We start from the raw sequence: 57,671 nt of genomic DNA on the forward strand, positions 1-57,671 counted from the left end.
TGCGGTGAGGACGGTCGCAGGACGGTGAGGATGTGCGCGGGACTATGCCCTGGCTCAAGACGCACATAGTTGGCCCTGCCCCAGTTGTAGGTCTCGCCGGTGAGCTCGTCGCGCACCGGCACGGACTCGTGCCAGTCCAGGCCGAGTTGCGGCATGTCCAACGAGACCGTCGCCTCCTGGGTGTGGTGCGGGTCGAGGTTGACCACCACCACAACCGTGTTCGATCCGCTCCCGTCCGTGACCGACTTCGAGTAGGCGATCACCGCGTCCTTGTCCGTGTGGTGGAAGTGGAGGCCGCGCAACTGGCGCAACGCAGGACTGCGCCGGCGGATGGCGTTGAGCGCCCTCAGCAATGGCGCGATGCTACGACCCTCCCGCTCCGCCGACTCCCAATCCCGCGGACGCAGTTGGTACTTCTCGGAGTTCAGGTACTCTTCGCTGCCCGCACGCAGGGGGGTGTTCTCACAGAGCTCGAATCCGCTGTAGACGCCCCAGCTCGGAGACAGCGTCGCGGCGAGCACCGCACGCAGTTCGAAGGCCGGCCGCCCGCCGTGCTGAAGGAACTCGTGCAGGATGTCCGGGGTGTTCACGAAGAAGTTGGGCCGCATGCAGGCGGCCGCCTCCCCCGACAGCTCAGTGAGGTAGTCGGTGAGCTCTTCCTTCGTGTTGCGCCAGGTGAAATAGGTGTACGACTGCTGGAAGCCGACCGCCCCCAGCGTGCGCATCATCGCGGGCCGGGTGAACGCCTCGGCCAGGAAGATCACGTCCGGGTCGGTGCGGTTGACGTCCGCGATGACCCGCTCCCAGAAGACGACCGGCTTGGTGTGCGGGTTGTCGACGCGGAAGATCCGCACGCCGTGGCTCATCCAGTGGCGCAGCACCCGCAGCGTCTCCTGGACCAGCCCCGGCATGTCCTGGTCGAAGGCGATCGGATAGATGTCCTGGTACTTCTTCGGCGGATTCTCCGCGTACGCGATCGACCCGTCCGCCCGGTGGTGGAACCACTCGGGATGCTTCTCCACCCACGGATGGTCCGGCGAGCACTGGAGCGCGAAGTCGAGCGCGATCTCCAGCCCCTCCCGCTCCGCCCGCCTCACGAAGGCGTCGAAGTCGTCGATCGTGCCGAGATCCGGATGGACGGCGTCGTGCCCGCCCTCCGGGGAGCCGATCGCCCACGGCACCCCGACGTCGTAGGCCCCCGCCGAGAGTGTGTTGTCGGGCCCCTTGCGATAAGTGGTCCCGATCGGATGAATCGGCGGCAGATACACCACGTCGAAGCCCATCCGCGCGATGGCGGGCAGCCGCTCGGCGGCACTGCGGAAGGTGCCGTGCACCGGCGGATCGAGATGTCCGCTCTCCGAACGCGGAAAGAACTCGTACCAGGAGCCGTACAGCGCCCGCTCGCGCTCCACCAGCAGGGGCAACGGCTCCGAGCTGCTGACCAGCTCACGCAGCGGATGACGAGTGAGGACCCTGTCCACTTCAGGGGTGCGGGCGGCGGCGAGCCGGGCCGCCGAGGAACGGCCGGTGTCCCGCAGCGCGTCCGCCGCGGCGAGGACGACATCCCTTCTGCCCTTGCTCTTCGGCACCCCGGCGGCAGCGCGCTCGTACAACCGGGCGCCCTCCTCCAGGACCAGTTCCGTGTCGATGCCCGCCGGGATCTTGATCCCCGCGTGATGGCGCCAGGTGGAGACCGGATCGCTCCAGGCCTCCACGGTGTACGTCCAGTGGCCGGTCGTCCCGGCACGGACGGTGGCGCCCCAGCGGTCGGTGCCGGGGGCGAGTTCGCGCATCGGGGTCCAGGGGCCGGTGCGGCCCTCCGGATCGCGCAGGACGACGTTCGCGGCGACGGCGTCGTGGCCTTCGCGGAAGACGGTGGCCGTGACGTCGAAGGCCTCGCCGACAACCGCCTTGGCGGGGCGGCGGCCTTGCAGGACGAGAGGCCGAACGTCGACGACGGGAATGCGTCCGACGCTCTCGCCGCCTCCGCCGCCCTGTTCGGAGGGTTGCTCCGGGGCGCGGGGGACGGCGTCGACCTTGCGTATCGGGGGTGTGTCGGAGGTGGTCGTCGGGGGTGGCGACGTGTGGTGCGTGGCGGGCATGACCGCTCCTGTCCGCGTCAACGTGGGTGGGCGGATGACGGTGTGGGGAGGTGGGGCCTGCGGGGCGTACCGGGGGAGCCTTCCCACCCTATTCGGGTGAGCAATCCGGCAGGTTGCTAACTACTTACGCGTATGTCTCCACACAAGACCGGCCTCGTCCGACGGGCGAGGCCGGTGCCTGCTGGGGCGGTTCCCTAGGAACGGGCGACTTGCAGAAGCCTGTTCGGCGAACCGAGCCCCGCACCGCCGACCTTCCCGTACGCCGCCCGCCCGACCAACGCTTTGCCCACTTGGGCCGGGGTCGCCTTCGGGTGGCCGGCGAGATAGAGGGCCGCCGCGCCCGCGACATGCGGGCTCGCCATCGACGTACCGGAGAAGGTCGCCTTCCCGGTGTCGCTCGCGTACGACGCCGACGTGATCGCCACGCCGGGCGCGAACAGGTCGAGCGCCGCCCCGAAGTTGGAGAAGCCCGCCCGGGCGTCGGCCCTGTCGCTCGCCCCGACCGTCAGCGCCTCCTTGACCCGGGCGGGGGAGTACAGCCCGGCGGCCAGTCCGTCGTTGCCCGCCGCGACCGAGTACGTCACTCCGGAGGCGATGGAGTTGCGTACGGCGGCGTCCAGCTGGGCGTTCGCGTGACCGCCCAGGCTCAGATTGGCGACCGCCGGCTTGTGCGCGTGCCGGGTCACCCAGTCGATACCGGCGATGACCTGCGCGGTCGTGCCGGACCCGGCGTTGTCGAGCACCCGCACGGACACGACCTTGGCCTTCTTCGCCACACCGTAGGTCGTCCCAGCGATGGTCCCGGCGACATGCGTCCCGTGCCCGTTCCCGTCCCCCGCCGCCTTGTCGTTGCCCACGAAGTCCCAGCCGTAAGCGGCCCGCCCCCCGAAGTCCTTGTGCGTGATCCGGATCCCCGTGTCGATGACGTACGCCGTCACGCCCGCGCCCGCCGACTCCGGCCACGTGTAGCCCTTGTCGAGCGGCAGAGCGGGCTGGTCGATCCGGTCCAGCCCCCAGGACGGCGGGTTCTTCTCGACGTGGTCGAGTGCCACCCGGGTGTCCTGGGCGACGGAGGCCACACGGGAGTCCGCCGCGAGCCGCCGCGCCTGCTTCTCGCTCACCTGAACCGCGTACCCGTTGAGCGCCGTGCCGTACGTATGGCTGATTCGCGCTCCGTACTTCTCGGCGATGCCCTTACCCGCCGACGACGGAGCCTTCGTACCCCCCTTGAGTGTCACGATGTAACTACCGCTGACGGAACCGGGTTCGCCGGCGCCGAGTATCCGCCCCTCCGGGGCGGCGTGCGCGGGCAGGGGGATGGCCGAAAGCACCGCGGCCGTCGTGACCGCGGTGAGGCATCCTGCCCAGCGCAGACGCCGCTGTCTCGTCTGTGCCATGACGTGAGTTCCCCTCCTCAAGTCGGCGTACGCCGACCGGGACCGACCGGTGTGCGACCGGGGTCGCGCGTACGCCACTTGGCAGCCTCTCGTGTGGTGTGAAGCGCCACAAGGCCGCCCATGCGTGCGGAATCGGCCATACCCTCCGGGGGTGGGGCGGAATGGTCGCGTCGATTCCCGGTCGACGGTTCCTCTTGTCGACGACCTCAGGCGAGTCCGTCGGCTGCGGACCGGTGGGGGCCGTTCGCGCAGTTCCCCGCGCCCCTAGGGCGGGGCTGCGCCCCGATCCCCTGCCCGGGTGATTCGTTCGGCTGGCGGCCGGTGGGGGCCGTTCGCGCAGTTCCCCGCGCCCCTGAGGCGGGGGCTGCGCCCCGCCCGGGATCCCCACGCCCTGACCTCGTGTTCCACTCATCCACGGTCGACACACCCCCACGCCCCCGACCCACCCACGACGCCGGAGTTCATCGATGCGCCGTGTTGTGGAAACACCCTCGCCGCTACCGTCGTCGGTGACGTACATCCCGCCGCATACGTCTTTTGTGAAGGTGGAACTTGTGAAGGCAATCCGCAGATTCACCGTTCGCCCCGTACTGCCCGACGCCCTTCACCCGCTCAGCGACCTCGCCCGCAACCTGCGCTGGTCCTGGCACGCCGAGACCCGCGACCTCTTCCAGTCCGTCGACCCCGAACGCTGGACCGCCTCCGACGGCGACCCCGTACGCCTGCTCGGCAGCGTCCCTCCCCACCGCCTCGCGGAACTCGCCGAGGACCGCCGCTTCCTGCGCCGCCTCGCCGCCGTCGCCGACGACCTGCGCGACTACGTGACCGGCGCACGCTGGTATCAGACCCAGACCCAGATTCCCGACCTCCCCGCCGCCATCGCGTACTTCTCACCCGAGTTCGGCATCACCGCGGCCCTGCCCCAGTACTCCGGCGGCCTCGGCATCCTCGCCGGCGACCACCTCAAAGCCGCCAGCGACCTCGGCGTACCCCTCATCGGCGTAGGACTCCTCTACCGGCACGGCTACTTCCGGCAGTCCCTCTCCCGAGACGGCTGGCAGCAGGAGCACTATCCGGTCCTCGACCCCAACGAACTCCCTCTCGTACCCCTGCGCGAATCCGACGGCACCCCGGCTCAGGTCACCCTCGCTCTCCCCGGCGGCCGCGCCCTGCGCGCCCGCATCTGGCTGGCCCAGGTCGGTCGCGTCCCCCTCCTCATGCTCGACTCCGACGTCGAGGAGAACGACCTCGGCGAACGCGGGGTGACCGACAGGCTCTACGGCGGCGGCAGCGAGCACCGGCTGCTTCAGGAGATGCTGCTCGGCATCGGCGGGGTGCGCGCCGTACGGACGTACTGCCGGCTGACCGGCCACGCCCAGCCCGAGGTGTTCCACACCAACGAGGGCCACGCGGGCTTCCTCGGCCTGGAACGCATCGCCGAACTCGCCGACGGGCACGACGCGAACGGCGGGCTGGACTTCGAGGCCGCTCTCGAATCCGTCCGCGCCGGTACCGTCTTCACCACCCACACCCCCGTCCCCGCCGGCATCGACCGTTTCGACCGCGAACTGGTCGCCCACCACTTCGGCCCGGACGCCGAACTCCCCCGTATCGACGTCGAGCGGATCCTCGGCCTCGGCATGGAGACCTACCCGGGCGGCGAGCCGAACCTCTTCAACATGGCCGTGATGGGGCTCAGGCTCGGCCAGCGGGCCAACGGGGTGTCGCTGCTCCACGGTCACGTCAGCCGCGAGATGTTCTCCGGGCTGTGGCCGGGTTTCGACCCGGACGAGGTCCCGATCACCTCGGTCACCAACGGCGTGCACGCACCGACCTGGGTGGCACCGGAGGTCTTCCGTCTCGGCGCCCGCCAGATCGGCGCCCAGCGCACCGAGGACGCGATGACGGTCGGCGGCTCGGACCGCTGGGACGCGGTGGCGGACATCGCCGACCAGGAGATCTGGGACCTGCGCCGGGTGCTGCGCGAGCAACTGGTGCTCGAGGTGAGGGAACGCCTGCAAGCGTCCTGGCGCCAGCGCGGGGCCGGAACGGCCGAACTCGGCTGGATCGACGGGGTGCTCGACCCGGACGTCCTCACGATCGGCTTCGCCCGCCGCGTCCCTTCCTACAAACGTCTGACCCTGATGCTGCGCGACCGCGACCGCCTGATGGACCTCCTCCTGCACGCCGAACGCCCGATCCAGATCGTGGTCGCGGGCAAGGCGCACCCCGCCGACGACGGCGGCAAGCGACTCGTGCAGGAACTGGTCCGGTTCGCGGACGACCCGCGTGTGCGCCACCGGATCGTCTTCCTCCCGGACTACGGGATGGCGATGGCGCAGAAGCTGTACCCGGGCTGCGACATCTGGCTGAACAACCCGCTCCGCCCGCTGGAGGCCTGCGGCACGTCCGGGATGAAGGCGGCACTCAACGGCTGTCTGAACCTCTCCGTCCTGGACGGCTGGTGGGACGAGTGGTTCCAGCCGGACTTCGGCTGGGCGATTCCGACGGCGGACGGTACGGCGACGGACGACGACCGCCGTGACGACCTGGAGGCGGCGGCCCTCTACGAGCTGCTGGAACAGCGCGTGGCGCCCCGCTTCTACGAGCGGGGTCAGCACGGTCTGCCCGACCGGTGGATCGAGATGGTCCGCCAGACGCTGACCCATCTCGGCCCGAAGGTCCTGGCAGGCCGGATGGTGCGCGAGTACGTGGAGCGCCTGTACGCCCCCGCGGCCCGCGCCCACCGCGCCCTGGCCCCGGAGGCGGCCCGCGAACTGGCCGCCTGGAAGTCCCGCGTCCGGGCGGCCTGGCCCCGGGTCACCGTGGATCATCTGGAGGCCTCCGCCGCCACCCCGACCGCCGAACTGGGCACCACCCTCTCCCTGCGCGTGCGGGTGGCGCTGGCCGATCTCGTCCCGGACGACGTCGAGGTCCAGGCGGTCTCGGGCCGCGTCGACTCGCGGGACCGCATCGCGGACGCGAGCTGCGTCCCGCTGAAACCGGCGGGCGGTCCGGACCTGGAGGGGCGCTGGGTGTACGAGGGTCCGCTCTCCCTCGACCGCACCGGCCCGTTCGGCTACACGGTCCGTATTCTCCCCACGCACCGACTGCTCGCGTCGGGCGCCGAGCTGGGCCTGGTGACGATGCCCTCGGAGGAGGTGGGGGAGGAGGCCGGGGTCCTGATGCGCTGAGCGGGCCGAAAGCGGAAGGCGGGTGGCGGACCTACGGTTCGAACCCCGCGCACAGCCGGCGCAGTACCGTCCCGCAGCGCCGCGCGTAGGCGTGCTGGAGCCCCCGGGTCGCCGGTCCGCCCGCACGGGTGTACCACTTGGCCGCACGGCTGAAGGCGGTCACGGTCAGCCAGACCGTGCCGTCGCCCGTGCGGTCGACCACGAAGGCCTCCTCGCCGCGCTCGGGGTGGCCTGGCAGGGTGCCGTAGGCCCAGCCGGCCCGGCGGTACTCCTCGACCGTCCAGACCACACGGCAGGGGGCCTTGAGGGGGCCGAGTCCGACGGTGACGTCGACTCCGGGGGCCGCCTTGTCGGCGGTGGCGGTTATGCCCACGCCCATCGCGCGGTGCATCCCCCAGGTCATCACCGCTTCGGACGCGGCGCGGAAGACGGCCTCGCCCTCGCCGACGCGGGTGCGCAGGTGCAGGGGGTGGAACCCCGGCGGGCAGCGGCCGTCGCGCGTCGCGCCCACGTCCTCGTATGTGAAGGGGTTGTCCGGGGAGACCATGGGGGACAGCGTAGGGCGGTACCCGGAGGTGACTTCTCTCCGGGTACCGCCCAAGGTGCCTGAGAGGGTCTCGAGGACCCCGTGGGCACTAGCTCACGTTGACCGCGGTCCAGGCCGCCGCCACCGTCGCGTACTCCGTGCTGCTGGAGCCGTACAGCGAGGAGGCCGCCGAGAGCGTGGCCGTGCGGGCGGCCTTGTAGTTGGTCGTCGACGTCATGTACGTCGTCAGCGCCTTGTACCAGATCTGCAGGGCCTTGGCGCGGCCGATGCCGGTGACCGTCGAGCCGTTGTACGTCGGGGAGTTGTAGGAGACCCCGTTGATCGTCTTCGCGCCGCTGCCCTCGCTCAGCAGGTAGAAGAAGTGGTTGGCGACACCCGACGAGTAGTGCACGTCGAGGTTGCCGACGCTGGAGGACCAGTAGTTGGCGGAGCCGCCGTCCTTGCTGGGCTGGTCCATGTAGCGCAGCGGGGTGCCGTCGCCGTTGATGTTGATCTTCTCGCCGATGAGGTAGTCACCCACGTCGGAGGAGTTCCCCGCGTAGAACTCGACGCCGGTGCCGAAGATGTCGGAGGTCGCCTCGTTCAGACCGCCGGACTCGCCCGAGTAGTTCAGACCGGCCGTGTTGGCGGTGACGCCGTGGCTCATCTCGTGGCCGGCCACGTCCAGCGAGGTCAGCGGGTGGGTGTTCCCGGAGCCGTCGCCGTACGTCATGCAGAAGCAGCTGTCGTCCCAGAACGCGTTGACGTACGCGTTGCCGTAGTGGACGCGGGAGTACGCGCCGACACCGTTGTTCTTGATGCCGCTGCGGCCGAAGGTGTTCTTGTAGAAGTCCCACGTCTCCTGCGCGCCGTACGCGGCGTCGGCGGCCGCGGTCTGGTCGGTGGTGGAGCTGGAGGCCGCGCCGGTGCCCCAGGTGTCGTCCGCGTCGGTGAACAGGGTGCCCGCGGAGGAGGTGGTGGTGTGCGACTTGTTGTACGTCTTGTGGCCGCCGCGGGTGCCGTCGGTCAGCTGGTACGTCGAGCCCGACAGGGTGGTGTTGAGGCTGACCGTGCCCGAGTAGAGGGTCTTGCCGGTGCCCGTCTCGATGCCCTGGTACTCGTAGAGCTTCTTGCCGGTGGCCGCGTCGGTGATGACGTGCAGCTCGTTCGGCGTGCCGTCGTCCTGGAGACCGCCGATGACCGTCTCGTAGGCGAGGGTGGGCTTGCCGGTGGCGGCCCAGATCACCTTGCGGGGGGCGCGGTCGGCCGTGGTCTTCTCCGAGCCGGCGGCCTTCGCGGCGGTGAGCGCCTGCTTCTCGGCCTTCGCGGTGGTGACCTGCGGCTTCAGCGAGGCGACCTTGATGGCCGTCTTCACGGCCTTGGTGACGCCCTCGGTCTTGCCGGCCTTGGACTCGTGGACGACCAGGTCGCCGCCGAGGACCGGAAGGCCGTTGTACGTGCGCTCGTAGCGGGTGTGCACCGTGCCGTCCGCGTCCTTGAGGACGTCTCTGACGACGAGCTTCTCCTTGGCGCCGAGGCCTATCTGCTGGGCGGTCTCGGGCGCGGCCGCGTCGGCCTTCTGGATCAGGCTCGTGCGTGCGGCGTTGGAGAGCAGGACCGTGGCGCCGGGGAGCTTCGCCTTGGCGGCGGCCGACTCGGTCTGGGCGGAGGCACCGGTGGTCAGACCGGTGGTGAGCAGGGCTCCGGCAGCGACAGCGGTCGCGATGGCCAGAGTGGTGCGCTTGTGACGCGCGTAGAGGGGGGTCACGCAATCTCCTCTTGTGGGGGCGACCGGACGGCGTGGGGTGGCCGTACGGAAGGTGCGAAGTTGCGGTGCGGGTGAGCCGTGCGGTGGAAGAGTGACATCAAGGACGCGTACATGTCAGGAGGGCGATGGAATCTTGGCCGAAAAGCGTCCGTTGGATGAAGATCGCTGTTCGTTACGCGGATCTCGATCTTGGTCAAGCGGCAACAAAAGCAGGGTCATGGCGCAGCAAAGAGGGCGCCGCCCCGGGGAGTCGAACCCCCGGGGCGGCGCCCTCTCGATGCCGTGTGTTCAGACGCGGTCTACGGGAACGTCAGCTTCCAGCTGTTGATGTAGCCGGTGTCCTGCGCGGCCTTGTCCTGAACCCTCAACTTCCAAGTGCCGTTGGCGACTTCGGAGGACGCGTTGACCGTGTAGGTCTCCTGGACGTTGTCCGCCGAGTCGGAGGAACTGAACGGCTTCAGGGGGTACACCGTGCCGTCCGGGGCCAGCAGATCCACGACCAGGTCGCCGCGCCAGGTGTGCACGATGTTCACGTCGACCAGAAGGTTCGACGGGGCGTTGCCGGTACGGCCGGTGACCGCGATCGACGACGTCACGGCCGGTCCGTTGTCCGGAATCGATACGTCGCCGGTGTTCTCGAACGACGTACCGCCACCGCCACCGCCGGGACGCGAGCCGACCTTCACGGCCGCCCAGGCGTTCTGCACCGCCGTGTACTCGGCGCTCGTGGTGCCGTACAGCTCGCCCGTCGCCGCGAGCGTGCCGGTACGGGCCGCCGCGTAGTTGGTGGTCGAGGTGAACTTGGTGGTGAGCGCCCGGTACCAGATCTGCAGGGCCTTGTCCCGGCCGATGCCGGTGACCGGAAGGCCGTCGGCGGTCGGCGAGTTGTAGCTGACGCCGTTGATGACCTTGGCGCCGCTGCCCTCGCTCAGCAGGTAGAAGAAGTGGTTGGCGACACCGGACGAGTAGTGGACGTCGAGACCGCCCACGCTGGAGGACCAGTTGTCCGCCGAGCCGCCGTCCTTGCTGGGCTTGTCCATGTAGCGCAGCGGGGTGCCGTCGCCGTTGATGTCGATCTTCTCGCCGATGAGGTAGTCACCGGGGTCGGAGGCGTTGTTGGCGTAGAACTCGACGCCGGTGCCGAAGATGTCCGAGGTCGCCTCGTTCAGACCGCCGGACTCACCGGTGTAGTTGAGACCCGCGGTGTTGGAGGTGACGCCGTGGCTCATCTCGTGGCCCGCCACGTCGATGGCGGTCAGCGGGTCCGCGTTGCCGGCCCCGTCGCCGTACGTCATGCAGAAGCAGCCGTCGTCCCAGAACGCGTTGACGTACGCGTTGCCGTAGTGGACCCGGGAGTACGCGCCGACGCCGTTGTTCTTGATGCCGCTGCGCCCGAAGGTGTTCTTGTAGAAGTCCCAGGTCTCGGCGGCGCCGTAGTGCGCGTCGGCGCCCGCGGTGGCGGCGTTCGACGTGGTGCCGTTGCCCCAGGTGTCGCTGGTCTGGGAGAACAGGGTGCCGGTGCCGGACGTACCGCGGTTGAGGTTGTACGTCTTGTGGCCGCCGCGCGCGCCGTCGGTGAGCGTGTAGTTGGAGCCCGACTGCGTGGTCGTCAGCGTCACCTGGCCGCTGTACTGGGTGTTGCCGATACCGGTCTCGATGCCCTGGTACTCGTAGAGCTTCTTGCCGGTGGCCGCGTCGGTGATGACGTGCAGCTGGTTCGGGGTGCCGTCGTCCTGGAAGCCGCCGACGACCGTCTCGTACGCGAGGGTCGGCGTGCCGTCCGCCGCCCAGATCACCTTGCGGGGCGCCCGGTCGGCGTCGGTCTTCTTCGAACCGTCGGCCTTGGCGGCGGAGAGGGCCTGCTTCTCCGCCTTCGAGGCGGCGATGGCGGGCGTGAGCGAGGCGACCTTGAGGGTGGCCCGCGTCGCCTTGATGACCCGCTCGGTCTTCCCTGCCTTGGTGGTGTCGACCACCAGGTCGCCGCCGAGGACCGGGAGTCCCGCGTACGTGCGTTCGTAGCGGGTGTGGACCGTGCCGTCCGCGTCCTTGATGACGTCGCGGGCGACGAGCTTCTCCTTGGCCCCGAGGCCCAGGTCCTTGGCGGTGGCCGCCTTGGCGGCGTCCGCGTCGCGTATCAGCTCCGCGCGCTGCGAAGGCGTGAGCGGGGCGGCGAGAGAACCACGGTTGATCTTGCCGAGGGAGGATTTCTGGGGAGCCGCGCTCGCGGCGCCCGACTGGACGGCCGCGGCCAGCAGGGCGGATACGCCGACGAGGGCGACGGCCGCGACACGGCGCTGGGTGGTGTGGGAGGTGCGTCTGTGGGAGGAACTGCTGCTCAACACACTGACTCCTTCTGCGTGGCCACGGTTCGCGCGGCCAGTGGGGATCCGGTCGGGGTGGGTACCCGTCCGGGCAGAACAGGGCAGAACAGGGCAGAACAGGGCAGAACAGGGCAGAACAGGGTGGAACGCGGAGCCAGTTGCCTGGGGTCCACGGCTGCGACACAGCGACAGTGCTGTGAGGTTGCTGTGAAGTTGCCGTGGGAAGAGTGGCAGGAGATTTCGCTTTCTGTCAGGACCGCGTCAGGAATTTGGCCGGAATTCGTCCGTTGTCCGGGTGTTCATGTTCGGCATGCGGACTGTTCGCCGGAGTGTGTCCTGTCGGCGGCGCGGCAAGGCGCGACCACCCTGCCGCACCGCGCCCAGAACGGCCGGACAAGCCCCGACAGACCCGGCCCTGACCCCGGCTCAGGCCCCCGTCCCGGCCGCGCTCAGGGCTCGGCCCTGGCCCCGCTCAGGCCCCGTCCTGGTCCCCGCCCAGGGCCCGGCCCTAGTCCCCGTGCCACGTTCGCCAAAGTGCCGCGTACGCCCCCTCGGCCGCCACCAGTTCGTCATGGGTGCCGAGTTCGGTGAGCAGTCCGTGCTCCATCACGGCGACCCGGTCCGCGTCGTGCGCGGTGTGCAGCCGGTGCGCGATGGCGATCACGGTGCGCCCCTCCAGTACGGCGGCGAGCGCACGCTCGGTGTGGCGCGCGGTCGTCGGATCGAGCAGGGCCGTCGCCTCGTCGAGGATGAGGGTGTGCGGGTCGGCCAGCACCACCCGGGCCAGGGCGAGCTGCTGGGCCCGCGACCCGTCCGTCCGGCGGCCCCCGGCGCCGAGCTCGGTGTCCAGGCCGTCCGGCAGCTCCCGGACCCAGCCGTCGGCACCGACGGCGGCCAGTGCCCCCCACAACGCCGTGTCGTCGGCGGCGGGTTCGGCGATCAGCAGGTTGTCGCGAACGGTGCCCAGGAACACGTGATGCTCCTGGGTGACGAGGACGACCTGTCGGCGCAGCTGCTCGGGATCGAGGTCGGCGATCGGTACGCCCCCCACCGTCACCGACCCGGACGGCGGCGCGTCGATGCCCGCGAGCAGTCGGCTCAGAGTGGTCTTCCCGGCACCGGAGGGCCCGACGACGGCCAGCCGTTCCCCGGGCCGCACGGTCAGGTCGACTCCGCGCAGCACCTCGCCCCCGCGGTCGTAGGAGTAGCGGACATCCGTCACGTCGATCCGGTCGTCGACCGGGGTGGGCGAGCCCGACGCCACGGCCCGTGGCGCGCGGGCCAGCCCCTCGACGCGGGCGAACGAGGCGCCGCTGCTCTGGAGTTGCTCGACCTGCATCAGGATCTGGTCGAGCGGCTCCCCGAGCTGGCGCAGATACAAGGTCGCGGCGACCACCGCACCCAGGCTCATCGCCCCCCTCGCGTGCAGGGCACCGCCCACCAGCAGGACGGCGACCACGGGAACGACGTACGACACCTCCACGGCAGGGAAGAACACGCTGCGCAGGAACAGGGTCCGCATCCGCCTGAGCCGGGACGTCTCCAGCGTCCGACGGCTCGCGGTGATCCGGCCGCGCTGCAGCCCGAACGCCTCCACCGTACGGGCACCGGACGCGGTGGCCGCGAGGATCTCGGCGACGTCCGAGGTGGCGGTGCCCTCGGCGAGATACGCGGTGCGCGCACGGCGCAGATACCAGCGCAGGGCGAACCAGATCCCGACGAGCCCGAGCACCCCGCAGGCGCCGAGCAGCGGGGCGATGGCAAAGACCGCGCCGAGGATGAACAACGCCTGGGCGCAGGAGATGACCAGTTCGGGCCCGGCGTCGCGCAGGGTGTTGCCCACCACGGTGACATCGGCGGTGCCGCGCGCGGTCAGGTCACCGGTGCCGGCCCGCTCCACGACCGAGGCGGGCAGACTCAGCGCCCGCTCCACGAACTGCTCCCGCACCCGGGCCAGCGTCCGCTCCCCGAAGCGGTGCCCCACGTACCGGGCCCACCGCGCCAGCAGCAACTGCGCCAGCGAGCACACCAGGATGACCGACGCCAGCCGGTCCACGACGTCCACACCGTCCCCGGCCCGTACGTCGTCGATGATCCGCCCGAGCAGCCAGGGCCCGACCAGACCGGCCGCGGCGGCCAGCACGTTCAGGCCGAGCACGGCGGCGAAGGCCCGCCCGTCCGCCCGGATCAGCCGCAGTGCCGCCCGGCGCACCTCGGCGGGTTCGGCGACCGGCAGCTGCGCGCTCATCGCAGGACCTCTTCCGTGTCGCGGGCCACCAGTGCCCGGTACCCCGGCTCCCCGTCGAGGAGTTCGTGATGGCTGCCGCTCGCCGCGACCTTGCCGTCGACCAGGAAGTGCACGGTGTCCACCTGGTCGAGCATCAGCGGCGAGGTGCTGGTGACGACGGTCGTACGGCCCGAGCGTGCGGCCCGCAGCCGGGCAGCCACGGCCGCCTCGGTGTGCGCGTCGAGCGCCGAGGTGGGTTCGACGGCGAGCAGTACCTCGGGGTCGGCGAGCAGCGCCCGCACCAGGCGTACGCGCTGTCGCTGGCCGCCGGAGAGGTTGCGGCCCTGGGCGGCGACGTCCGAGTCGAGACCGTCGGGGAGACCGAGCACGATGTCGTCCGCCGCCGCCGCGCGCACCGCCCGGGCGATCGTCTCCTCGTCGTGCTCCCGGCGGCCGCAGACCAGCTCGCGCAGGGTGCCCGCGAACAGGTCGGCCTCGTTGTCCGCGACCAGGATCCGCTCGCGCACCTGCGCCAGGGCGATCTCGTCGAGCCGTACGCCACCCCACGTGACCGCCGACTCCGCGTACCGGCCGAGGCGGTCGACGACGGCCTCGGACTCCACGGGATCCGCTCCGACCAGCGCGGTGAGCCGCTCCGGCAGCACCCGTACCCCGGAGTCCGGATCGTGCAGCACCGCCGGGGAGGCGGGCGCGTCCCGGGCGTCGGGGTGGTCGGCGACGGGCTCCAGGGACAGGAACCGTACGACACGCCGGGCGGCGACGACGGCCCGGCTGAGCTGGTAGCCGCTCTCGATGAAGAAGTACACCGGCGCCACGAGGACCGCGGCATAGCCGTACACCGACACCAACTGGCCGATGGTGATCTCCCCCTGGGCCGCCAGCCGGGCCGCGAGCCAGGTCACGACGGCGAGGAAGAGGGTCGGCAGTCCCGTGCCCAGCGCCTGGATCCAGCTGGTGGCCGCCCCGACCCGGTACCCCTGCGCCCGCAGCTCCTGCGAGTCGCGGCGGAAGGAGTCCGCGAACAGCCCCTTGCCACCCAGGCCGTTGAGGACGCGCAGGCCGCCCGCGAGGTCGCCGATCCGCGCGGTCAGCACGCCCTGCCGCTCGCGGTACTCGGTCTCCGCGCCCTGCAGCCGACCCATCAGCGGGCCGACGAGCCCGGCGGTCAGCGGCACCCCGAGGAGTATCACCACCGAGAGCTGGAGCGAGACCGACATCAGCAGCGCGGCCACCACGCCGTAGGTGACGATCGCGGCGATGCCGGGACCGACGACGGTCAGCGACTGGCTGATCGTCTGGACGTCACCGACGCCGATCGTGACGACCTCCCCGGCGCCGACCTGGCGGCCCAGCGCGGCACCCAGCCGCGCCGACTGCCCCACCACGACCTTGACCGTACGGAAGTTGGCGTCCATCCGGACCTTGGTCATGGTGCGATGCCGCAGGATGCCCAGCCACGCGTTGAACACGCCGATGCCCAGCACGGCGGCCGTCCAGCCGAACAGCGCGCCCCGGTCGCCCGGCTCCAGGCCGTCGTCGATCGCACGGGCCAGCAGATACGGCGGCAGCGCCAGGAGCGTCATCCACACCGTGGCGAGCAGCGCGCCCGCCGCGCTGCGCCCCGACTGCCGGGTGACCAGCCACCACAGATACCGCCACCCGCCCCGACAGTCGGGCGTCCCCGGGTCCTCGTGAGCGTCGATCATCCAGCCCTCATGCCTTTCACTTGCCGTGTGCCGTCCGCCGTACGAGTCGCTCGCCGTCCGCTACACGAGACTGTCGCGCCACGCCTGGTGCAGGTCCGCGAATCTGCCGGTGGACGCGACGAGTTCGGCCGGACTGCCGTCCTCGACCACCCGCCCGTGCTCCATCACCAGCACCCGGTCGGCGATCTCCACCGTGGACAGGCGGTGGGCGATGACCACCGCCGTGCGACCGCGCAGGACCGTCGACATGGCGCGCTGCACCGCCCGTTCACCCGGGATGTCGAGGGAGCTGGTGGCCTCGTCGAGGATGAGGACGGCCGGGTCGGCGAGCAGGGCCCGTGCGAAGGCGACGAGTTGGCGCTGCCCGGCGGAGATACGGCCACCCCGTTTGCGTACGTCCGTGTCGTAGCCCTCGGGCAGCGCGCTGATGAAGTCGTGGGCGCCGATCGCCTTGGCGGCCCGCTCGATCTCCTCGCGGCTCGCGTCGGAGCGGCCGATGGCGATGTTCTCGGCGACCGTGCCGGAGAACAGGAAGGCCTCCTGGGTCACCATCACCACCCCGCGCCGCAGCTCGGGCACGGACAGCTCGCGCAGGTCGACGCCGTCGAGCAGGACCCGGCCGTCCGTGGGGTCGTAGAAGCGGGCCAGCAGCTTGGCGAGCGTCGACTTGCCCGCGCCCGTCGAGCCGACCACGGCCACCGTCTGCCCGGCGGGGAGCGTGAGCGAGAAGGTGGGCAGCACCTCGCCGCCGGTGCGGTAGGCGAAGCGGACGTCCTCGAAGACGACCTCGCGGCCCGGCTGCGCGGAGGCGAGCGCGGGCAGCCGCCTCGGTTCGGCCGGCTCGGGCACGGACGGCGTCTGGGCCAGCAGGCCCGCGATCTTCTCCAGCGAGGCCGCCGCGGACTGGTAGGCGTTGAGGAACATGCCCAGCCGGTCGATCGGGTCGTACAGGCGGCGTAGATACAGCACCGAGGCGGCCAGCACGCCCAGCGCCAGCGAACCCCCGGCCACCCGGTACGCGCCCCACAGCACGATCCCCGCGACCGCCGTGTTGGCGACCAGCCGGGAGCCGACGACATAGCGGGCCATCTCCAGCAGGGCGTCGCCGTTGGTGCGCTCGTGGCGCTTGTTGAGCACCCGGAACTCGGCGTCGTTGGCGTCCTCGCGGCGGAACGCGCGCACCGGCCGGATCCCGTTCATCGTCTCCGCGAACTTCACGATGACGGCGGCGATGGCGGTCGAGCGCAGGCGGTAGATACGGCCCGCGCGGCGCCGGTACTGCCGTACGAGGAGATAGAGCGGCACGAAGGACGCCACCGCCACCGCGCCCAGGCCCAGGTCCAGCCAGAGCAGCATCGCCGAGATGTAGACGAAGGACAGGATCACCGTGATGAGCTCCTGCAGGCCCTCGCTGAGCAGTTCACGCAGCGACTCGACGTCCGTCGTGGAGCGGGAGATCAGCCGGCCCGAGGTGTAGCGCTCGTGGAAGTCGATGCTGAGCGCCTGCGCGTGGCGGAAGATCCGGCCGCGCAGGTCGAGCAGCACGTCCTGGTTGACGCGGGCGGACGCCTGGGTGAAGGCGTACTGGAGCCCGCCGGCGGCCAGTGCGCACAGCAGATAGCCGACCCCCACCGCGATCAGCGGGCCGTGGTCGTGCGCGCGGAACGCCGGTACGGCACGGTCGATGGCGTACGCGACGATCAGCGGGCCCGCCTGGATCGCGGCCTGCTGGAGCAGGAGCAGCACCATCGTCACCACCACACGGGCCCTGAGCGGGGTGAGGAGGGAACGCAGGAGCGCGGCGGTGGCGCCCGGGGGAGTGGGCAGGGCGTCGCGGTCGAAGGGGTCCTGGTGCGTGTGGGACTCCTGCGCGTCCGTACCGTCCTTGCCGGGCACCCCGCCGTCGGGTTGCGTACCCGCTTTCCTGCCCGCTTTCCTGCCCGGTTCCCGGTCCGGCTCCTTGTTCGGCGCGGTCGTCGTGGGCGCCGTCATCGGTCGGCCTCCTCGTCACCTGACATCAGATGGGCGTACTCGGCGTTGCTGCGCAGCAGTTCGTGGTGGGTGCCGACCGCGGTGATACGGCCGCCGGAGAGCAGGGCGACGCGGTCGGCGAGCAGGACCGTGGACGGGCGGTGCGCCACGATCAGCGCGGTCGTCTCCGCCAGTACGCGGCGCAGCGCGGCCTCGACCGCGGCCTCCGTGTGGACGTCCAGCGCCGACAGGGGGTCGTCGAGGACGAGGAAGCCGGGGCGGCCGACGACGGCCCGCGCGAGGGCGAGACGCTGGCGCTGGCCGCCGGACAGGCTCAGGCCCTGCTCGCCGACCTGGGTCCGCGTGCCCTGCGGGAGCGCGTGCGCGAAGTCGGCCTGGGCGACGGCGAGGGCACGGTCCAGGTCCGCTTCGCCGGCGGTGTCCGGGGCGCCCATGAGCACGTTCTCCCCGACGCCGGCCGAGAAGAGGGTGGGCTCCTCGAAGGCCACGGCCACGCGCGCGCGAAGTTCCTCGCGGGGCATCGCCGTGATGTCCTCGCCGTCCAGTGTGATCCGCCCGGCCGTCACCTCGTGCAGCCGTGGGACGAGGGCGGTGAGGGTGGTCTTCCCGGTGCCGGTCGCGCCGACCAGGGCCATCGACTCACCCGGACGGATGTGCAGATCGATGCGGTCGAGGACGGGGGGCGCGTCCGCCGGGGCGTCGGGATAGCGGAACCGGACGCCGTGGAAGCGGAGTCCGCCCTCGCCCTTCCCGCCGGCGACCGCGGACGAACCGTTGGCGGTCGCGGATGGCCCGGTGGACTCCGGCTGCTCGTCCATCACCTCGAAGTACCGCTCCGTCGCCGTCGCCGCCTCCTGGCTCATCGCGAGGAGGAAGCCGATGGACTCGACGGGCCAGCGCAGCGCCAGCGCCGTGGACAGGAACGCCACCAGCGTGCCGGCGGACAGTCGGCCGTCGGCGACCTGGACCGTGCCGAGCACGAGGGCGGCGCCGATGGCGAGTTCGGGGAGGGTGACGATGACCGCCAGGATGGCGGCGAGGAGGCGGGCCTTGGCCAGCTCCGTGCCGCGCAGGGTGCGGGACAGCTCGCGGAAGGCGAGGGCCTGGCTGCGGTGGCGCCCGAAGCCCTTGATGATGCGGATGCCGAGCACGCTCTCCTCGACGACCGTCGTCAGATCGCCCACCTGGTCCTGGGCCCGCCGCGCCACCAGCGAGTAGTGCCGCTCGAAGAGCCAGCAGACCGCCATCAGAGGTGCCGCGGGAGCGAGCAGCACCAGGCCGAGGGTCCACTCCTGGGCCAGCATGATCATGACGCCGATGAGGATCGTCACGGAGTTGACCAGCAGGAACGTCAGGGGGAAGGCGAGGAACTGGCGCACCAGCATCAGGTCCGTGGTGCCCCGGGACAGCAGCTGACCGGAGGCCCAGCGGTCGTGGAAGGCGACCGGGAGCCGTTGCAGATGCCGGTACAGATCCGCCCGCATGTCGGCCTCGACCCCCGACAGGGGCCGCGCCACCAGCCACCGCCGCAGCCCGAACAGCACCGCCTCCGCGACACCGAGCAGCAGCAGATACAGCGCGCCGAGCCAGATGCCCGCCACGTCGCGCTCGGCCACCGGACCGTCCACCATCCACTTCAGGACGAGCGGGAACACCAGCCCCGTACAGGAGGCGAGGACCGCGACGAAGGCGGCACTGAACAGCCGCGTGCGCACCGGCCGCACGTACGGCCACAGGCGCAGCAGGCTGCGTACGGTCGAATGGTCGGCTCGGCCCGGGGTCACCGCATCTGGAGTGGACATCAGGACCGAGCCTACGGTTCGGCACTGACAGAGCCCACCGAGTTTTGGCCCGACCTGAATCGTTCCACGGACCCGGGTCCGGGCCGCCCGGGCCCGGGGCTCGGTCGTATCGCCGCATCAACCGATCGGCTGATGCCGCTTCGAGCGCGATGGACGATGTGCCCGCTCCCGTCCCGCCGGGATCCTCGTGGCATGTCAGTCATCGAAGTCACCGGACTGCGCAAGTCCTACGGCGGCCGGCCCGTCGTCGACGGTGTCTCCTTCGCCGTCGAGGAGGGCGAGATCTTCGGGATCCTCGGCCCGAACGGCGCCGGCAAGACCACCACCGTCGAGTGCGTCGAGGGCCTGCGGATCCCCGACGCGGGCCGCGTCCGGGTCGCCGGGCTCGACCCCGTCGCCGACCACGAACAGGTCGCCCGCGTCCTCGGTGCCCAGCTCCAGGAGAGCGAGCTCCAGGCCAAGCTCACCGTCCGCGAGGCCCTGGAGCTGTACGCGGCCTTCTATCCGCACCCCGCCGACTGGCGGCCCCTCGCCGAACGCCTCGGCCTGACCGCCAAGCTCACCACCCGCTTCGCGAAGCTCTCCGGCGGCCAGAAGCAGCGCCTGTTCATCGCGCTCGCCCTCATCGGCGGCCCCCGGGTCGTCGTCCTCGACGAACTGACCACCGGGCTCGACCCGCGCGCCCGCCGCGACACCTGGCAGCTCATCGAGGACGTCCGGGCGAGCGGGGTCACCGTCCTGCTCGTCACGCACTTCATGGAGGAGGCGCAGCGCCTGTGCGACCGGATCGCCGTGATCGACAAGGGCCGGGTGGCCGCTCTGGACACCCCGTCAGGGCTGATCCGGCGCTCGGCGGGCTCCACCGTCATCAGCTTCACGCCGTCCGCGCCGCTGGACGAGGGTGACCTGAACGCGCTGCCCGCGCTCGCGTCGGTCGAGCACAAGGACGGCAGGATCACGCTGTCCGGCACCGACGAGACCGTCAACGCGGTCATCACCCTGCTCGCCCGTGGCCACATCACCGCCCACCAACTCCGCGTGTCCGACGCCACGTTGGACGACGCGTTCCTGGACCTGACGGAGGTCACCTCATGAACACCGCGGTCCTGCGCACCGAGCTGCGCCTCTTCCGCCGCGAACCCGGCGCTCTCTTCTGGATCCTGGCGTTTCCCACCCTGCTGCTGGTGATCCTGGGTTCCATCCCGTCCTTCCGCCGGCACCACGCCGACCTGGGCGGCCTGCGCACGGTCGACGTGTACGTCCCGGTCGCCGTACTCCTCGGCATGATCGTCGGCGCGCTGCAGTCGATGCCGCAGAACATCACCGGCTACCGCGAGCGCGGCATCCTGCGCCGCATGTCCACCACTCCGGTACGCCCGTCCGCCCTGCTGTCCGCGCAGATGCTGGTCTACGGCGCGGCGGCGCTCGTCTCGGCCCTGTGCGCGCTCGCGGTGGGCCGACTCGCCTTCGACGTACGACTGCCCGAGCAGCCGTACGGCTATCTCATCGCCCTGCTCCTCGCGATCCTGGCCGCGCTCGCGCTCGGCGCCGTGGTCTCCGCGCTGTCCCGGACGACGAAGATCGCGGGCGCGATCGGGTCGGCGGTGTTCTTCCCGATGATGTTCTGCGCGGGCGTGTGGCTGCCGGTGCAGGCCATGCCGGACGGACTCGCCCGAGTCATCGGCTACACCCCGTTCGGCGCCGCCGCGCAGGCCCTGAACCGGGCGGCGGCGGGCGACTGGCCGGGCTGGGCGCACCTGGCGGTGCTGGTGGCCTGGACCGTGCTGCTGACGGCCGGTGCCTCGCGCTGGTTCCGCTGGGAGTAGGGGACGGGCCGTGCAGACTGGGGAGATGACCACCACGGACCGGCGGATCGACCGGCGCTGGGAGCAGCTGCACGTCTGGGGGCCGTACGGGCTGCTCGGCATCGGTGTCGTCCTCGCGGTCGCCTCCACCGGCCTGACGGACCGTTCCGCCCAGTGGTACGCCGGCTGGACCCTGGTCGCCGCCGCGGTCGCCCTCCAGCTGTGGTGGCACGGCACCCGTTCCCGGCGGTCCGGCCGCGGCCGGATCCCGTCCCGGGCAGGGACGGCGTACTACGTCGTCCGCTGGGCCATCGGCTTCGCCCTCACCTGGATCGACCCGTTCTTCGCGTTCTACGCCGCCGCCGGCTACATGGACGCCGACGAGCTGATCCCGGGCAGGTGGCAGCGGCTCGGACTGTTCGCGAGCGCGGTCACCGTGGCAGGTGCGCAGGCCGGCGGGCTGCCGTTCGGGAGTGGCGTGCAGTGGATCCTCTTCGCCGCGCTCGTGGTCGCCAACTCCGGCCTGCAGATGGTGGTCGCCCATCTCACCCAGCAGGAGGCCCAGCGCTCCCGCGAGCGCACCGAGACCATCACCGAACTCGAACGCACCAACGCCGCCCTGCAACAGGCCCTCGACGAGAACGCCGCCCTGCACGCCCAACTCCTGGTCCAGGCGAGGGAAGCGGGCGTCGCCGACGAACGCCGCCGGCTGGCCGCCGAGATCCACGACACGATCGCCCAGGGCCTGACAGGCATCATCGCCCAGCTACAAGTCGTGGCCGGAGCAACCGACTTGACCACTGCCCACACCCACCTCGAACGCGCCTCCGGGCTCGCCAGACACAGCCTCGGCGAGGCCCGCCGCTCCGTGCACAACCTGGCTCCGGTGGCGCTGGCGGACGACGGTCTGCCGGAGGCGCTGAAGAAGACGGTGGCCGAATGGGCCGAACGAACCGGCATACGTGCCGAGTTCACCGTGACGGGCACGGCCGAGCAACTCCACGACGAGATCGCGGCGACCCTCCTGCGGATCGTCCAGGAGGCCCTGTCCAACGCCGCCCGGCACGCGCACGCCACCCGCCTCGGCGTCACCCTCTCCTTCCTGGGGGACGAGGTCATCCTCGACATCCGCGACGACGGACAGGGCTTCGACCCTCTCGCGCTTCCCGAGCGCACTCGCGCCGGCGGGTTCGGCCTCGACGGCATGCGCGCCCGCGCCGAACGCATCGCAGGCACCCTCACCATCGAGGCGGAGCCGGGGCACGGCACGGCGGTCTCGGCTCGCGTACCGTTGGTCCGCGATGACCGATGACGTGACCGATGACGCTGTGATCACCCTGCTGATCGTCGACGACCATCCCGTCGTACGGGACGGTCTGCGCGGCATGTTCGAGTCCGCGCCGGGATTCACGGTCCTCGGCGAGGCCGCGAACGGAGTCGAGGCCGTCGCCCTCGCCGCCTCGCTCGACCCGGACGTCGTCCTGATGGACCTTCGCATGCCCGGCGGCAACGGAGTCGAGGCCATCGCGGAACTCACCCGCCGCGGCGCCCGCGCCAAGGTGCTCGTCCTGACCACCTACGACACCGACTCCGACACCCTCCCCGCGATCGAGGCGGGCGCGACGGGCTATCTGCTGAAGGACGCCCCGCGGGAGGAGCTCTTCACCGCCGTCCGTGCGGCAGCGCAGGGCCGCACGGTGCTCTCCCCGGCGGTCGCCTCCCGCCTGGTCTCGGCGGTCCGCGCGCCCGCCTCGACCCAGGACTCCCTGTCGGCCCGCGAGCGCGAGGTCCTGGCGCTGGTCGCCAAGGGCACCTCGAACCGTGAGATCGCCCGGGTCCTGTTCATCAGCGAGGCCACGGTCAAGACCCACCTCACCCACCTGTACGCCAAGCTGGGCGTCAACGACCGCGCGGCGGCGGTGGCGGTCGCCTACGACCGGGGCATCCTGGGCTGAAGGCACCTGAGGCGGGGCCTCGCCCCGAATCCCCGCGCCCCCGAAAGCCTCAGCCCACCACCCGTAGCAACAGCACCGCACGCGCCGGCACGGTGACCGTGCCGCCCGCCCGGTGGATCACGCCCGGCGCCCGCGCCTGATCCTCCGTCGAGGTGTCGACCACGAGTTCGTAGCGCGAGGCCCACGGAGGTCCCGGCAGGACGAAGCTCACCGGACGGTCCCCGGCGTGCAGCACCGCGAGGAAGCTGTCGTCCACGACCGGCGCTCCGCGGGCATCGCGTCCGGGGATGTCCCGGCCGGAGAGGTACATCCCCAGCGTGGCGGCCGGCGCGTACCAGTCCCGTTCCGTCATCTCCGCCCCGCGCGGAGTGAACCACGCCAGGTCCCGCAACCCGTCCACCGAATGGGCCCGCCCGGAGAAGAACGCCCGGCGCCGCAGCACGGGGTGCTGGTGCCGGAGGGAGATCAGCCGGGATGTCAGGTCGAACAGCGCCCGCCAGCCCGGTTCCTCCAGCAGGCTCCAGTCGACCCAGCTGATCTCGTTGTCCTGGCAGTACGCGTTGTTGTTGCCGCGCTGGGTGCGCCCGAACTCGTCCCCCGCGACGAGCATCGGCACCCCGGTGGACAGCAACAACGTCGTCAGCAGGTTCCGCAACTGGCGCCGCCGCAACCCCCGTACCCGCTCCTCGTCCGTCTCCCCCTCCGCCCCGCAGTTCCAGGCACGGTTGTCGTTCGTGCCGTCCCGGTTCCCCTCCCCGTTGGCCTCGTTGTGCTTGCGCTCGTAGGAGACGAGGTCGCGCAGCGTGAAGCCGTCGTGGGCGGTCACGAAGTTCACCGAGGCATAGGGGCGCCGCCCGCCCCACGCGTACAGGTCGCTCGACCCCGAGAGGCGGTACCCCAGGTCCCGTACGTCCGGCAGCGCGCCCCGCCAGAAGTCCCGGACGGCGTTGCGATAGCGGTCGTTCCACTCCGTCCACAGGGGTGGGAAGGCGCCCACCTGGTAGCCGCCGGAACCGACGTCCCACGGTTCGGCGATCAGCTTCACCCGACGCAGGACCGGGTCCTGGGCGATGACCGCGAGGAAGGGGGAGAGCATGTCGACGTCGTGCATCGAGCGGGCCAGCGCCGCCGCCAGGTCGAAGCGGAAGCCGTCCACCCCCATCTCCGTCACCCAGTACCGCAGCGAGTCCGTGATCAGGCGCAGGACGTGCGGCTGCACCACGTGCAGCGTGTTGCCGCAGCCCGTGTAGTCGGCGTACCGGCGGGCATCGGACTGGAGCCGGTAGTACCCCCGGTTGTCTATGCCGCGCAGGGACAGCATCGGGCCCAGTTCGCCGGCCTCCGCCGTGTGGTTGTAGACCACGTCGAGGATCACCTCGATACCGGCCGCGTGCAGCGCCCGCACCATCCGCTTGAACTCACCGACCTGCTGCCCCGTCGTCCCGGAGGACGCGTAGCCCGCGTGCGGGGCGAAGTAGCCGATCGAGTTGTAGCCCCAGTAGTTCTTCATGCCGCGCCGCAGGAGGTGGTCCTCGTGGGCGAACTGGTGGACGGGCAGGAGTTCCACAGCCGTGACGCCCAGCCCGACCAGGTGCTCGATCGCCGCGGGGTGCGCGAGCCCGGCGTAGGTCCCGCGCAGTTCCTCCGGGATCCCGGGGTGCAGCCGGGTGAAACCGCGCACGTGCAGCTCGTAGATCACCGAGTCCGCCCACGGGGTCTTCGGGCGGTGGTCGTCCGACCAGTCGTCGTCATCGTGGACGACGACGCCCTTGGGGACGTACGGCGCCGAGTCCCGGTCGTCGCGCACGGTGTCCGCGACCTGCTGCTGGGGCCAGTCCCGGACATGCCCGTACACCTCGGGCGGCAGACTGAAGTCGCCGTCCACCGCACGGGCGTACGGGTCGAGAAGCAGCTTCGCCGGGTTCCAACGGGCGCCGGTCCACGGGTCCCAGCGGCCGTGCACGCGGTAGCCGTAGCGGCGGCCGGGCAGCACGCCGGGGACGAAGCCGTGCCAGATCTCGTGGGTCAGCTCAAAGAGCGGTACACGCGTCTCGTGGACCTCGCCGTCCCGCTCGTCGAAGAGACAGAGGTCGACGGCCTCCGCCCCGCCCGCCCACAGGGCGAAGTTGGTGCCCGCGGCGCCGTCGGGGCCGACGCGGAAGCGCGCCCCGAGCGGGGTCGGGGCGCCCGGCCACACGGACACGGCGGGCGACGGCGCCCGCTGGGCGCCGTTCAGCACGGGGGACGACTGCGTGGGCAGCTTCTCGCCCGTGGCCCGCCCCTCCGGCACTGCCTCCTGCTCGGCTGCGCTCGACACCGTTCAGCCTCCTGCGGCTCGGTGGACGACCGGAAGAGGAGCGTGCGGCGTCCCGGCCGCGGCTCCCCTTCGTCGTCCTCCCCACTGTTCTGCCCAGCGCTTGGCTCGCACTCACGTTTCCCCAGAGGTGCACACTCGTTGGGCCCGCTGTGAAGCACGAACAGACACGCGCGCGGCACGCAGGGGCCGCACTGGCCGCCGTACTGACCTGGGCCGGCCTGCTCGCCGGAGCCGCCGGCTGCACCTCGCACGGGATGGAGGAGGTGCTCGGCAAACCCCCCGCCGCCGAGGACGTCATCCGGATCTCTCCCGACGACAACAGCAAGGGCGTACGCCCGCGACAGGCGCTGCGGGTGCGGGTGCCCGACGGGCGTCTGGAGTCCGTGCAGGTCGTCAAGGACCAGGACGCGCAGGAGTCCGCGGTGCCCGGGCGCATCTCCGCCGACGGCCTGACCTGGGCCCCCGACGATCCGTTGCTCGCGCTCGCCGCCAAGTACACCGTGGACGTGGTGGCCCTCGACGGGCACGGGCGGCGCTCGGCGCGGCACACGACGTTCACGACGTACGTCCCCGAGGAGCGGTTCATCGGATACGTGACGCCGGAGAACCGCTCCACCGTCGGCACCGGCATGATCGTCTCCCTGGCGTTCAACCGGGAGATCGAGAACCGGTCCGCCGTCGAGCGCGCGATCCACATCGAGGCCAGCCCCGCGGTGCAGGTCCGCCCGCACTGGTTCGGCAAGAGCCGCCTCGACTTCCGGCCCGAGAAGTACTGGAAACCGGGCACGAAGGTCACCGTCGGGCTGCGGCTGCGCGACGTCGAGGGGGCGAAGGGCGTCTACGGACTCCAGTACAGGACCTTCTCGTTCACCATCGGACGCAGCCAGGTCTCGCTGGTCGACGCCGCCGCGCACACCATGGAGGTACGCCGCGACGGCGACCTCCTCGCCACGGTGCCGATCACGGCGGGCGCCCCCAAGAGGACGACGTACAACGGGAAGATGGTCGTCATGGAGATGCTGGACGTGACCCGGATGAACAGCCGCACGGTCGGCTTCGGCGGCGAGTACGACATCCCGGACGTCCCGCACGCGATGCGCCTCACCGACTCCGGGACCTTCGTGCACGGGAACTACTGGGCCTCGGGCGTCTTCGGCAACAGCAACGTCAGCCACGGCTGCGTCGGTCTCCAGGACGTGAAGGGCGGCAGCTCCGACACCCCCGCGGGCTGGTTCTTCGACCGCAGTCTCATCGGCGACGTCATCGAGGTCGTCAACAGCGACGACAGGGAAGTCGCGCCCGACAACGGCCTCGGAGGCTGGAACATGGACTGGAAGCAGTGGAAGGCGGGCAGCGCGGTGAAGTAGCCCGGCGAAGCAGCCCGGTCAAAGGGGTACGTACGTGTCGTTAGGGCAGGGGACTCCAGCGCGCCCCCACACGGCCGAACTTGGGACTGAACGGTGACAATCCCGGGGAGCCATCTCTCAGAGCCGTGTGATTAATTAGCGCGATACGCGCGGCGACGCGCTGGGGTGCGGGCCTGATCAGGCCGTGCGAGGGGAGAACAGACTTGAACGGGCGACCGATATCGGGGGCGTCGGTTGGAACGCGGGCACGGGGGAGCAAGGGGATCCTGGCGCTGCTGCTGGGCGTACTGCTGCTCGCCGTGACCGCGTGCGGCGGGGGAGGGGACTCGGACTCCGGGTCCGGGAACGGCAAGGGCAAGAGCACGGGCAGCTCCACCAAGGCCGACACCAAGGTCTCGCAGGCCGTGGTGACCATCGCCCCGAAGGACGGCACGAACGGCGTGGCCACCAGCGGGGCCCTCAAGGTCTCCGCGGCCAAGGGCAAGCTGACCGAGGTCACGGTCAAGGACGGCAAGGGCAACGCGGTCGACGGCGCGATAACCGGCGGGGGCGCCACCTGGACGCCCTCGACCCACCTCGCCTCCGCCACCAAGTACAAGGTCCACGCGGTGGCCAAGGACGCCGACGGCCGTGAGGCCGCCGAGGAGTCCGCCTTCACCACGCTGACCCCGAAGAACACCTTCGTCGGCATGTTCACGCCCGAGGACGGTTCCAAGGTCGGCGTCGGCATGCCCTTCTCGGTCCGCTTCACCCGGGGCATCACACACCCGGACGCCGTCGAGAAGGCCATCAAGATCAAGACCGAGCCGGCCGTCGACGTCCAGGGCCACTGGTTCGGCAACGACCGCCTCGACTTCCGTCCCGAGCAGTACTGGAAGGCCGGTACGAAGGTCACCGTCACCCTCAACCTCGACGGCGTCGAGGGCCGGCCCGGCGTCTACGGCAAGCAGGCCAAGACCGTGACCTTCACGATCGGCCGCAGCCAGGTCTCCACGGTCGACGCCAAGACCCACAAGATGGTCGTCAAGCGCGACGGCAAGGTCATCAAGACCATCGCGATCACCACGGGCAAGCCGGGCTACGACACCTGGAACGGCCAGATGGTCATCAGTGAGCAGCTCCGGGTGACCCGTATGAACGGTGAGACGGTCGGCTACGGCGGCGAGTACGACATCAAGGACGTGCCCGACGCCCAGCGCCTGACCGACTCCGGCACCTTCATCCACGGCAACTACTGGGGCGGCGACGCCTTCGGCAACTACAACGCCAGCCACGGCTGCGTGGGCCTGCGCGACGTGCGCGGCGGCGGCGACCGCAGCGCGCCCGCCGCCTGGTTCTTCGACCACTCCATCACCGGTGACGTGGTGATCGTGAAGAACTCCCACGACAAGACGGTCGCCCCGGACAACGGCCTCAACGGCTGGAACATGTCCTGGTCGGCCTGGACCGCCTGACCGTTTCGCCTCGACGGGCCCGCTGTGTCCGGTCACCTCTGTGACCGAGTACACCGGGCCCGTTGTCGTTAGTCCCCGTTAACCTGCCCTCATGACTGTGCATCTCGAAGTGGCCGAAGGCGTCGGCACCCTCCGCCTGGACCGCCCGCCCATGAACGCGCTGGACGTCGCCACACAGGACCGGCTCAAGGAGCTCGCCGAGGAGGCCACGCGCCGCGAGGACGTGCGCGCCGTGGTCATCTACGGCGGCGAGAAGGTGTTCGCGGCGGGCGCGGACATCAAGGAGATGCAGGCCATGGACCACGCGGCGATGGTCGTGCGGTCCCGTGGCCTGCAGGACTCCTTCAGTGCCGTGGCCCGTATCCCCAAGCCGGTCGTCGCCGCCGTCACCGGGTACGCGCTGGGCGGTGGCTGCGAGTTGGCGCTCTGCGCGGACTTCCGTATCGCCGCGGACAACGCCAAGCTCGGCCAGCCGGAGATCCTCCTTGGCCTGATCCCGGGCGCCGGCGGCACCCAGCGCCTGTCTCGCCTCATCGGCCCCTCCAAGGCGAAGGACCTCATCTTCACGGGGCGGATGGTGAAGGCCGACGAGGCGCTGTCGCTCGGTCTCGTGGACCGGGTCGTCCCGGCCGACGAGGTGTACGCCCAGGCGCACGCGTGGGCCGCGAAGCTGGCGCAGGGTCCCGCGCTCGCGCTGCGCGCCGCCAAGGAGTCCATCGACATGGGTCTGGAGACCGATCTGGAGACGGGGCTCGCGATGGAACGGAACTGGTTCGCGGGGCTGTTCGCGACCGAGGACCGCGAGCGCGGCATGCGCAGCTTCGTGGAGGAGGGGCCGGGGAAGGCGAAGTTCCTCTGATCCCCTTGCAGTTGACGCGATGTCTTATCCGGTGTCCCCCGAAGGGCTGGTTTATGCCAGGCTTAAGGCAACCTTAAGCCTGCCTTGTCGGGGGCGGCTGGCGATTGCCGCCAACTGGGGCATTCTGGCAGGTCAGTTGGGCCCCGACGAGCCCCGAACTGCCTGGGGCATATGCCGATAGGATGTTGTGGAATGGGCGGTTCCGGGGGGCGTATTCCTCCGGAACGGCCCCGAAGCGGGCTCTGTGCGGCCATGATGGGGGGCATGGCGGGGCTGGAGGGTATGGAACAGCCGCGGCGGCACGGGAGTGCGACCGCGGCGCGCTGGTCGCCTGCGGTCGAGGACGAGCGGGCGCTCAAGGCGCTCGAGTTGTTCGGCAATCCGACGGAGGGCGAGGTCCCGTTGCCGTCCCGCCCCGAGTCCGCCGCCACCGCGCGACGCCTCACCCAGGTCATCGTCCTGCGGCACTGGGGGCTCTCCCCGAAGATGACCGAGGACGCCGTGTTACTGGTGTCCGAACTCGTCGGCAATGCCGTACGGCACACGGGCGCCCGCGTCTTCGGACTTCGGATGCGGCGCCGCCGGGGCTGGATCCGCGTCGAGGTCCGTGACCCCTCCCGCGGTCTTCCCTGTCTGATGCCGGTCCAGGAGATGGACCTGAGCGGCCGCGGTCTCTTTCTCGTCGACAAGCTCTCCGACCGCTGGGGAGTCGACCTCCTGCCCCGCGGCAAGACCACCTGGTTCGAGATGCGTGTCGCCGACCGCTGACCGCTCGCCCCCGGGGCCCGCACCGCGACCCGCACCGTCACTAATCGGACCAATCGCACGTTTTCTTACCATTGCACCCTTAAATGGTGCGGGTGATCACGTCCGCTCGTCCCCCTCAGCCGTCCCCCGACGCAGGCTCCGACGGCTGCCCCGACGGAAGCTCCGACGGAAGCGTCGCGCGTGCGGCGCCGGATCCTCGTACGGTTCCGGATCGGCGTGCGGCGCTGCGGTCGGGTGTCGCGCTCGCCGCCGGGACACTCGCCGCGGGGTGTTCCACGACCGGCGTCGTCGCCCACCCGGTCGCCGTGTCCCGCACGGCCCTCTCTCCCTCCCCCTCCGCGAACCTCTCCGCCAAGCCCGCCGCCGCGCCCGCGCCCCGCCGCTTCCCGCGGCAGCCCGCCGAGATCACCCACGGCCCCCGCGACCGCCCCCGGGTCGCCCTCACCTTCCACGGCCAGGGCGACCCGGCCGTCGCCAAGGCACTGCTCGGCGAGGCGGAGAAAGCCGGCGCCCGCGTCACCGTGCTCGCGGTGGGCAGCTGGCTCGACGAGCACCCCGACATCGCCCGCCGCATCCTCGACGGCGGCCACGACCTCGGCAACCACACCCTGCGCCATCTCGCCATCAACGCGATGTCCGAGGCGGACGCGGAGGCCGAGATCCGCGGCTGCGCGGACCGGCTGCGGCGGCTGACCGGGTCCATCGGCACCTGGTTCAGGCCCTCCCGCACCCCGACCGCCTCCGCCCTCGTGGCGGGCGTGGCCCGCCGTGTGGGCTACCCGCACGTCCTCTCCTACGACGTCGACTCGCTCGACTACACCTCGCCGGGCGCCCCCGCCGTCACCCGCCAGGTCATCGGCGGGGTCCGCGACGGATCGGTGGTGAGCCTGCACTTCGGGTACGCGGACACGGTCGCCGCGCTCCCCGCCGTCCTGGAAGAACTCGGCCGCCGCGGTCTGCGCGCGGTCACCACCACGGAGCTGCTGAGCTGATGCACCGCAACCGCAACCTCACGAAGCGCGCCCTGCTCGCGGGCGCGGTACTCGCCGCGCTCGCCGTACTTCCGGGCTGCGACGGCGAGTCCAAGAACACCGCGCACGAGGCCGTCGGCACCCAGGCCGCCGTCAAACCGGCCCAGCCGAAGCAGGCCGACGGCCTGCCCGGCATGCCGCCCGTGCTCGACCCGAGGGACGTCTACGCCGCCGACCGGCCGAACAAGCTCTCGCCGGTCGTCAAGGACTTCCCGTCCCGCGTGTACGTCCCCAACACCAACTCCAACACGGTCTCCGTGATCGACCCGAAGACGTACACGGTCATCGAGACGATCCGGGTCGGCGCCCAGCCCCAGCACGTCGTCCCCTCCTGGGACATGAAGACGCTCTGGGTCAACAACGACCGGGGCAACACCCTCACCCCCATCGACCCGAGGACCGGCAAGGCGGGCAAGACCGTCGACGTGCACGACCCGTACAACCTGTACTTCACGCCCGACGGCAAGTACGCGATCGTCATGGCCTCCCTCGACCGCGAGCTGGTCTTCCGCGACGCGCACACCATGCAGCGCGTGCGGACCGAGCCCGTCAGCTGTTACGGCGTCAACCACGCCGACTTCTCCCCCGACGGCCGCTATTTCATCGTGTCCTGCGAGTTCAGCGGCGAGCTGCTGAAGGTCGACACCGCGCGGATGAAGGTGATCGCCCAGGAGAAGCTGCCCTTCCGCGGCGCCATGCCGCAGGACGTCAAGATCTCTCCCGACGGCAAGCGGTTCTACATCGCCGACATGGTGGCCAACGGCGTGTGGGTCCTCGACGGGGACAAGTTCACGAAGCCGACCTTCCTCCCGACCGGCAAGGGCTGCCACGGGCTTTACGTCAGCCGTGACTCGCGCGAGATGTACATCTCCAACCGGGGTGAGGGCACCATCTCCGTCTTCGACTTCGCCCAGAACGGTCTGACCAAGAAGTGGCGCCTGCCGCACGGCGGCAGCCCCGACATGGGCGGCGTCTCCGCCGACGGCAAGGTCCTGTGGCTGTCGGGCCGCTACAACTCCGAGGTGTACGCCATCGACACCCGCACCGGCGTCCAGCTGGCCCGCATCCCGGTCGGCAGCGGCCCGCACGGCCTGGCCGTCTACCCGCAGCCGGGCCGCTACTCGCTCGGCCACACCGGCATCTTCCGCTGATCCGCGCCCGGCCGACCCGAAGGCGGTGACACGCCGCCGTACGGGTGAAGATCCCCGGCCCGCCGCCGCAGAACCGAGATCGTGCTCCCCATGATCACAACTCGCCTGCGGCGGCGGGCCGCCGCCGCCGTCGTCTCCCTCTCGGCGGTCTTCGCGACCTCCGCCGCGACTCTCCCCGCGACCCCGGCCGCCCCGCTCGCCAAGTCCGTCGCGCCCACCTGCCCCCAGTTCGACGACCCGGTCAAGGCCGCCGCCGACCACCGCGTGCAGGTCGACCGCATCACCCCCGAGCCGGTCTGGCGCAAGACCTGCGGCACGCTGTACCGCAGCGACAGCCGGGGCCCCGCCACCGTCTTCGAGCAGGGCTTCTACCCCAAGGACGTCATCAACGGGCAGTACGACATCGAGCAGTACGTCCTGGTCAACCAGCCCTCGCCGTACGTGTCGACGACGTACGACCACGACCTGTACAAGACCTGGTACAAGTCGGGCTTCAACTACTACATCGACGCGCCCGGCGGTGTCGACGTCAACAAGACCATCGGTGACACCCACAAGTGGGCCGACCAGGTCGAGGTGGCCTTCCCCGGCGGTATCGCGCGCCAGTACGTCATCGGTGTCTGCCCGGTCGACAAGAAGACCAAGACCGAGATCATGAGCGACTGCGAGAGCAACCCGTACTACGAGCCCTGGCACTGACGCCTATCCGGCGATGAACAGCGCCTCCGAGCCCACGGGACGGTAACCGGCCGCCTGGAACGCCCGCATGCTGCGGGCGTTCCCGGGCGCGACCTGGGCCCACAGCGGCTCCGGGGCGAGCTGCCGGGCCGCCGTCACCAGGGCCCGGCCCAGCCCTCGGTGCCGTACTCCTTCGTCCACCTCGACGGAGACCTCGAGCCGCCCCGCGATCCCTCGCCCCAGCACCAGCACACCGCCCTCCGTCGTCCACGCGCGCACGTCGTCGCGGCGCCTACGGGCGTACACGATCCGCGGATGCTCGCCGTCCGTGACCTCCTTCAGCGGGAGCGCCGGCTCGCCCGGCAGGGGAGAGCCCACGAGCATCGCGTCGATCGTCTCGGACGTACGCCCCGTCCGCTCCAGGAAAGCAGCCAGGAAACGGGCGTTCATCGGCGCCGCGAGGGCGTCGTACGGCACGGCGGCCAGCGTGTCGTACACCCACCGCGGATCCTCGTCGGTGAAGACCACCGCGTGCGCGGTGAAGGCGAGCACGCCCGCGTCCCGGTCGGACGCCTGCGGCACGACGGTCGTACGGCCGTCGGACGGAGGGAAGACGCCCCGGGCCGCCGCGTCGAGAATGTCCCGAAGAGTCTCCACCACCGTGCTCCTTGAGTCTCCACCCACTGGAAGGCCCAGACTCGCAGACATGATCGACGACGGCACCGGACTTCTCACCATCGGCGAGCTGGCCCGGGCCACCGGACTGACCGTGCGCACCATCCGCTACTGGTCGGACGAGGGCGCCCTGCCCCCGGTGGCCCGCTCCTCGGGCGGCTACCGGCTGTACGACGCCGCGTCCGTGGCCCGTCTCGAACTGATCCGCACCCTGCGCGAACTGGGGCTCGGTCTGGACGACGTACGCAAGGTGCTGGCCGGCGAGACGACGGTCGCGGAGGTGGCCGCCGCCCATGTGACGGCGCTGGACGCGCAGATCAGCTCGCTGAAGGTGACGAGGGCGGTGCTGTCGTCCGTGGCGCGACGCGGTTCGACCGCGGAGGAGATGACGCTCATGAACAAGCTGGCGCGGCTGTCGGCCGCCGAACGGAAACGGATCATGGAGGAGTTCGTGGAGGAGCTGTTCCACGGGCTCGACTCCGTGGATCCGGCCATCCAGGAGCGGATGCGCTCCACCGCGGTGGACCTGCCCGAGGAGCCGACCCCCGAGCAGGTGGACGCCTGGGTGGAGCTGGCGGAGATGGTCCAGGATCCGGAGTTCCGGGCGCAGATGCGCGAGGTGGTCGAGTTCAACGCGGCCGACCAGGACCGCGCCGCGGCCGCCGGGCGATCCTTGTGGTTCCCCATGCGCATGCTCCGGTTGGCGACCGAGGCCCGCGCCCGGGGAATCGCCCCCGAGTCGCCGGAGGCGGCGGCGCTTCTGCGGGAGGTGCTGGGGGACGGCGACCCGGCCGCCGTACTCGCACGCATGGAGTCGGCGTCCAACGACCGGCTCGCCCGGTACCGGGAGTTGCTGTCCACGGTGAAGGGCGCGGGGACCCCGTCCGCGCACCGTGCGGAGTTCGGCTGGGTGGTCGCCGCACTGAGGGCCGGCGCGGACCGTTAATCTGACCTCCGTCAATACAGCGGTAATGCACTACGAAGGGGCGGATCGGTGGCGGACATCGAGGAAGCACGCAAGCAGTTCGAGCGGATCGATACGGACGGTGACGGTTTCATCACCGCGGCCGAGTTCAAGAGCGCCCTCGCCCAGGGCGGCGACTGGAACGTCACCGAGTCGGTGGCGGAGGCCATCATCGCCACCCGCGACCTCAACGGGGACAAGGTCCTCTCGTTCGACGAGTTCTGGACCCACCTGAACAAGTGACCCGGCCCCTGAACAGGTGACCCGGACACAGGGGCGCCCGCCGACCATCCGGCGGGCGCCCCTTCGTCATGCCGTGCGCGCGGTGCGCGGCCGTGGTCGCCTCTGCCCGCAACCCCGTACTCACCGACCTCTTCGGGGAGTTCGTGCCCGCGCTGCGGGAGGGCCTGATCGAGATGCTGGACCTGGTGGCCGTCGCGGACGGGGACGCGGACACGGCGGGGACGGTGTTCCGAGGAGAGCTGGAGGAGACGCCGGCCCTGTTGCGGCGGCCCGTCACCCGAACGCCTTACGTCCCGGAATAGGTGCGTGGGTACCACGGTTGACGATCACCGTCAGTCCAGTGGCGTCAACCCCGGAAGGGCCTGTCCATCATGAAGATCGGCATCATCGGAGCGGGCAACATCGGCGGCAACCTCACCCGACGGCTCACCGCCCTCGGACACGACGTCTCGGTCGCGAACTCCCGCGGTCCGGGGACCCTCAGCGCACTCGCCGAGGAAACCGGGGCGACCCCCGTCAAGGTCGAGGACGCGGCGCGCGACGCCGAGGTCGTCGTCGTCACGGTTCCCCTGAAGGCCGTCCCGAACCTGCCGCACGGGCTTGTGGACCAGGCCGCCGAGGGCGTCGCCGTCATCGACACCGGCAACTACTACCCCCAGCAGCGCGACGGCAGGATCGCCGCGATCGAGGACGAGGGCCTGACCGAGAGCGGCTGGACGGCCCGGCAGATCGGCCACACCGTAGTCAAGGCGTTCAACGGCACGTACGCCCAGGACATCCTGGACCGGCACCGTCCGGCCGGCGCCCCCGACCGACTGGCGCTGCCGGTGGCCGGTGACGACGAGGCCGCCAAGCGGGTCGTACGTGAGCTCATCGACGAACTCGGCTTCGACACGGTCGACACGGGCGGCCTCGACGACTCCTGGCGCCAGCAGCCCGGCACCCCGGTCTACGGCCTCCAGAAGGGCGTGGACGAGGTGACCAAGGCGCTGGCGGAGGCGCCCCGGGAGCGCTCCGCGGACTTCCGCGCGTAACGTCAGACGCTCCGCAGCGCAAGGTGCGGCCCGACCGGCAACTCGACCTCGACGGGGTCCCCGGGCCGCACCACACCGCCTGCCCGTACGACGCTCATGACCCCGGACTCGTGGACGACGCCGCCGCCGTCCTGGTCCCTCCTTACGACCTGCTTGAGCAGCCCCTTCTGGAAGTCGTCGATCTGCGCGCAGGGATTGCGCGGACCGGTGATCTCCACGACGGCCTCGTCCCCGAGACGCAGCAGCGTGCCCACCGGCAGCCCCAGCAGATCGACACCCCGGGTGCTGACGTTCTCCCCGAGCTCCCCGGGAGCGACGGTGAAGCCGCTCTCACACAGCTCGTCGAACAGCTCCTCATGTATGAGGTGCACCTGCCGCAGGTTCACCTGCGACGGGTCCTTCGCCCTCCGGAACCGGTGCTTCACGGTGGGAGAACTCATGGGTCAGCCGGATCTCTCCGACGATGTGGGCGTTGAACTCGTCGAGTTCCTCGGCCGGCACCCACAACTCCAGGATGGTCCGCCCGCCGACCTGCTGGACGGGGTACCGGCTCAGGAACTCCGACTCGACCTCGAAGCGCGTGACGAAACCGGCACCGTCGTGCTTCACGTTCCAGTCCCGCGCGATCCTGATCGCGTAGTCCTCGTTGAGCACCGGATAGAAGATCGGCTGCTCGGGCAGCCGGGGCGGCCAGGCGTGCCACCCCGACTGCCGGACCAGGTCCAGCTCCTTGGGACCGGTGGGGCGCCACAGGGTCGTGGTCGCCGGCTGGCTGGACATGCGCACCGCTTTCGACGGGGGAGGTACGGGGGAGCCCGGACGATACCGGCGTCATGAGCCCGGCGGCCACGAGGTTTCCGTCCGTTCCACAGGGGGCGGCGGCCGGCCCGCCAGCCCCTGTCCGCCTCCGTCATCCCCCCGTCGCCCACTCCTTCAGCGCGGCCTTGCTGCCGAAGTTCGCGACGTCCCTGTCCAGGGGCTCGTCGGTGTACTGGTGGAATCGCCACGAGGCCTTGATGCGGGGCTTGCCCGCGGTCACGTAGTCGGCGATCCACAGGCCGTCTCCGGCGTACGAGGTGGTGTCGACGGTGAGCCAGTAGTTGCGGTTGGTGTAGAGGAGGACCCGGTGGTTCGGCCGAAGCTGCTTCACCATCCGGATGAAACGGTCCTTCTCGGCGTTGCTCGCGTGCGTGCCGTCACCGTTGGCCTCCCAGTCGACGGCGAGCAGGTCCCCGGCCTTCTCGGGGGCCTTGCCGACGAAGTACTCGGCCTGGGCTGTGATGTCGCCGGGCCACAGGAAGTGGTAGAACCCGACCACGCACCCGGCGTCCCGGGCCGTCTTCACCTGCGCGGTGAGTTTCGGATTGACGTACGTATGGCCCTCCGTCGCCTTGACGAAGACGAAGGAGAGACCGTCGGTGGAGAAAGCGGACGACTGGTAGGCGCTTACGTCGATGCCGCGCAGCATGGGCGACTCCTCCGTGCGTGGGGGGATGTGCACGTACCGTCCTGCCTGATACGTGCGGGGACCGACTACTTGTCAGATGCCCCCACTTCCCCCACCACACCCTCGAACACCGGCCCGGACACGGAACCTGCGCCACCGCCTCGTGGCGAGGGAATACGTAGGGGTATGGACATGCGAGGAATCTCCTCCGCAGGAGGGGTGACGGCGGCGACGGCACGGCCAGGGTGACATGACGGACAGCGCGGCGCAGGCGCACGTTCGAGAGGGCCGCGGTACCGGGCCGAGGGGGAGGAAGCCCGGTACCGCGGCGGGGGAGGGGGCGGTCAGACGAAGAGGGGGGTCGGGTTCAGGCGGTCGTACGGGGTGGGTTCGGGGAGGCGGCCCAGGCGGACCGGGGTGTCGAAGAGGCGGCCCGGGGCGAATCTGGCCCAGAAGTGGCGGAGGCCGGGGACGACCACCTTCACCACCGGGATGCCGATGTCCGGCCGGGTCTGGTCCAGGACCAGCAGGTCCAGGCCCTTCGCGCGGACCAGGTCCGTGATGGTCCGGACGTCGTCCAGGAGGTCGGCGCGGCCGGGGGCGGGCCAGTGGTGCGGGGTGCGCGGTGCCGTGCGCGGGTCGGGTGTCAGCCAGGGCTCGTTGGCGGTCGTGGCCCGGTGCCACCAGGTCAGGGGCTCGGGGTCGTCGATGCCGTAACCCGTGCCGTCGGGGCGCGCCTCGTGCACCGCCGACAGGAGCTGGCCCATCTCGGTCAGCGCGCGGGTCAGGGCCACCCTCGGGTCGAAGTGGCAGCCGAAACCGAAGATCACGTCCTGGGACGGCTTGTCGGTGCGGCGGGAGAGGGCCGCCAGGACCGGGATGCCGAAGTCGGAGGTCAGGTCCAGCACCCACAACTCCCGGCGCAGGCCCCGGTATCCGGCACGCAGGCGCTCGATGCGCGGGTCGTCGAAGGTGTCCAGGGCCACCGCCGGTTGGCGGGTGCGGTTGTACCACCACAGAGCCACCGCGTCCCGCTCGACGAGTTCCAGGAAGCCCTGCACCAGGGCGTCCTCGGGACTGCTGCCCGCCGCGTTCCCGTTGGAGTCCGCCCACAGGCCGTCCGCGGGGTCGCCCGGGCGCTCTTCGCCGGCGAAGTACAGCATCGAGGTGGGCAGCAGGCGCTGCGTGCCGGAGGTCAGCGACCACAGCGGGGTCCAGTGGGTGGGGCGGGTCTCGTCGAACGGGGGCGACACGTACTGGAAGCGGGAGTGGGCGGCGTTCCAGCGGTGGCGTTCCGCGTACTGGCGTGGCGCGTACAGCTGGCTGGTGTTGGGGTGGATCGCCGCGGGACCCAGCGCGCGGTAGGAGTCCAGAGTCGTCGGCTCGTCGCCGTGCCGGGTGCCGCTGTGCCGTTCCACCGCCTCGCACAGGGCGCTGACCCGGGCCTGGGTCTCGGTGAGGCCCTTGCCGCCGCTCAGCGCCCGCAGCCCGGAGCGCAGGCCCGCCAGTGTCGCCGACTGGACGGCCAGGTTGTGCCCCGACAGATAGCTGTGGACGAAGTCGGGGCTGCCGGGCGTCCGGCGCAGTTCCTTCACCACTCCCGTCACCGGGTCGACCAGATGGCCGTGCGTCCGCAGCATGTGCTCCGGGGTGAGCGCCCGGTGGCTGCCGCCGGCCGTCGTGGCCTTCGGGCGGGAGACGGGGACGAACGGCTCCCGTGTCCGCCGGGCCACCAGCCCGGGGTCTCCGCAGTGCGGGCACTGCGGGCGCCTGGTCACCGGGTGGGACGCCGTCCGCAGGCGCAGGGTGTCCAGGGTGTGAATACGGTCCTGCTCCGGCCGGCGCACACCGGCCAGCCACTTCGCCGTCTCCAGGACGGCCAGGTCCACGGCCAGCGAACGGCCCGCCGCCACCGACGCCGCCGGGCGGGGCAGCGGGCCGCGCAGACCCAGGGCACGCCGTACCGGAAGCTCCGCATGCCGGTGACCGCGCAGCCGTACGGCCAGACAGTGCCAGCACGGGCCGTCGTCGGGGCGGAAGACCGGGCCCACCCAGGGGTCGGCGCCGCACAGCCTGGCCAGCAGCCAGGGGCGGCCGGCCGCGCGCTGCGCCCGGTCCACCTCGGCCAGCTGCGGCGACAGGTAGTCGTCGCACAGGACGAGCGTGAAGTCGGCGTCCGCGGGGTTCTCGTTCTCGGCGTTCCCGACGACGGTGATGCCCGAGGCGCGGCAGGCCGCGGCCACCGGGTCGGCGTCGAGGCCGGGGAGCGGCACGATCGCGAGTGCGGCGTCCGCGAGGTCGGCCTCCGCCCGGCCGCCGTCGAGACCGATCAGGTCCCAGTACGCCCCGGCGGCCGGATCGGTGCGCGCGGTGTCCGGCTGCGCGGCGGGGCTGAAGCGCAGCAGCCCCGCCGCCTCCATCGTCCGCAGTGACGCGTCGGCCTCCTCGGTGCCCAGGGCGGCCGCGGCCTCCCGCAGGACGGTCCGGCGGGTGCGGGTGCCGTCCAGAAGGGGCACCAGCACCTCGACCTGACCGCCGTGCAGCGCCGTGACCCCGTGACGTGACACGAGGTACGTCGCCTCCCCCGGGGAGACCGCCGGACGCAGGTGGCTCTTGAAGCCCACCAGCAGGCCATCCGTTCTCCGACTCTCCGGAGCCGTCATATCTCGAACTGCCCCGTTCCCCGCACACCGGCCGGAAGGGCCGCTTCCGTGGCGATGCAGAACGTCGACAGGGCGACCGCGTGCTCGGGCAGCGCGTCGAGGTGCTCGATCGTCAGAACACCGCGTACGGGACCGGTGGCGCGGGCGCCGGTTCCCGTGGCCGGGGCGGAGGAGGCGCGAGAGCTGGACGTGGTGAGATTCATGACGTGAAAGTCCTTTTTCCTGAGGGGGGTTTGCCGTTTGCCTGTGCCGTTCGCCTGTGCCGTTCTGAGGAAGATTCTGGGAACAAGCGCCCGGCACTGACAGTGCCGGGCTCACCACTGAGGGATGAAGTTTTCACGTGCCGGTCGCGGGGCTCGCGGTGGTGTGCTTTTAAGCCTCCGCTTGATCTCGGTGCCCACCACTCGCAGCGTCGTTACGCTCACGGCCCCAGGAAGCCGCGAGCAACCTGTGAGGAAGAAGGTCCATGTGAACGGCGCGACTGCCACCCCGCCCTACGGGCACGTACTCCGACTCGACGAACTCCTGACGGCCGCCCGCGTGCACGACGACGACGTGGACCTGGTCCTGTTCCTGGCCACCCATCAGTCCTGCGAGATCTTCTTCGCCGTCCTGCTGCGGCACCTGGAGGAGATCCGCGCCGCCCTCGACGCGGACGACGCGGCCCTGGCCGTACGCCGGGCCGCCCCGCTGCCCGTCATCATGTCCACCCTGACCCGGCACTTCGACGGCCTCGCCACGCTCACCGACGACGCCTTCCACCTCATCCGGACCCAGCTGGGGGAGGCGAGCGGCTTCCAGTCGGCGCAGTTCCGGGAGATCGAGTTCCTCTGCGGACTGCGCGACACCCGGTATCTGGGGACCGCCGGGTTCACCGAGAGCGACCAGAACCGGCTGCGGGGCCGGCTCGACGAGCGGTCCGTGCACGACGCCTACCGTGACTTCGTCGACCGCAGCGCGGACCGGGAGGCCGCCGGGCGGGTGCGTGCCGCGCTGATCGACTTCGACGAGGCCATGGCCACCTGGCGGGCCCGGCACGCGGTGCTCGCCGAGCGGTTCCTCGGCGCGGCCACCGGCACCGCCGGATCCGAAGGGGCGTCGTACCTGTGGCGGGCAGCGCTCCGCCGGGTGCTGCCCGACGTATGGAAACCCCTGTCGTGAACGCCGACTCGGCGCGCCGCGAGCTCGACCGGGAGTACTCGCCCAGCTCGCTGGTCGACGACCTCGGCGTCCACCTCACCCGGTACGGCACGGACAGCGCGTACGCCCAGTCCTCGCTCACCGTCCACCGGGACCTGAGCTGCGGGCCGTTGCCCGAGCAGCGGTTCGACCTGTTTCCGGCGGACGGCGAGGGTGCGCCGCTCGTCGTGTTCGTGCACGGCGGCTACTGGCAGGAGCTCAGCAAGGACGAAGCCGCCTTCGCCGCACGGGACTTCGTGGCGGCGGGCGTGTCGTTCGCCGCGCTCGCCTACGGGCTCGCGCCGCGGTACCCGATGCGGGAGATCACCGCCATGGTGAGCGCGTCGCTGCACCACATCCGCGCCGGCCTGCGCCATCTGCCCGGTGCGCCGGGCGCCGTGCATCTGGCCGGGCACTCCGCGGGCGCCCATCTGGTCGCCTGCGCGCTGGAGTCCCTCGGATCGGAGGTCGCGTCGGCCACGCTGATCAGCGGCGTGTACGACCTGGAGCCGCTGCGTCACACCTACGTCAACGACGCCCTGGGCATGGACGCGGACGAGGCCCGCGACGTCAGCCCGCTGTCGCGGCCGTCGGCCCCGCTGCCCGAGCTCGTCGTCGCCCGGGGAGAGAACGAGACCGGCGCCTTCGCCGGACAGCACGACCGGTGGGTCGCGCACGCGCGTGCGGGCGGCGCCGTTGTCACCGACCTCGTGGTGGCCGGGCGGCACCACTTCGACCTGCCCTTCGATCTCGGGGACCCGGAGACGGAGCTGGGGGCCGAGGTGCTGCGGCTGGTCCTGCGGCGGCCCGGGTGATCGAGGCGCTGCTGCCGGCCGGGGTCGTCGGAGTCGACGCCTTCGTCGAGCCCGGGGACGAGTCCCGCGGCGGTGCTCTCTTCCCGGAGGAACAGGCGGCCCTGGGACCCGTCGCCGAGGGGCGGCTGCGGGAGTTCACGGACGTACGGCGGTGTGCGCGGCGCGCCCTGGGGATCCTCGGTGTCGGGCCGGTGCCGTTGGTGCCGGACGGGGACGGGGTTCCCGGCTGGCCGCCCGGCGTGGTGGGCAGCATGACGCACTGCCGGGGGTTCAGGGCCGCTGTCGTCGCCCGCGCCGGGGCCGTGCGCGCGGTCGGGGTCGATGCCGAGCCGTGGCGGCCGTTGCGGGACGGGGTGCTGGAGACCGTCTCGGTGTCCGCGGAGCGGCGGCGGCACGACGAACTCGTACGGGAGCGGCCCGAGGTGTGCTGGGACCGGCTGCTGTTCTGTGCCAAAGAGGCCGTCTACAAGGCCTGGTTCCCGCGTCACCGGGTTGCGTGGGGCTTCCGGGACGTGGTGGTCACGTTCGCCCCGGACGGGGACACCTTCGCCGCGGCGGTGCCCGGCGCACCCGTTCTGACGGGGCGTTGGCTGGCCGGACGGGGCGTGCTCGCGGCGGCCGTGGTCGCACAACCGGCTCACCGGCGAGTTTCGGCGGGGGCTTAAGAGCGTGGTCGCGTGCGGCGGACGTTCCTAGGCTGACACGCCGTGCGCGGTCCAACCCACAGGAGTAGCCATGCTCTCAGTGCCCCACCCCGCTCCGCTGTCCGGCCTCGAGCGTCCCGTCGTGGACGACTCCCTCGTGCGGATGATGCGGCGGCACGCGCGGACCATCCCGGACGCGGTGGCCGTGGAGTCCGCCGGATCGCCCTTGACGTACGGGCAGTTGTGGCACCGCGCGCTGGTCGTCGCCGCCGCGCTCGACGAGGCCGGAGCCGGGGCCGGTGACCGGGTCGCCGTGCTGGCCGACCGGAGCGCCGGCACCGTGGTGGCCGCCCTCGCGGTCATGGCCCTCGGCGCCGCCTATGTGCCGATCGACCCGACCCACCCGGCGGAGCGGACCGCCGCCGTGCTGGCCGGTGCCGGGCCGGCCGCGCTGCTCCACGACGGCGCGCACAGCGGGGCGTTGCCCGCTCTGCCGGGCATGGCCGTCATCGACGTACGGACGCTGCCCGATGTCGTGTCCCCGCCCGAGCGCGAGCTGCCGGGGCCGCAGGACATCGCGTACGTCGTCTTCACCTCCGGGTCCACCGGGACGCCGAAGGGGGTGATGGTGCCGCACGGGGCGCTCGCCAACTACGTTTCCTGGTGCGGGGATCTGGTCGGTTCCGAGGGGCTGGGCAGTCCGCTGTTCGCCAGTCTCGGCTTCGATCTCGCCATGACCTCGCTGTGGGTGCCGCTCGCCCAGGGGCGCCGGGTGGTGACCGTCTCCGGGCTCTGGGACCAGGCCACGCTGTTCGGCGAGCGGGCCGAGAAGTACACCTTCGTGAAGATGACGCCCTCCCACGCCCGCTTCTTCGACGTGCTGGCCCAGCCGCCGAGCTACGACCGGGTGACCCGGCTGCTGATGTTCGGGGGCGAGGGGCTGGACCCCGCCCTGATCGCGGCGCTGGGCTCGCGGGTCGACGGCGTGCGGCTCGTCAACCACTACGGGCCTACCGAGACGACGATCGGCTGCTGCGCCCACCGGTTCGACAACAGGAACGTTCCGTCCACGCCGACCGTGCCCATCGGGCGGCCCGCCTGGAACACCCGCGCCTATGTCGTGGACGAGCAGCTGCGGCCGGTGCCGGCCGGGCGGCCCGGGGAGTTGGTGATCGCCGGGCGGGCAGTCGCGGCCGGGTATCTCGGGCAGCCGTCGCAGGACCGGTTCATCGACGAGCGGGACCTCGGGGGACGGGCGGGCCGCGCCTATCGCACCGGGGACGTGGTGGAACTGCTCGCCGAGGGCTCGCTGCTGTATCTCGGGCGACGGGACGACCAGTTGAAGGTCAACGGCCATCGCGTCGAACCCGGTGAGCTGCGCCACCACGTGCTGGCCGTGCCCGGGGTCGCCGACGCCGTCTTCGACGTGGCGCGCGGGCCCGTCGACACCCTGGAGCTGTTCGTACGGCCGGACGCCACACCGCTCGGACGGGCCGAGCTCGTGACGGCCGTACGCGCCGCGCTCGCCGCCGTGCTGCCGTCCGCGCTCGTGCCGGAGGAGGTCCACGCCGTCGACGAGATCGTCGTCAACGCCAACGGGAAGCGCGACGTCGCCGCCACCCGGGCGCGGGCCGCACTCGGGTGAGAACCGGCCTCACGTCGTACGTCAGCCGCCGCTCAGTGTTCTGTCAGCGCGTGCCGGGACCATCAAAAGGGCCCGGGACGATCAGGTGCCGGGACGACCTGACGACGTGAACGACGTGAATACGGAGCGTGTGACGTGGCGAATCCCTTCGACGACCCGGACGGTACCTTCCTCGTGCTGGTGAACGACGAGGGCCAGCACTCCCTGTGGCCCTCCTTCGCCGAACAGCCCGCCGGCTGGACGGTCGCCCTCGCCGAGAGCCCGCGCGAAGCGGCGCTCGCCCATGTCGAGGAGCACTGGACCGACATGCGCCCGCGCAGCCTGCGCGAGGCGGCGGACCCGGCGGACACCCCGGCCGCCTGAGCCGGCGTCGGTTCACCAGGGGCGGAGGAGCAGCTGTGGATGTGGAGTTGGCGATCCAGGCCGAGGGCCTGCGCAAGCGTTACGAGGGTGCCGGGCCGGCGGTCGGGGGCGTCGATCTGGCGGTTCCGGCCGGCACCGTGCTCGGGCTGCTCGGGCCGAACGGGGCGGGCAAGACGACCACGGTGCGGATGCTGTCGACCCTGCTCGAACCCGACGACGGGTGGGCGCGGGTGGCCGGCTTCGACGTGGTGCGCCGACCGGAGGAAGTGCGCCGGCGCATCGGTCTGGCCGGGCAGTACGCGGCGGTGGACGACATGCTCACCGGGCGCGAGAACCTCGTCCTCATCGGCACCCTGGTGCACCTGGGCAGGCGCGCCGCCCGCAGCCGGGCGGAGCGCCTGCTCGAACGGTTCGACCTGACCGGCGCCGCGGACCGCCCGGCCCGTACCTACTCCGGCGGGATGCGGCGCCGCCTGGACCTGGCCGCCTGTCTGGTCTCGACACCCTCGGTGCTGTTCCTCGACGAACCCACCACCGGCCTCGACCCGGTGAGCCGCACGGCCCTGTGGACCGTCGTACGCGAACTCGTCGCCGACGGGGTCACCGTGCTGCTGACCACGCAGTACCTGGAGGAGGCCGACCACCTCGCCGACCGGATCGCGGTCATCGAGTCCGGCCGGGTGATCGCCGAGGGCACACCCGACGAACTCAAGCGGAAGGTCGGCGAGGAACGCCTCGAAGTCTCGGTCGCCGGCGGCCTGGAGCACGTGTCCGGCGCCGTGGCCGCGCTGCGCCGGGTGGCCGCCGCCGAGCCGTCCGTCGACCTCGACAGGCGTACCGTCTCCGTCCCGCTCGAAGCCGGCCTGGAGAGCATCGCGGCCGCCGCGACCGAACTGCGCCACGAGGGCGTGGACATCGCCGACTTCGCGCTGCGCCGGCCCACGCTCGACGACGTCTTCGTCACGCTCACCGGCACGTCGGCCTGACCGGTCAGGTCCGGTCGGCAAGCGCGGTCTTCTTCGTCTTCTGGGCACGACCACGAGGGCAATTGCCATGCAGAGAATCCACTTCACGCCGGCCGACTTCGCCCGGACCCGACTGAGGACCACCGCGGGGCCGCTCGTGGAATCGGCCTTCGCCCACGGACTGCTCGGGCGTGGCGTCGGCGCGCCGTTCGCGCGCTGGCGCAGCCAGGTCGGCGAACGGCTGGCCCACTCCCCGCTTCCGCTGTCCGGCGGGCCCGACGCCCCCGGACTCGACGGACTGCTGCTGCTCATCGAACGCAACACCCTCCCGGTGAGCGGCGATCCGGACCGGCAGCTGCCCTTCCATCCGGCCGCCGGTGACCTGTCACGGGTGTGGCGGGCGGCCGTGGCGCCGTACTGGGAGCACATGCTCGCCCACCTGGAGGCCGAGTGCGAGGCGCGCGGGCGGGTGCTGATGGCCGGGGGAGTGGAGCAGCTGTTCACGACGCTGCACTCCCGGATCGTCTGGAACGCGCCGGTCCTGGAGATCCAGGACGGCCCCGACGAGGACATCCGGCTCGACGGGCGCGGCCTGGTGCTCACCCCGGCGGTGTTCCTCGGCCACCGCCCCGGCCGCGTCATCCGGCGCCTGCCGCAGAACGGGCCGGTCACCGTGGCGTTCGCCGCGCCGCCCGACCCGCATCGGGGCGGCGCGCTGTGGGACGAGCCCGACGACAGCGGACAGGCCCTCGGTGCCCTGGTCGGCCAGACCCGGGCGGCCGCGCTGCACGTGCTGCGCGCCAGCTGCACCACCGGCCAGCTCGCCGACCGCCTCGGCATCTCGGCGGCCGGCGCCAGCCAGCACACGGCGGTGCTGCGACGCAGCGGGCTCATCACCACCCGCCGCATCCGCAACACCGTCCTGCACACGCTGACCCCGCTCGGCGTGGCACTGCTCAAGGGCATGTCACCGCTGCCGTCCCACCACGGCCGCCGCTCCCCGGCGCTCCTGACGCACCCCGTACGCCAGGTCTCCTAGCGCGCACAGCAAACAGAGGTTCCCCGGTGGGCAGTTCGTCAACTGCCCACCGGGGAACCTCTGTTCACGGGGTCGGCCGCCGTCACTCCTTCATCGTCGCCACGTCCCCCGGGCGGCCCCGCAGAACCGCTCCGGCCGCCGCGAGGGTCGCCGTCAGGGTGAGGCCCGCCGCGGCGGCGATCACCGCGACGAAGATCCACGGGGAGCCGGCCGGGAGCGCCGTGCCCAGCACGCTCAGGCTCAGCGGGACCAGCGTGGCCGCGGCGACCAGTGCGCCGAGCACCAGGCCGGCCAGCGCCACCAGCAGCGCCTCGACCGTCATCATCTGGAGGACCTGACGGCGGGTGGCCCCGATGAGCCGCTGGAGCATCAGCTCACGACGCCGTTCGGTCGTGGCCAGGACCTGGGTGTTGACCAGCGCGATCGTCGCGTAGCCGACGACCACTCCGAGTACCAGATACGCCATCCACGCCTGGGTGTCGTCGGAGTCCGACTGCACGGCCTTGAGCGCGTCCCGGCCCGTGACCCGCAGTCCGGGCTCGTCCGCCGACAGCGCCGACAGGGTGGCGGCCAGCTTCGTGTCGTCCGTGCCCTTGTCGGCGGCCACCAGGATCTGCGGGACGAGCCCGCCGTCCGTGTGCCCGACGAGGACCGACGCCGGGACGAGGGCGGTCTCGTAGCCGCGTTTGCCGTCGACGGTGGCGACCAGCTTCAGGCGTACCTGGGTGCCGTCGCCGAGCCGCATCGGGACGGTGTCGCCAATACCGCGGCCGTCCGTGTAACGCGAGGGCAGGGCGACGGTGTTGCCGCTCAAGGCGTCGAGGCTGCCGGTGGCGGCACGGTAGGCCGTGGTGGCGGTGACGCCCTCGGAACTGACGCCCTGGAGGGAGAGTTCGGTGGGCTGCGGGCCCGCCGACTCTCCCTCGCTGGGCCGCATCGGCTCGTCGGGCTCGATGTAGCCGACGGTGGGGATCTGGGCGGAGGCCGCGGCGACTCCGGGCTGCTTGCCGATGGTGTCGACCAGGTCCAGCGGGAGGGCCCCCGAGTCGGAGGTGACCACCAGGTCGGCCCGCAGACTCTCCGCGAACACCTTCTTCGCCCCGTCGGACTGCGTGGTCTGCATGTAGATCAGGCCGACGGCGAGTCCGCTGGCCAGCATGACGGGCATCACCGCGGAAGCCATACGTCCGGTGCGGACCTGGGCGTTGCGGGTGGCGAGATGACCGGCGAGTCCGGAGAGCCTGCCCACCGGGCCGCGCAGCCACGCCATCATCGCGCGGACCAGGACGGGGCCGAGCAGGCCGAAGGCGATGGCCCACACCATCGCCGCGGGTGTCGCGACCCCGGCCGCGTCCGGTCCGTCCGACCCGGCCGTGCCCCAGGCGAGGGCGGCGCCCCCGACCGCGCACAGCAGTCCGACGACCAGCCGGAACGCGCTGAACCACTTGCGTTGCAGGGTGGCCTCCGCCAGTGCCTCGGTCGGCCGGGTACGGGCCGCGGTGTGCGCGGCGACGTACGCGGCACCCAGCGCGGTCAGCAGGGCCGTGCCCGTACCGACGATCACCGGGACCGAACCGGCCCGGTAGGCGATGGTGTGCGGTACGACATCGGCGTCGGCGAACGCGTCGAGCAGCCAGTGCCCGAAGCGGGGACCGGGCCAGCAGGCCAGCGCGGTGGCGACCACGGAGAGGATCATCGTCTCGCCCAGGATCATCCGGCGCAGCTGGCCGGGGGTGGAGCCGATGGTGCGCAGCAGGGCGAGTTCGCGCTGCCGCTGCTGGATGGAGAGGCCGAGGGTGCCGGCCACGACGAACACGGTGACCATCGCGGACAGGCCGCCGAAGGCCGCCGCGAGGGGGATCAGGTCACTGCCGTCGGCGAGGACGTCCGGGCTCTCGGCCTGGCCGCGGTCGTCGCCGGTCAGTACGGCGATCTGCTCGCCCTCGACGGCCTTGCGCACCGCCGCCGCGACCTCGCCGGTGTCGGCGCCGGCCTCGGGGAACACCCCGATGTTGTCGACGGCACCCCGGCGTCCGGAGACCCGGTCCGCCTCCGTGTCGGCGAGGAAGACGTCACCGGTGTCGTCGGGCCCGGCGGCCAGGCCCGAGATCGCGTAGGTGGCGGCGGTGCCGTGGGCGCGGAGTGCGACGCGATCGCCGACGCCCAGTCCCGTGCTCTTCGCGAGGCCCGCGCCGAGCACGATCTGCCCGTCGGTCGTGGGCTTCGCCCCCGCGGTGAGCCGGTACGGGGAGAGCCGGGCCGACGACCAGCCGTGGCCGGTCACCTCGCCGCCCGCCGCGCCGCCGTCCTTCGCGAGGGCCGCGGTGAAGGACAGGTCCGTCACCGCGGAGGCGACGCCGGGCACCGCGGTGACCTCGGTCACCACGTCGGCGGCCAGTTGGTGCCGCTCCGGGAAGACCAGTTCCTGCTGGGTGTAGTGGTACTGCTGGTCGCCGGTGACGACGACGGGCGCCGCGGCGAGGCGGTGCGGGGGGGCCGCGCTGTGGATGCCCGTCTCCAGCAGTCCGCCGCAGCCGATGACGATCGTGGCGCCGAGGAACAGCGCGATGAACGAGGCGACGAACCCGCCCTTGTGGAAGCGCAGGGTGCGCAACGCGAGCCTGATCACCGGCGCACCCCGTCTTCTGCCTCGTTGGTGGCGAATCGGTCGCTCCAACTGCCCATCCGTGTCATGTGGTCGGTGACCTGCTCGACGGTGGGCCGCTCCAGGGTGCCGACGAAACGGCCGTCGGCGAGGAAGACGACCCGGTCCGCGTGGGAGGCCGCCACCGGGTCGTGGGTGACCATCACGATCGTCTGGCCCGCCACCACCACCGCCTGCCGCAGCAGCGCGAGGACATCGGCGGCCGTACGGGTGTCGAGGGCGCCGGTCGGCTCGTCCCCGAAGATCACCGCGGGCCGGGTGACCAGTGCCCGGGCGATCGCGACGCGCTGCTGCTGGCCCCCGGAGAGCTCACCGGGGCGCGCGCCGCGCTTGCCACTCAGCCCGACCTGCTCCAGCACCTCGTTCACCTGCGCCTTCTTGGGGCGGGTGCCGGCGAGCCGCAGTGGCAGCGTCACGTTGTCCACCACGGTGAGGGAGGGCATCAGGTTGAACGCCTGGAAGATGAAGCCGATGCGCTCCCGGCGGAACCTGGTCAGCGGGCGCTCCTTGAGCGGGCCGAGGTCCACGCCGTCCAGGTGCACCGTCCCGGACGTCGGCTTGTCGAGTCCGGCGGCGCAGTGCAGGAAGGTGCTCTTGCCGGAGCCGGAGGGGCCCATCACCGCGGTGAAGGTGCCCCGGTGGAGGTCGATGCTCACGTTGTCGAGCGCGGTCACCCGGTTCTTCGCGCCGCCGTAGAGCTTGGTCACGGCGGCGAGCCGGACCACCGGGTCGGACTGCGGGTCCTGTGTTCCGATCATGGGCTGTCCTTTGGAAGGTCAGAAGGCGCGTGCAGGGGGGAGCGGGACCGTCCGGGGACGGTCATGACGGTGACCAGGGGCGGAACTCGCGCAGTCCGTACAGGAGCGGAGGTCTGGTGCTGAGGCTGGTGATGCGGCGGGTCTGCCCGTAGACGGTGATGTGGTCGCCCATGCGCTGGGTCAGCGCCACGGTGCAGTCGGCGACGGTGTGCGCGTCGCGTATCAGGTGCGGGCCGGCCGCGTCGGGGGCCCGCTGCCACGGGGTCGTCGTGAAGCGGTCCGGGTTGCCGGAGGCGAACAGCTCGGCGACAGCCCGGGCGTCCGCGTGCAGCAGGTTCACCGTGAACTCGCCGCTCTCCAGGACAGCTTCGAGAGTCGGGCTCTGGTCGCGCAGGCAGACCAGCAGGGTCGGCGGTGCCACCGACACGCTGCACACGGAGGAACAGGTCATGCCGCGCGGTGTCCCGTCGCGGTCCAGGGCGGTGACCACGCCGACGCCGGTCGGGAAACCCGCCATCATCGAACGGAAGTCGTCGGACGTCGCCGCGGCGCCCGGGCGGACGGTGGACTGGGTCATCGGGGGCTGCCTTCCGTGGCCAGGGCTTTCGGGGCGAGGGCCGGTTCGGTCCCGGCGCGGTGGAGGAGGCCGAGCAGGGGTCCTGTCGCGGCCGTGGTGACCAGGGCCATCACGGTCAGCGCGAGGACCAGCGGCGCGGTCAGCACCCCGGCGGCCAACCCGGCCTGGAGGACGATGAGTTCGGTCAGTCCGCGCGCGTTCATCAGCACGGCGATCTCCAGCGCCGTCCGGTGCGGCCTGCCGCCGAGGCGAGCCCCGAGATAGCCGCCGCCGCCCTTGCCGGCGCAGGCCAGCAGCACGGTCGCCGCCAGCAGGCCCCACGAGACCCGGGCGAAACCGTGGGCGAGCACGGTGATGCCGGTGCTGACGAAGAACGCGGGCACCAGGGCGTTGCCCGCCCGGGTGAGAGTGCGCACGGGCCGTTCCCAGGCGGTGCCGGCGCCCGCCGGTATCGCCAGGCCGACCAGTGCCGCGGGCAGGATCGCCGTCATACCGAGGTGTTCCACGCCGAGCGCGACGGTGAGGGCGACGGCACCCAGAAGTACGGCTGCCGTCCGGGGCCGTTGCACGAACAGCCGGTGGGCGGCCGGGGTACGCAGCGCGTACCGGACGGTGAGCGCGCACAGCCCGGCCACCGCGAGGGCGGACAGACTGCGGACGAAGCCGGCGAAGCTGCCCGAGCCGAGGCTGACCGCCAGCATGCACAGCAGCCAGCCCACGGCGTCGATGACGACGGCCGCCGACAGGGCCAGCCGCCCCGCCGCCGAGGTGCTCATCCCGCGGTCGGCGAGGATCCGGGCCATCACCGGCACGGCGGTGATGGACAGGGTCACGGCGACCATCAGCACGAACGCGGGCAGCGGGGCGTCCCCGCGCACCGCCGCGTCGCCGCCCGCCACCACGTACCAGGCCAGCAGCACGCCGGCCAGCAGCGGCGGGAACAGCGCGCCCGCCGCCACCCACCCGCCGGCCCGCCGGTCGGGCCCGCTCGCGGGCAGGGCCAGCCGGTGTGCGATGCCGACGAGGAACAGGACGAGCCCGGCCTTGGCGACGGACTTCAGTATCTCCAGGACGGGCCCGGGCAGCAGGACGTCGAACGTGCCGGGCCCCAGCAGGTGGAGGACGGTGGGTCCGGCCAGCAGGCCCACCGTGATCTCCCCGATGACCTCGGGCTGGCGCAGTCGGCGGGCCGCCGCCCGTCCCGCCAGGGCGAGCAGCAGGACCACGACGAGCACGGCCGCGACGTGTGCGGCCTGGGCGAGGGAGTGCGGAAGAGTTATCACGAGGGGCCCTTTCCGGGCACGGAAGCCATCGGGGAGGGGCGGACTGGGTCCGTCGGGGTCCGTCAGTGCAGACGGGCGAAGTAGTCGTAGGCCTTCGGCAGGGACTCGGTCAGACGGCGGGTCTTCTCCTGGATGTCCAGGAACTCCCGCTCCGCGGCGTCCGGATCGGCCAGCGCGAGGGCCGGGGACGGCTTGAGCTCGATGCCGCCCATGCCGAGCAGGATGCACATGTACGAGTACGGCGGCAGCCCGTGGTAGTAGGGGAAGACCGTCTCGCTGTCGGGCAGTTGGGTCCGCCACTTCTCGATGCGCTCGGCCAGCCCGTCGGGTATCCGCCGGGTCTTCGTGTCGCGCCAGTACTGGGTGTCGTCGCGCTTCGCCGCCACGTAGTGCAGGACGAGGAACTCCCGTACGCCGTCCATGACATGGGAGATGGCGTCGTTGTAGAGGTCGCGGTGGACGGGGTTCCAGTCCTCGCCCGGGAAGTTCTTGGCGAGCTGTTCGATGGCGTGGTGGATGAAGAAGATGCCGGTCGACTCCAGGGGCTCCACGAACCCGCTGGACAGGCCGATCGCCACGCAGTTGTTCACCCACGAGTTCTCGCTGCGGCCGATGCGCATCCGGATGTGGTTGGCGGGGACGTCCGCCGCGGCCGGCCCGACGAACTCGCGCAGGGTGCGCTCGGCCTCCTCGGGGGAGAGGTAGTCCTTCGCGTAGACGTAGCCGGTGCCGATCCGGCTCATCAGCGGGATCGTCCAGATCCAGCCCGCGTCCTGGGCGGTGGCGGTGGTGCACGGCAGGACGCCGCGCCGCTCCATGTCCAACGGGACCTGGAGGGCGACCGCGCTGTCGTTGGGCAGAGTGTCCTGGTAGGAGAGGAACGGCACTTCCAGGGCCTTGTTCAGCAGCAGCCCGCGGAAGCCCGTGCAGTCGACGAACAGGTCCCCGGTGATGTCGCCGTGCTCCGCGGTGGTGACACCGGAGATCCAGCCGCGCTCGTCCAGGTTGACCCGCTGGACGTCGTCGGTGATGTGCTTGACGCCGCGCTCGACGGAGTACGCCGTCAGGTACTTGGCGAGCAGTGCGGCCTCGAACTGGTAGGCGTAGGGAAACTGCGTCTTGCCCTGGTGCTCGGACATCGTCAGGCCCTGCATCTCGTCGGCGCCCTCGACGAACGGCTGGTCGATCAGGCTGCCGTCCATGTAGCGGGGGCTCAGGCCGGCGTCGATGACCGAGGGCATCACGAAGCAGTCCTTGTCGAACCGGTCCGTGGGGCCGCCGCGCAGCCACCAGTCCGTCAGCGGGAAGCCGTTGACGGACCGCATCTGCTCGAACGGGTGGTAGAAGTGGTGCCCCTTCTCGCGCCAGTTCTCGAACCGGACCGCGAGCTTGTACGTGGCGTTGCAGGCCGGCATCCAGTCCTCCTCCTTGAGACCGAGGAAGTCGAAGAAGTGCCGGATGTCGCTGAAGGTCGCCTCGCCGACGCCGACGGTGCCGACGTTGCCTGACTCGACCAGGGTGATGTCGATGCGGTCCCCGAACGCCGCCTTGAAGTACGAGGCCGTCATCCAGCCGGCGGTTCCCCCGCCGACAATCACGATTCTGTTGAGCATGCGATGACTCCTGTTCCCGGACTGACTGTTCGTCGGTTGGCGCCAGTCAGGGAGCCTAGGAACGGGGCAGGACGCGGCAACAGGACATTAAGCGCTGGATGAAAGTCGCAGCAGGCGGCGGAATCGGCGGCGCCTCGCCGGAACATGAGCGTGAAGTCAGCGATGTGTCAGCGCGTTTCGGGATTATGCCGCCGACGCCAGGACACGGCAAGGGGTGGGGTCGGCCATACCGGGCGGATGCCCTCGCGGGCCCGGATGGTATTTCCCCCGATCGGTGGACCCGGGACATATTTGGGGCTCCACTCGACGAATACGTACGGGGGCACCCAGTGGACATCCAACTTCTAGGTTCCGTATCCCTGTTGTCCGGCAGCAGCCGCCGGTACACCATGGCGTCGCGGAGACTCACGGCCGTGCTGGCGCTGCTCGCTCTCAGCCCGGGCCGGACGGTGTCGTCCGACCAGATCGAGGACGAGCTGTGGGCGGGCCGCAGAATGGCCAACGCCAGGAACGCGCTCCAGGCCAATGTCGTCAGGCTGCGCAGATTCCTGGCGCCGATCACCGGCCTCAAGGGCGACGAGCTGATACGCACCGTCGGGGGCGGCTATCTCCTGGACGTGCCACCGGAGTCGGTGGACGCCCACCGCTTCCTGCGGTGGGCCGACACCGGCGCCGAACTCGTCCGCACCGACCCCGCGCGCGCCGTCGTCCTGCTGGAGGAGGCCCTCGCCCTGTGGCGCGGCCCCGCACTGCTGGACGCCCACGACGGGCTGCGCATACGGATCGGCGCGGCCGACCTGGAGGAGCGGCGGATCACCGCGTACGAGGATCTGGTCACCGCGAAACTCGGGGTCGACGCCCCCCGCATCAGCGTGCCCGAGCTGCGCCAGGCGGCCGCCGACCACCCCGAACGGGAGCGGCTGAGCGAGCTGCTGATGCTGGCCCTGTACCGCGAGGGCCGCCAGTCCGAGGCCCTCGACGTGTTCCACCGGGCCCGCCGCAGGCTCGCCGGCGACCTGGGTCTCGAACCCGGTCCCGCCCTGCACAGCGCCTACCAGGCGATCCTGGAGCAGGACGAACTGCTCGGCCGCCCCCACCAGGTCCTCGCCTATTCGGCAGGGCGGTCCTGAACCCGAACCCGAACAATGCCCTTGATCCATCGCGTATTCCCTCTGTGCTCCCGCTGAAGTACCGCTGACGATCCGCCGAGGCACGTTCTCCCCTCGCACGAGACGGAGTTAACGTGACTCGGCGGATTCGTGTACGTCCGACGGCGCGGAATTGGGGGCGGGGGCATGGACATAGAAATACGGCACGCTCGCATCATTGTCACGGTGCACGCGGCCGGCAGCATTTCCCGCGGGGCCGGTGAACTCGGCCTGCCCCAGCCGAGCCTCACCGCGCAATTGCACCGCATCGAGAAAGCGGTGGGCGGCGAATTGTTCGTGCGTTCCCGCACCGGCGTGAAACTCACCGAGCTGGGCGAACGGCTCGTACCGCTCTTCGCCGAGCTCGTGCGGCGCGCCGACGAGGTGGTCGCGGTGGTCGGCGCGTCGTCGTCGGCGGCGCCGCTGCGCCTCGGCAACACGGAGTGGACCCCACCGGCCCTGCGCGACGCCCTCCACACCGTGCTGACCGACACCGTCGTGCGCACCGAGACCCTCGACGCGGGGGCCGCCGTCACCGCGGTCCGCGAGGGCGCGCTGTCCGCCGCCCTCGTGCACGCCGTGCCCGACCTGCCCGGCACCGAGCCGCCCGCACACACCCTGGGCCGGGTGCGGATCGTGCGGGAACCGGTCTGGCTGGCGCTGCCGCACGACCACCCGCTGACCGCCCGCGCGGAGGTCGACGCCGCCGAACTCCCCCGGCTGACCTGGGTGCGCCACTCCCCGGCACACTGGTTCCACACGGTCGAGGAGGCCCTGCTCGCGCCACCGGGACGGCCGGCCTCGGCGCGGTCCGCGAAGGTGCTGCACCTCGTCAACAGTCAGCGTGAGGCCATGCGCTGGGTCCACGACATGGGCGTCGCCGCGCTGACCACCCCCTCGGGTGCCACCGCCGGCATCACCCTGGTCCCGCTCGTCTGCCCCGAACACGTCGAGATGCGGCTCGTGTGGCGCCGCGGCGAGGTCACCGAACAAACCCTGCGGCAGCTGGTGGAGACGGTCCGCGAGTACTACGCCGCCTACGCCCGCACGGTCCCCGGCTACTGGCAGTGGCTCCTCGACCACCGCCGCGACCACCCCGAACTCCACCCGTTCCTGCCCGTTTCCGCAGGCCAGGAGCGTGTCAGCGGCCGGTCAGCGGCACATCAGCAGGGTGTCAGCGCGGTCCGCCAGCATCGTCTGCATGACAACCACACAGCAGCTGAGCGCCGATGACCGCGCCAGGATCAAGGACATCATCTGCGACATCCTGGAGATCGAACCCGACGACATGACCGACACCAGCCGCTTCAAGGAGGACCACGAGGCGGACTCCATGGGCGCCATCGAGATCCTCTCCCAGCTGGAGCGGGCCTTCGGCACCGACATCGACCAGGCCGAACTGGCCACCATGGTCAACCTGGAGGCCGTCGTCCGCGTGGTCGAGGCGGCCGTCGCGGCCAAGTCCGCCCAGGCCTCCTGACCGGCGTCACCTGACGAGGACGACGGGAGCGCATGGTGTACGACGACGGGCAGCCGCCGCGCCGGGTGGTCATCACCGGGCTCGGCACGGTCACCAGCATCGGACTCGGGGCCCCGGCCTTTCTGGCGGGACTGCGGACCGGCCGCAGCGGGGTGAAGCCGATCACGACCTTCGACACGACGGGGTTCGCGCACGCCAACGGGTGCGAAGTGGCCGACTTCGACCCGCGGGAATGGATCCACCGCATCGACACCACCGAACTGGGGCGCGCCACCCAGTTCTCCGTCGCGGCGGCCGGCATGGCCGTCGCCGACGCCGGCCTCACCCCGCAGGAGCTGGGCGAACGCCGGGTCCTCGTCTCGGTCGGCACCACCGACGCCGAGTCGGGCGACCTGGACGGCCTCGCCCGCACCCAACTGGACGAGGGCCCCGAGCGGTGGGCACCCGGCGTGGTGCGCAGGGCGCAGGCCGGGCGGCTGTCCAGCGCCGTCGTCCGCGAACTGGGCCTGGTGGATGTCGAGGCGCTCACCATCCCCACCGCGTGCGCGGCCGGCAACTACGCCATCGGCAGCGGCTTCGACGCCATCCGCTCCGGCGAGGTCGAGGCCGCGCTGTGCGGCGGCGCCGACGCCGTGTGCCGCAAGACCTTCGCCGGCTTCTACCGGCTCGGCACCATCGCCCCCGAGGTCTGCCAGCCCTTCGACAAGGACCGCAAGGGCATCCTCACCGGCGAGGGAGCAGGCGTACTCCTCCTGGAGAGCCTGGAGTCGGCGCGGGCCCGCGGCGCCCGGATCTACGCCGAGGTCCTCGGGTACGGCCTCAACTGCGACGCCCACCACCCCGTCGCCCCGGACCAGGACAGCCTCGCCCGGTGCATGGAGGTCGCCCACCGCAACGCGGGCGTCAAGGCGGAGGACGTCGACTTCATCTCCGCGCACGGCACCGGGACCCGGGCCAACGACGTGACGGAGGCCGGCGCCATCCGGCAGGTCTTCGACACTCCGCCGCCCACCATCTCCATCAAGTCGATGATCGGACACTCCATGGGTGCCGCGAGCGCCCTCGCCGCGGCGGCCTGCGCCCTCGCCATCACCGAGGACTTCATCCCGCCCACCGTCAACCACCGCGAGACGGACCCCGAGTGCGCGCTGGACTGCGTGCCCAACGAGGCCCGGGCCGCCCGGCTCGACGTGGTGCAGAACAACGCGCTCGCCTTCGCGGGCAACAACGCCGTGCTGATACTCGGCCGGGTCAGGGAGGCCGCGTGATGTCACCCCTCGTCATCTCCGCCTGGTCGGCCACCTCGCCGTTCGGCGTGGGCGCCGACCCGTTCCGGGCCGGCCTCGAAGCGGGCCGCAGCGCGGTGGAGCCGGTGGACCGGGAGACCCACCCCGGCCCCTTCGAGCAGGCCGCCCTGGTACCGGAGTTCACGGCCGCCAGATACGTCGGCAAGAAGGGCACCCGCACCATGGACCGGGTCACCGCCCTCGCCGTCACCACGGTCGGCGGCCTGGTCAAGGACCTCACCGACGAACTCGCCGCCCACCCCGAGCAGACCGGCCTGGTCCTGGGCACCGGATCCGGCAGCGTGCAGAGCATCATGGACTTCACGCGCGACTCGCTCGTCGGCGAGCGTCCCTATCACGTCGACCCGGCCCGCTTCCCCAACACCGTGATGAACCGGGCCGCGGGGCAGGGCGCCATCTGGCACCGCATCAAGGGCCCCAACACCACCGTCGCGGGCGGCACCCTGACCGGACTGCTCGCACTGAGCTACGCGGTACGGCTGCTGCGCGGCGGCCACTGCGGACGTGTGCTGTGCGGCGCCGCGGAGGAGTACTCCACCCAGCGCGCCTGGCTGGAGTGGCACGGCCGAGCCGAAGAGGAACGCGACACCCCCCTCGGCGAGGGCAGTGCCGTGTTCCTCGTCGAGTCGGCCGAGGCCGCCGAGGCCGCCGGACGCACCGCGCTGGCCGCGATCGGCGCCGTACGCTTCCGCGCCTGCGCGGAGCCGGAAGGAGCCGCCACCG

47 protein-coding genes and 2 pseudogenes (1 of these 49 cut by a window edge) are annotated in these 57,671 nt (G+C 71.4%); 28 read left to right on the plus strand and 21 right to left on the minus strand.

Translation table 11 applies throughout. The annotated features are described in order from the left end of the window. Positions 1-2,102: alpha-1,4-glucan--maltose-1-phosphate maltosyltransferase (locus AQJ27_RS20100; protein WP_067370687.1), on the minus strand; the 2,102-nt coding region annotated here is incomplete at its 3' end. A gap of 194 nt (positions 2,103-2,296) precedes the next feature. Then, complete coding sequence (locus tag AQJ27_RS20105; protein WP_067370691.1) at positions 2,297-3,499, minus strand: S8 family peptidase; 1,203 nt, start codon at positions 3,497-3,499, stop codon at positions 2,297-2,299. 554 nt (positions 3,500-4,053) lie between these two features. On the opposite strand from AQJ27_RS20105, the gene glgP reads away from it, so the two are divergent. After that, complete coding sequence (gene glgP / locus AQJ27_RS20110) at positions 4,054-6,693, plus strand: alpha-glucan family phosphorylase (RefSeq protein WP_067370694.1); 2,640 nt, start codon at positions 4,054-4,056, stop codon at positions 6,691-6,693. A 31-nt stretch (positions 6,694-6,724) separates the two neighbouring features. On the opposite strand, the gene AQJ27_RS20115 is transcribed toward glgP, so the two are convergent. The 7 genes from AQJ27_RS20115 to AQJ27_RS20145 all read right to left on the minus strand — a co-directional run bounded on the left by AQJ27_RS20115 (position 6,725) and on the right by AQJ27_RS20145 (position 19,056). Next, positions 6,725-7,240, minus strand: coding sequence for a DUF1990 family protein (locus tag AQJ27_RS20115; protein WP_067370696.1), 516 nt, complete (start codon positions 7,238-7,240; stop codon positions 6,725-6,727). An 88-nt stretch (positions 7,241-7,328) separates the two neighbouring features. After that, positions 7,329-8,987, minus strand: a complete 1,659-nt coding sequence (locus tag AQJ27_RS20120; RefSeq protein WP_067370699.1) for a M4 family metallopeptidase — start codon at positions 8,985-8,987, stop codon at positions 7,329-7,331. Between the two features lie 299 nt (positions 8,988-9,286). After that, the gene (locus AQJ27_RS20125; protein ID WP_067371318.1) at positions 9,287-11,326 is read right to left on the minus strand and encodes a M4 family metallopeptidase; all 2,040 of its coding nucleotides are present in this window, start codon (positions 11,324-11,326) and stop codon (positions 9,287-9,289) included. A gap of 490 nt (positions 11,327-11,816) precedes the next feature. Continuing rightward, positions 11,817-13,556, minus strand: coding sequence for an ABC transporter ATP-binding protein (locus tag AQJ27_RS20130; protein ID WP_067370700.1), 1,740 nt, complete (start codon positions 13,554-13,556; stop codon positions 11,817-11,819). Further along, entirely contained in the window at positions 13,553-15,262 is a 1,710-nt protein-coding gene (locus AQJ27_RS20135; protein ID WP_067370703.1) for an ABC transporter transmembrane domain-containing protein, read from the minus strand. Before AQJ27_RS20135 ends, AQJ27_RS20130 begins: the two co-directional genes overlap by 4 nt. A gap of 60 nt (positions 15,263-15,322) precedes the next feature. Next, positions 15,323-17,254: an ABC transporter ATP-binding protein gene (locus AQJ27_RS20140; protein ID WP_067370705.1), complete on the minus strand. Its 1,932-nt coding sequence runs from the start codon at positions 17,252-17,254 to the stop codon at positions 15,323-15,325. Then, positions 17,251-19,056: an ABC transporter ATP-binding protein gene (locus AQJ27_RS20145; RefSeq protein ID WP_067370709.1), complete on the minus strand. Its 1,806-nt coding sequence runs from the start codon at positions 19,054-19,056 to the stop codon at positions 17,251-17,253. Before AQJ27_RS20145 ends, AQJ27_RS20140 begins: the two co-directional genes overlap by 4 nt. Before the next feature lie 192 nt (positions 19,057-19,248). Here AQJ27_RS20145 and AQJ27_RS20150 point away from each other — a divergent pair, with 192 nt between their 5' ends. The 4 genes from AQJ27_RS20150 to AQJ27_RS20165 are packed head-to-tail and all read left to right on the plus strand — an operon-like array spanning position 19,249 to position 22,816. After that, on the plus strand, positions 19,249-20,151 hold the full coding sequence (locus tag AQJ27_RS20150) for an ABC transporter ATP-binding protein (protein ID WP_067370711.1): 903 nt from the start codon (positions 19,249-19,251) through the stop codon (positions 20,149-20,151). After that, on the plus strand, positions 20,148-20,882 hold the full coding sequence (locus AQJ27_RS20155) for an ABC transporter permease (RefSeq protein ID WP_067370713.1): 735 nt from the start codon (positions 20,148-20,150) through the stop codon (positions 20,880-20,882). The genes AQJ27_RS20150 and AQJ27_RS20155 overlap by 4 nt, the downstream gene beginning before the upstream one ends. 25 nt (positions 20,883-20,907) lie before the next feature. Then, entirely contained in the window at positions 20,908-22,173 is a 1,266-nt protein-coding gene (locus AQJ27_RS20160) for a sensor histidine kinase (RefSeq protein WP_067370716.1), read from the plus strand. Continuing rightward, a complete protein-coding gene (locus tag AQJ27_RS20165; protein WP_067370720.1) occupies positions 22,163-22,816 on the plus strand; it encodes a response regulator in 654 nt (217 codons plus the stop codon). Before AQJ27_RS20160 ends, AQJ27_RS20165 begins: the two co-directional genes overlap by 11 nt. Positions 22,817-22,865: 49 nt before the next feature. On the opposite strand, the gene glgX is transcribed toward AQJ27_RS20165, so the two are convergent. Further along, positions 22,866-25,133 carry a glycogen debranching protein GlgX gene (glgX, locus tag AQJ27_RS20170; protein ID WP_067370722.1) on the minus strand — a complete coding sequence of 756 codons (2,268 nt, stop codon included), beginning with the start codon at positions 25,131-25,133 and terminating at the stop codon, positions 22,866-22,868. 149 nt (positions 25,134-25,282) lie between these two features. Between glgX and AQJ27_RS20175 the strand changes: the two genes are divergently transcribed. The 7 genes from AQJ27_RS20175 (at position 25,283) to AQJ27_RS20205 (ending at position 32,462) form a co-directional block, all read left to right on the plus strand. Then, entirely contained in the window at positions 25,283-26,500 is a 1,218-nt protein-coding gene (locus tag AQJ27_RS20175; protein ID WP_067370725.1) for a L,D-transpeptidase, read from the plus strand. A gap of 203 nt (positions 26,501-26,703) precedes the next feature. Beyond that, on the plus strand, positions 26,704-27,954 hold the full coding sequence (locus AQJ27_RS20180) for a L,D-transpeptidase (protein ID WP_067370729.1): 1,251 nt from the start codon (positions 26,704-26,706) through the stop codon (positions 27,952-27,954). 91 nt (positions 27,955-28,045) lie between these two features. Beyond that, positions 28,046-28,813 (plus strand): enoyl-CoA hydratase/isomerase family protein, encoded by a 768-nt coding sequence (locus tag AQJ27_RS20185; protein ID WP_067370732.1) that lies wholly within the window; start codon positions 28,046-28,048, stop codon positions 28,811-28,813. A 264-nt stretch (positions 28,814-29,077) separates the two neighbouring features. Beyond that, a complete protein-coding gene (locus tag AQJ27_RS20190; RefSeq protein ID WP_067370735.1) occupies positions 29,078-29,581 on the plus strand; it encodes an ATP-binding protein in 504 nt (167 codons plus the stop codon). A gap of 83 nt (positions 29,582-29,664) precedes the next feature. Then, positions 29,665-30,573 (plus strand): polysaccharide deacetylase family protein, encoded by a 909-nt coding sequence (locus AQJ27_RS20195; RefSeq protein WP_079065105.1) that lies wholly within the window; start codon positions 29,665-29,667, stop codon positions 30,571-30,573. Further along, a complete protein-coding gene (locus tag AQJ27_RS20200) occupies positions 30,573-31,763 on the plus strand; it encodes a YncE family protein (RefSeq protein ID WP_067370738.1) in 1,191 nt (396 codons plus the stop codon). Before AQJ27_RS20195 ends, AQJ27_RS20200 begins: the two co-directional genes overlap by 1 nt. 90 nt (positions 31,764-31,853) lie before the next feature. Then, positions 31,854-32,462: an ADP-ribosyltransferase gene (locus AQJ27_RS20205; RefSeq protein ID WP_067370741.1), complete on the plus strand. Its 609-nt coding sequence runs from the start codon at positions 31,854-31,856 to the stop codon at positions 32,460-32,462. 3 nt (positions 32,463-32,465) lie between these two features. Here AQJ27_RS20205 and AQJ27_RS20210 read toward each other — a convergent pair whose 3' ends face one another. Further along, the gene (locus AQJ27_RS20210; RefSeq protein ID WP_201264318.1) at positions 32,466-33,098 is read right to left on the minus strand and encodes a GNAT family N-acetyltransferase; all 633 of its coding nucleotides are present in this window, start codon (positions 33,096-33,098) and stop codon (positions 32,466-32,468) included. Positions 33,099-33,147: 49 nt separating this feature from the next. On the opposite strand from AQJ27_RS20210, the gene AQJ27_RS20215 reads away from it, so the two are divergent. From AQJ27_RS20215 to AQJ27_RS20230, 4 genes are all read left to right on the plus strand, one after another. Continuing rightward, the gene (locus AQJ27_RS20215; RefSeq protein WP_067370745.1) at positions 33,148-34,062 is read left to right on the plus strand and encodes a helix-turn-helix domain-containing protein; all 915 of its coding nucleotides are present in this window, start codon (positions 33,148-33,150) and stop codon (positions 34,060-34,062) included. 48 nt (positions 34,063-34,110) lie between these two features. After that, positions 34,111-34,323, plus strand: coding sequence for an EF-hand domain-containing protein (locus AQJ27_RS20220; RefSeq protein ID WP_067370747.1), 213 nt, complete (start codon positions 34,111-34,113; stop codon positions 34,321-34,323). Between the two features lie 92 nt (positions 34,324-34,415). Beyond that, positions 34,416-34,625: a hypothetical protein gene (locus AQJ27_RS20225; protein WP_067370749.1), complete on the plus strand. Its 210-nt coding sequence runs from the start codon at positions 34,416-34,418 to the stop codon at positions 34,623-34,625. Between the two features lie 60 nt (positions 34,626-34,685). Further along, complete coding sequence (locus AQJ27_RS20230; RefSeq protein ID WP_268814584.1) at positions 34,686-35,357, plus strand: NADPH-dependent F420 reductase; 672 nt, start codon at positions 34,686-34,688, stop codon at positions 35,355-35,357. 2 nt (positions 35,358-35,359) lie between these two features. Here the strand turns inward: AQJ27_RS20230 and AQJ27_RS20235 are convergent. The 5 genes and pseudogenes from AQJ27_RS20235 to AQJ27_RS20255 all read right to left on the minus strand — a co-directional run. Then, a pseudogene (locus tag AQJ27_RS20235) lies at positions 35,360-35,785 on the minus strand (MOSC domain-containing protein); the annotation flags it as partial. Positions 35,786-35,789: 4 nt separating this feature from the next. Then, positions 35,790-36,137 (minus strand): annotated as a pseudogene (locus tag AQJ27_RS20240) (hypothetical protein); the annotation flags it as partial. A 130-nt stretch (positions 36,138-36,267) separates the two neighbouring features. Continuing rightward, positions 36,268-36,825: a glycoside hydrolase family 25 protein gene (locus AQJ27_RS20245; protein ID WP_067370754.1), complete on the minus strand. Its 558-nt coding sequence runs from the start codon at positions 36,823-36,825 to the stop codon at positions 36,268-36,270. Between the two features lie 323 nt (positions 36,826-37,148). Further along, positions 37,149-39,467, minus strand: coding sequence for a TOMM precursor leader peptide-binding protein (locus AQJ27_RS20250; RefSeq protein ID WP_067370756.1), 2,319 nt, complete (start codon positions 39,465-39,467; stop codon positions 37,149-37,151). After that, positions 39,464-39,670, minus strand: coding sequence for a hypothetical protein (locus AQJ27_RS20255; protein ID WP_067370761.1), 207 nt, complete (start codon positions 39,668-39,670; stop codon positions 39,464-39,466). Before AQJ27_RS20255 ends, AQJ27_RS20250 begins: the two co-directional genes overlap by 4 nt. Before the next feature lie 265 nt (positions 39,671-39,935). On the opposite strand from AQJ27_RS20255, the gene AQJ27_RS20260 reads away from it, so the two are divergent. The 7 genes from AQJ27_RS20260 (at position 39,936) to AQJ27_RS20290 (ending at position 46,117) form a co-directional block, all read left to right on the plus strand. Then, entirely contained in the window at positions 39,936-40,628 is a 693-nt protein-coding gene (locus AQJ27_RS20260; RefSeq protein WP_235613553.1) for a tryptophan 2,3-dioxygenase family protein, read from the plus strand. After that, complete coding sequence (locus tag AQJ27_RS20265) at positions 40,625-41,461, plus strand: alpha/beta hydrolase (RefSeq protein ID WP_235613552.1); 837 nt, start codon at positions 40,625-40,627, stop codon at positions 41,459-41,461. The genes AQJ27_RS20260 and AQJ27_RS20265 overlap by 4 nt, the downstream gene beginning before the upstream one ends. Further along, positions 41,458-42,126 carry a 4'-phosphopantetheinyl transferase family protein gene (locus AQJ27_RS20270; RefSeq protein WP_067370766.1) on the plus strand — a complete coding sequence of 223 codons (669 nt, stop codon included), beginning with the start codon at positions 41,458-41,460 and terminating at the stop codon, positions 42,124-42,126. Before AQJ27_RS20265 ends, AQJ27_RS20270 begins: the two co-directional genes overlap by 4 nt. A 70-nt stretch (positions 42,127-42,196) precedes the next feature. Continuing rightward, complete coding sequence (locus AQJ27_RS20275; RefSeq protein WP_067370768.1) at positions 42,197-43,750, plus strand: amino acid adenylation domain-containing protein; 1,554 nt, start codon at positions 42,197-42,199, stop codon at positions 43,748-43,750. A gap of 135 nt (positions 43,751-43,885) precedes the next feature. Continuing rightward, complete coding sequence (locus tag AQJ27_RS20280; RefSeq protein WP_067370770.1) at positions 43,886-44,113, plus strand: MbtH family protein; 228 nt, start codon at positions 43,886-43,888, stop codon at positions 44,111-44,113. A gap of 41 nt (positions 44,114-44,154) precedes the next feature. Next, a complete protein-coding gene (locus AQJ27_RS20285) occupies positions 44,155-45,099 on the plus strand; it encodes an ATP-binding cassette domain-containing protein (protein WP_067371328.1) in 945 nt (314 codons plus the stop codon). A gap of 67 nt (positions 45,100-45,166) precedes the next feature. Beyond that, positions 45,167-46,117: an ArsR/SmtB family transcription factor gene (locus tag AQJ27_RS20290; protein WP_067370771.1), complete on the plus strand. Its 951-nt coding sequence runs from the start codon at positions 45,167-45,169 to the stop codon at positions 46,115-46,117. 82 nt (positions 46,118-46,199) lie between these two features. On the opposite strand, the gene AQJ27_RS20295 is transcribed toward AQJ27_RS20290, so the two are convergent. The 5 genes from AQJ27_RS20295 to AQJ27_RS20315 all read right to left on the minus strand — a co-directional run bounded on the left by AQJ27_RS20295 (position 46,200) and on the right by AQJ27_RS20315 (position 53,013). After that, on the minus strand, positions 46,200-48,746 hold the full coding sequence (locus tag AQJ27_RS20295) for an ABC transporter permease (RefSeq protein WP_067370773.1): 2,547 nt from the start codon (positions 48,744-48,746) through the stop codon (positions 46,200-46,202). After that, positions 48,743-49,540, minus strand: coding sequence for an ABC transporter ATP-binding protein (locus AQJ27_RS20300; protein ID WP_067370775.1), 798 nt, complete (start codon positions 49,538-49,540; stop codon positions 48,743-48,745). The genes AQJ27_RS20295 and AQJ27_RS20300 overlap by 4 nt, the downstream gene beginning before the upstream one ends. Before the next feature lie 61 nt (positions 49,541-49,601). Beyond that, positions 49,602-50,117 carry a flavin reductase family protein gene (locus tag AQJ27_RS20305; protein WP_067370776.1) on the minus strand — a complete coding sequence of 172 codons (516 nt, stop codon included), beginning with the start codon at positions 50,115-50,117 and terminating at the stop codon, positions 49,602-49,604. Then, on the minus strand, positions 50,114-51,400 hold the full coding sequence (locus tag AQJ27_RS20310; RefSeq protein ID WP_159064372.1) for a cation:proton antiporter: 1,287 nt from the start codon (positions 51,398-51,400) through the stop codon (positions 50,114-50,116). Before AQJ27_RS20310 ends, AQJ27_RS20305 begins: the two co-directional genes overlap by 4 nt. A gap of 62 nt (positions 51,401-51,462) precedes the next feature. Continuing rightward, the gene (locus tag AQJ27_RS20315) at positions 51,463-53,013 is read right to left on the minus strand and encodes a tryptophan halogenase family protein (RefSeq protein WP_079065109.1); all 1,551 of its coding nucleotides are present in this window, start codon (positions 53,011-53,013) and stop codon (positions 51,463-51,465) included. Positions 53,014-53,375: 362 nt separating this feature from the next. Between AQJ27_RS20315 and AQJ27_RS20320 the strand changes: the two genes are divergently transcribed. The 5 genes from AQJ27_RS20320 to AQJ27_RS20340 all read left to right on the plus strand — a co-directional run. Then, complete coding sequence (locus AQJ27_RS20320) at positions 53,376-54,143, plus strand: AfsR/SARP family transcriptional regulator (protein ID WP_235613551.1); 768 nt, start codon at positions 53,376-53,378, stop codon at positions 54,141-54,143. A 165-nt stretch (positions 54,144-54,308) separates the two neighbouring features. Continuing rightward, on the plus strand, positions 54,309-55,394 hold the full coding sequence (locus AQJ27_RS20325; RefSeq protein ID WP_079065110.1) for a LysR family transcriptional regulator: 1,086 nt from the start codon (positions 54,309-54,311) through the stop codon (positions 55,392-55,394). Next, positions 55,363-55,641, plus strand: coding sequence for an acyl carrier protein (locus tag AQJ27_RS20330; protein ID WP_067370783.1), 279 nt, complete (start codon positions 55,363-55,365; stop codon positions 55,639-55,641). The genes AQJ27_RS20325 and AQJ27_RS20330 overlap by 32 nt, the downstream gene beginning before the upstream one ends. 32 nt (positions 55,642-55,673) lie before the next feature. Beyond that, complete coding sequence (locus AQJ27_RS20335) at positions 55,674-56,909, plus strand: beta-ketoacyl-[acyl-carrier-protein] synthase family protein (protein ID WP_067370785.1); 1,236 nt, start codon at positions 55,674-55,676, stop codon at positions 56,907-56,909. Beyond that, positions 56,909-57,671, plus strand: partial view of a beta-ketoacyl synthase N-terminal-like domain-containing protein gene (locus tag AQJ27_RS20340; protein WP_067370787.1) — the 5' portion only. Its footprint extends 344 nt past the window's final position; the window shows 763 of its 1,107 coding nt (coding positions 1-763); its start codon is at positions 56,909-56,911; its stop codon lies beyond the right edge, outside the window. Before AQJ27_RS20335 ends, AQJ27_RS20340 begins: the two co-directional genes overlap by 1 nt.

The organism is Streptomyces olivochromogenes (assembly GCF_001514115.1).
GTDB classification, from domain to species: Bacteria; Actinomycetota; Actinomycetes; order Streptomycetales; family Streptomycetaceae; genus Streptomyces; species Streptomyces olivochromogenes.

Excerpts from the sequence above, each read along its gene's own strand:
- AQJ27_RS20105 (WP_067370691.1), bottom strand. The coding sequence starts at position 3,499 with ATGGCACAGACGAGACAGCGGCGTCTGCGCTGGGCAGGATGCCTCACC.
- AQJ27_RS20115 (WP_067370696.1), bottom strand. The coding sequence starts at position 7,240 with ATGGTCTCCCCGGACAACCCCTTCACATACGAGGACGTGGGCGCGACG.
- AQJ27_RS20130 (WP_067370700.1), bottom strand. The coding sequence starts at position 13,556 with ATGAGCGCGCAGCTGCCGGTCGCCGAACCCGCCGAGGTGCGCCGGGCG.
- AQJ27_RS20135 (WP_067370703.1), bottom strand. The coding sequence starts at position 15,262 with ATGATCGACGCTCACGAGGACCCGGGGACGCCCGACTGTCGGGGCGGG.
- AQJ27_RS20140 (WP_067370705.1), bottom strand. The coding sequence starts at position 17,254 with ATGACGGCGCCCACGACGACCGCGCCGAACAAGGAGCCGGACCGGGAA.
- AQJ27_RS20145 (WP_067370709.1), bottom strand. The coding sequence starts at position 19,056 with ATGTCCACTCCAGATGCGGTGACCCCGGGCCGAGCCGACCATTCGACC.
- AQJ27_RS20150 (WP_067370711.1), top strand. The coding sequence starts at position 19,249 with ATGTCAGTCATCGAAGTCACCGGACTGCGCAAGTCCTACGGCGGCCGG.
- AQJ27_RS20155 (WP_067370713.1), top strand. The coding sequence starts at position 20,148 with ATGAACACCGCGGTCCTGCGCACCGAGCTGCGCCTCTTCCGCCGCGAA.
- AQJ27_RS20160 (WP_067370716.1), top strand. The coding sequence starts at position 20,908 with ATGACCACCACGGACCGGCGGATCGACCGGCGCTGGGAGCAGCTGCAC.
- AQJ27_RS20165 (WP_067370720.1), top strand. The coding sequence starts at position 22,163 with ATGACCGATGACGTGACCGATGACGCTGTGATCACCCTGCTGATCGTC.
- AQJ27_RS20185 (WP_067370732.1), top strand. The coding sequence starts at position 28,046 with ATGACTGTGCATCTCGAAGTGGCCGAAGGCGTCGGCACCCTCCGCCTG.
- AQJ27_RS20190 (WP_067370735.1), top strand. The coding sequence starts at position 29,078 with ATGGCGGGGCTGGAGGGTATGGAACAGCCGCGGCGGCACGGGAGTGCG.
- AQJ27_RS20195 (WP_079065105.1), top strand. The coding sequence starts at position 29,665 with ATGGTGCGGGTGATCACGTCCGCTCGTCCCCCTCAGCCGTCCCCCGAC.
- AQJ27_RS20200 (WP_067370738.1), top strand. The coding sequence starts at position 30,573 with ATGCACCGCAACCGCAACCTCACGAAGCGCGCCCTGCTCGCGGGCGCG.
- AQJ27_RS20205 (WP_067370741.1), top strand. The coding sequence starts at position 31,854 with ATGATCACAACTCGCCTGCGGCGGCGGGCCGCCGCCGCCGTCGTCTCC.
- AQJ27_RS20215 (WP_067370745.1), top strand. The coding sequence starts at position 33,148 with ATGATCGACGACGGCACCGGACTTCTCACCATCGGCGAGCTGGCCCGG.
- AQJ27_RS20245 (WP_067370754.1), bottom strand. The coding sequence starts at position 36,825 with ATGCTGCGCGGCATCGACGTAAGCGCCTACCAGTCGTCCGCTTTCTCC.
- AQJ27_RS20250 (WP_067370756.1), bottom strand. The coding sequence starts at position 39,467 with ATGACGGCTCCGGAGAGTCGGAGAACGGATGGCCTGCTGGTGGGCTTC.
- AQJ27_RS20255 (WP_067370761.1), bottom strand. The coding sequence starts at position 39,670 with ATGAATCTCACCACGTCCAGCTCTCGCGCCTCCTCCGCCCCGGCCACG.
- AQJ27_RS20275 (WP_067370768.1), top strand. The coding sequence starts at position 42,197 with ATGCTCTCAGTGCCCCACCCCGCTCCGCTGTCCGGCCTCGAGCGTCCC.
- AQJ27_RS20290 (WP_067370771.1), top strand. The coding sequence starts at position 45,167 with ATGCAGAGAATCCACTTCACGCCGGCCGACTTCGCCCGGACCCGACTG.
- AQJ27_RS20300 (WP_067370775.1), bottom strand. The coding sequence starts at position 49,540 with ATGATCGGAACACAGGACCCGCAGTCCGACCCGGTGGTCCGGCTCGCC.
- AQJ27_RS20305 (WP_067370776.1), bottom strand. The coding sequence starts at position 50,117 with ATGACCCAGTCCACCGTCCGCCCGGGCGCCGCGGCGACGTCCGACGAC.
- AQJ27_RS20315 (WP_079065109.1), bottom strand. The coding sequence starts at position 53,013 with ATGCTCAACAGAATCGTGATTGTCGGCGGGGGAACCGCCGGCTGGATG.
- AQJ27_RS20325 (WP_079065110.1), top strand. The coding sequence starts at position 54,309 with ATGGACATAGAAATACGGCACGCTCGCATCATTGTCACGGTGCACGCG.
- AQJ27_RS20330 (WP_067370783.1), top strand. The coding sequence starts at position 55,363 with ATGACAACCACACAGCAGCTGAGCGCCGATGACCGCGCCAGGATCAAG.
- AQJ27_RS20335 (WP_067370785.1), top strand. The coding sequence starts at position 55,674 with ATGGTGTACGACGACGGGCAGCCGCCGCGCCGGGTGGTCATCACCGGG.